This window comes from Jilunia laotingensis, from assembly GCF_014385165.1.
Taxonomy (GTDB): domain Bacteria; phylum Bacteroidota; class Bacteroidia; order Bacteroidales; family Bacteroidaceae; genus Bacteroides; species Bacteroides laotingensis.
Genome location: NZ_JACRTF010000001.1, coordinates 2,306,859 through 2,364,529, shown reverse-complemented (window position 1 = coordinate 2,364,529; position 57,671 = coordinate 2,306,859). Strand labels below are relative to the sequence as shown.

Annotated in this window: 58 protein-coding genes (2 of these 58 cut by a window edge); 31 read left to right on the top strand and 27 right to left on the bottom strand. The window is 45.5% G+C overall.

The features are described 5' to 3' along the window. Window positions 1-1,917, bottom strand: the 5' portion of a protein-coding gene (locus H8744_RS09020) for a fibronectin type III domain-containing protein (RefSeq protein ID WP_262434520.1). The gene continues 1,344 nt to the left of window position 1, outside the view; only the first 1,917 of its 3,261 coding nucleotides appear in the window; the start codon lies at window positions 1,915-1,917; the stop codon falls past the left edge of the window. Between the two features lie 231 nt (window positions 1,918-2,148). On the opposite strand from H8744_RS09020, the gene H8744_RS09015 reads away from it, so the two are divergent. The 3 genes from H8744_RS09015 to H8744_RS09005 all read left to right on the top strand — a co-directional run bounded on the left by H8744_RS09015 (window position 2,149) and on the right by H8744_RS09005 (window position 5,592). Next, window positions 2,149-3,006: a helix-turn-helix domain-containing protein gene (locus H8744_RS09015; protein WP_262434519.1), complete on the top strand. Its 858-nt coding sequence runs from the start codon at window positions 2,149-2,151 to the stop codon at window positions 3,004-3,006. A gap of 73 nt (window positions 3,007-3,079) precedes the next feature. Beyond that, window positions 3,080-4,156, top strand: a complete 1,077-nt coding sequence (aroC, locus tag H8744_RS09010) for a chorismate synthase (protein WP_262434518.1) — start codon at window positions 3,080-3,082, stop codon at window positions 4,154-4,156. Window positions 4,157-4,230: 74 nt separating this feature from the next. Then, entirely contained in the window at window positions 4,231-5,592 is a 1,362-nt protein-coding gene (locus H8744_RS09005; RefSeq protein WP_262434517.1) for a dipeptidase, read from the top strand. Between the two features lie 579 nt (window positions 5,593-6,171). Here H8744_RS09005 and H8744_RS09000 read toward each other — a convergent pair. The 3 genes from H8744_RS09000 to mtaB are packed head-to-tail and all read right to left on the bottom strand — an operon-like array spanning window position 6,172 to window position 9,053. After that, the gene (locus tag H8744_RS09000; RefSeq protein WP_305067360.1) at window positions 6,172-6,696 is read right to left on the bottom strand and encodes a methylglyoxal synthase; all 525 of its coding nucleotides are present in this window, start codon (window positions 6,694-6,696) and stop codon (window positions 6,172-6,174) included. Window positions 6,697-6,701: 5 nt separating this feature from the next. Continuing rightward, window positions 6,702-7,733 (bottom strand): glycosyltransferase family 2 protein, encoded by a 1,032-nt coding sequence (locus tag H8744_RS08995; RefSeq protein ID WP_262434515.1) that lies wholly within the window; start codon window positions 7,731-7,733, stop codon window positions 6,702-6,704. Between the two features lie 3 nt (window positions 7,734-7,736). Continuing rightward, window positions 7,737-9,053 carry a tRNA (N(6)-L-threonylcarbamoyladenosine(37)-C(2))-methylthiotransferase MtaB gene (gene mtaB, locus H8744_RS08990; RefSeq protein WP_262434514.1) on the bottom strand — a complete coding sequence of 439 codons (1,317 nt, stop codon included), beginning with the start codon at window positions 9,051-9,053 and terminating at the stop codon, window positions 7,737-7,739. Between the two features lie 172 nt (window positions 9,054-9,225). Here mtaB and H8744_RS08985 point away from each other — a divergent pair, with 172 nt between their 5' ends. After that, window positions 9,226-10,899 (top strand): long-chain fatty acid--CoA ligase, encoded by a 1,674-nt coding sequence (locus H8744_RS08985; RefSeq protein WP_262434513.1) that lies wholly within the window; start codon window positions 9,226-9,228, stop codon window positions 10,897-10,899. Between the two features lie 159 nt (window positions 10,900-11,058). Continuing rightward, on the top strand, window positions 11,059-11,280 hold the full coding sequence (locus tag H8744_RS08980; protein WP_305067359.1) for a hypothetical protein: 222 nt from the start codon (window positions 11,059-11,061) through the stop codon (window positions 11,278-11,280). A gap of 144 nt (window positions 11,281-11,424) precedes the next feature. Here H8744_RS08980 and H8744_RS08975 read toward each other — a convergent pair whose 3' ends face one another. The 4 genes from H8744_RS08975 to rpsF form a co-directional block, all read right to left on the bottom strand. Continuing rightward, on the bottom strand, window positions 11,425-11,568 hold the full coding sequence (locus H8744_RS08975) for a hypothetical protein (protein ID WP_262434511.1): 144 nt from the start codon (window positions 11,566-11,568) through the stop codon (window positions 11,425-11,427). Window positions 11,569-11,638: 70 nt separating this feature from the next. Continuing rightward, window positions 11,639-12,082, bottom strand: coding sequence for a 50S ribosomal protein L9 (gene rplI / locus H8744_RS08970; RefSeq protein WP_262434510.1), 444 nt, complete (start codon window positions 12,080-12,082; stop codon window positions 11,639-11,641). 14 nt (window positions 12,083-12,096) lie between these two features. Beyond that, on the bottom strand, window positions 12,097-12,369 hold the full coding sequence (rpsR, locus tag H8744_RS08965) for a 30S ribosomal protein S18 (RefSeq protein ID WP_004307964.1): 273 nt from the start codon (window positions 12,367-12,369) through the stop codon (window positions 12,097-12,099). Window positions 12,370-12,371: 2 nt separating this feature from the next. Continuing rightward, complete coding sequence (gene rpsF / locus H8744_RS08960) at window positions 12,372-12,716, bottom strand: 30S ribosomal protein S6 (RefSeq protein WP_262434509.1); 345 nt, start codon at window positions 12,714-12,716, stop codon at window positions 12,372-12,374. 163 nt (window positions 12,717-12,879) lie between these two features. Here rpsF and H8744_RS08955 point away from each other — a divergent pair, with 163 nt between their 5' ends. Both H8744_RS08955 and H8744_RS08950 read left to right on the top strand, forming a co-directional pair. Further along, the gene (locus H8744_RS08955) at window positions 12,880-13,326 is read left to right on the top strand and encodes a MarR family winged helix-turn-helix transcriptional regulator (RefSeq protein WP_262434508.1); all 447 of its coding nucleotides are present in this window, start codon (window positions 12,880-12,882) and stop codon (window positions 13,324-13,326) included. Window positions 13,327-13,446: 120 nt separating this feature from the next. Beyond that, the gene (locus H8744_RS08950; RefSeq protein ID WP_262434507.1) at window positions 13,447-13,623 is read left to right on the top strand and encodes a hypothetical protein; all 177 of its coding nucleotides are present in this window, start codon (window positions 13,447-13,449) and stop codon (window positions 13,621-13,623) included. A 72-nt stretch (window positions 13,624-13,695) separates the two neighbouring features. Here H8744_RS08950 and rprY read toward each other — a convergent pair whose 3' ends face one another. The 5 genes from rprY to H8744_RS08925 form a co-directional block, all read right to left on the bottom strand. Next, the gene (gene rprY, locus H8744_RS08945; protein WP_262434506.1) at window positions 13,696-14,397 is read right to left on the bottom strand and encodes a response regulator transcription factor RprY; all 702 of its coding nucleotides are present in this window, start codon (window positions 14,395-14,397) and stop codon (window positions 13,696-13,698) included. A gap of 4 nt (window positions 14,398-14,401) precedes the next feature. Beyond that, the gene (locus H8744_RS08940) at window positions 14,402-15,955 is read right to left on the bottom strand and encodes a sensor histidine kinase (protein ID WP_262434505.1); all 1,554 of its coding nucleotides are present in this window, start codon (window positions 15,953-15,955) and stop codon (window positions 14,402-14,404) included. Window positions 15,956-16,219: 264 nt separating this feature from the next. Beyond that, window positions 16,220-18,376 carry an elongation factor G2 gene (gene fusA2, locus H8744_RS08935; RefSeq protein WP_262434504.1) on the bottom strand — a complete coding sequence of 719 codons (2,157 nt, stop codon included), beginning with the start codon at window positions 18,374-18,376 and terminating at the stop codon, window positions 16,220-16,222. 1,010 nt (window positions 18,377-19,386) lie between these two features. Beyond that, window positions 19,387-19,635: a hypothetical protein gene (locus H8744_RS08930; protein WP_262434503.1), complete on the bottom strand. Its 249-nt coding sequence runs from the start codon at window positions 19,633-19,635 to the stop codon at window positions 19,387-19,389. A gap of 88 nt (window positions 19,636-19,723) precedes the next feature. Next, entirely contained in the window at window positions 19,724-20,140 is a 417-nt protein-coding gene (locus H8744_RS08925; RefSeq protein ID WP_262434502.1) for a hypothetical protein, read from the bottom strand. Window positions 20,141-20,611: 471 nt separating this feature from the next. Here H8744_RS08925 and hemW point away from each other — a divergent pair, with 471 nt between their 5' ends. The 10 genes from hemW (at window position 20,612) to H8744_RS08875 (ending at window position 29,906) form a co-directional block, all read left to right on the top strand. Continuing rightward, on the top strand, window positions 20,612-21,760 hold the full coding sequence (gene hemW / locus H8744_RS08920; RefSeq protein WP_262434501.1) for a radical SAM family heme chaperone HemW: 1,149 nt from the start codon (window positions 20,612-20,614) through the stop codon (window positions 21,758-21,760). Window positions 21,761-21,822: 62 nt separating this feature from the next. Beyond that, a complete protein-coding gene (locus tag H8744_RS08915) occupies window positions 21,823-22,377 on the top strand; it encodes an RNA polymerase sigma-70 factor (protein WP_262434500.1) in 555 nt (184 codons plus the stop codon). Window positions 22,378-22,465: 88 nt separating this feature from the next. Continuing rightward, window positions 22,466-22,885, top strand: coding sequence for a hypothetical protein (locus tag H8744_RS08910; RefSeq protein WP_262434499.1), 420 nt, complete (start codon window positions 22,466-22,468; stop codon window positions 22,883-22,885). Window positions 22,886-22,895: 10 nt separating this feature from the next. Further along, entirely contained in the window at window positions 22,896-23,786 is an 891-nt protein-coding gene (locus H8744_RS08905) for a FecR family protein (protein ID WP_262434498.1), read from the top strand. Continuing rightward, complete coding sequence (locus H8744_RS08900; RefSeq protein ID WP_262434497.1) at window positions 23,783-26,509, top strand: TonB-dependent receptor domain-containing protein; 2,727 nt, start codon at window positions 23,783-23,785, stop codon at window positions 26,507-26,509. Before H8744_RS08905 ends, H8744_RS08900 begins: the two co-directional genes overlap by 4 nt. A 5-nt stretch (window positions 26,510-26,514) precedes the next feature. After that, window positions 26,515-27,546, top strand: a complete 1,032-nt coding sequence (locus H8744_RS08895) for a DUF4249 domain-containing protein (RefSeq protein WP_262434496.1) — start codon at window positions 26,515-26,517, stop codon at window positions 27,544-27,546. Window positions 27,547-27,579: 33 nt separating this feature from the next. Next, window positions 27,580-28,326, top strand: coding sequence for a hypothetical protein (locus tag H8744_RS08890; protein ID WP_262434495.1), 747 nt, complete (start codon window positions 27,580-27,582; stop codon window positions 28,324-28,326). A 37-nt stretch (window positions 28,327-28,363) separates the two neighbouring features. After that, window positions 28,364-28,702 carry a LysO family transporter gene (locus tag H8744_RS08885; protein ID WP_262434494.1) on the top strand — a complete coding sequence of 113 codons (339 nt, stop codon included), beginning with the start codon at window positions 28,364-28,366 and terminating at the stop codon, window positions 28,700-28,702. Beyond that, the gene (locus tag H8744_RS08880) at window positions 28,699-29,301 is read left to right on the top strand and encodes a LysO family transporter (RefSeq protein WP_262434493.1); all 603 of its coding nucleotides are present in this window, start codon (window positions 28,699-28,701) and stop codon (window positions 29,299-29,301) included. The genes H8744_RS08885 and H8744_RS08880 overlap by 4 nt, the downstream gene beginning before the upstream one ends. Window positions 29,302-29,549: 248 nt before the next feature. After that, on the top strand, window positions 29,550-29,906 hold the full coding sequence (locus tag H8744_RS08875; protein ID WP_262434492.1) for a hypothetical protein: 357 nt from the start codon (window positions 29,550-29,552) through the stop codon (window positions 29,904-29,906). Window positions 29,907-29,981: 75 nt separating this feature from the next. On the opposite strand, the gene H8744_RS08870 is transcribed toward H8744_RS08875, so the two are convergent. Further along, complete coding sequence (locus H8744_RS08870; protein ID WP_262434491.1) at window positions 29,982-31,034, bottom strand: DUF2027 domain-containing protein; 1,053 nt, start codon at window positions 31,032-31,034, stop codon at window positions 29,982-29,984. A gap of 82 nt (window positions 31,035-31,116) precedes the next feature. On the opposite strand from H8744_RS08870, the gene H8744_RS08865 reads away from it, so the two are divergent. Then, window positions 31,117-32,352: an S-adenosylmethionine:tRNA ribosyltransferase-isomerase gene (locus H8744_RS08865; RefSeq protein ID WP_262434490.1), complete on the top strand. Its 1,236-nt coding sequence runs from the start codon at window positions 31,117-31,119 to the stop codon at window positions 32,350-32,352. Window positions 32,353-32,377: 25 nt separating this feature from the next. Beyond that, window positions 32,378-32,902 (top strand): NUDIX hydrolase, encoded by a 525-nt coding sequence (locus H8744_RS08860; protein WP_305067469.1) that lies wholly within the window; start codon window positions 32,378-32,380, stop codon window positions 32,900-32,902. Window positions 32,903-32,908: 6 nt separating this feature from the next. Here the strand turns inward: H8744_RS08860 and H8744_RS08855 are convergent, their stop codons facing one another. Together H8744_RS08855 and H8744_RS08850 are read right to left on the bottom strand one after the other, a co-directional pair. Then, window positions 32,909-33,451: a glutathione peroxidase gene (locus tag H8744_RS08855; protein WP_262434488.1), complete on the bottom strand. Its 543-nt coding sequence runs from the start codon at window positions 33,449-33,451 to the stop codon at window positions 32,909-32,911. 198 nt (window positions 33,452-33,649) lie between these two features. Then, on the bottom strand, window positions 33,650-34,192 hold the full coding sequence (locus H8744_RS08850) for a helix-turn-helix domain-containing protein (RefSeq protein ID WP_262434487.1): 543 nt from the start codon (window positions 34,190-34,192) through the stop codon (window positions 33,650-33,652). A gap of 351 nt (window positions 34,193-34,543) precedes the next feature. Between H8744_RS08850 and H8744_RS08845 the strand changes: the two genes are divergently transcribed. The 3 genes from H8744_RS08845 to H8744_RS08835 all read left to right on the top strand — a co-directional run bounded on the left by H8744_RS08845 (window position 34,544) and on the right by H8744_RS08835 (window position 36,733). Continuing rightward, a complete protein-coding gene (locus H8744_RS08845) occupies window positions 34,544-35,545 on the top strand; it encodes a DUF7833 domain-containing protein (protein WP_262434486.1) in 1,002 nt (333 codons plus the stop codon). A 166-nt stretch (window positions 35,546-35,711) separates the two neighbouring features. Next, the gene (locus H8744_RS08840) at window positions 35,712-36,083 is read left to right on the top strand and encodes a DUF6633 family protein (RefSeq protein WP_262434485.1); all 372 of its coding nucleotides are present in this window, start codon (window positions 35,712-35,714) and stop codon (window positions 36,081-36,083) included. 125 nt (window positions 36,084-36,208) lie between these two features. Continuing rightward, entirely contained in the window at window positions 36,209-36,733 is a 525-nt protein-coding gene (locus H8744_RS08835) for a hypothetical protein (protein WP_262434484.1), read from the top strand. A 9-nt stretch (window positions 36,734-36,742) separates the two neighbouring features. Here H8744_RS08835 and H8744_RS08830 read toward each other — a convergent pair whose 3' ends face one another. Then, window positions 36,743-38,308, bottom strand: a complete 1,566-nt coding sequence (locus H8744_RS08830) for an ATP-binding protein (protein WP_262434483.1) — start codon at window positions 38,306-38,308, stop codon at window positions 36,743-36,745. A gap of 389 nt (window positions 38,309-38,697) precedes the next feature. On the opposite strand from H8744_RS08830, the gene H8744_RS08825 reads away from it, so the two are divergent. The 3 genes from H8744_RS08825 to H8744_RS08815 all read left to right on the top strand — a co-directional run bounded on the left by H8744_RS08825 (window position 38,698) and on the right by H8744_RS08815 (window position 40,074). After that, window positions 38,698-39,168 (top strand): HU family DNA-binding protein, encoded by a 471-nt coding sequence (locus H8744_RS08825; protein ID WP_262434482.1) that lies wholly within the window; start codon window positions 38,698-38,700, stop codon window positions 39,166-39,168. 6 nt (window positions 39,169-39,174) lie between these two features. Then, window positions 39,175-39,525 (top strand): hypothetical protein, encoded by a 351-nt coding sequence (locus H8744_RS08820; RefSeq protein WP_262434481.1) that lies wholly within the window; start codon window positions 39,175-39,177, stop codon window positions 39,523-39,525. Between the two features lie 81 nt (window positions 39,526-39,606). After that, on the top strand, window positions 39,607-40,074 hold the full coding sequence (locus H8744_RS08815; RefSeq protein WP_262434480.1) for an N-acetylmuramoyl-L-alanine amidase: 468 nt from the start codon (window positions 39,607-39,609) through the stop codon (window positions 40,072-40,074). A 429-nt stretch (window positions 40,075-40,503) separates the two neighbouring features. Here the strand turns inward: H8744_RS08815 and glmM are convergent, their stop codons facing one another. From glmM to H8744_RS08765, 10 genes are all read right to left on the bottom strand, one after another. After that, window positions 40,504-41,895, bottom strand: a complete 1,392-nt coding sequence (glmM, locus tag H8744_RS08810; protein WP_262434479.1) for a phosphoglucosamine mutase — start codon at window positions 41,893-41,895, stop codon at window positions 40,504-40,506. A gap of 40 nt (window positions 41,896-41,935) precedes the next feature. Then, entirely contained in the window at window positions 41,936-42,643 is a 708-nt protein-coding gene (gene bamK / locus H8744_RS08805; RefSeq protein ID WP_262434478.1) for a BamK family beta-barrel-assembly machinery protein, read from the bottom strand. Window positions 42,644-42,760: 117 nt separating this feature from the next. Next, window positions 42,761-43,813, bottom strand: a complete 1,053-nt coding sequence (locus H8744_RS08800) for a DHH family phosphoesterase (RefSeq protein WP_262434477.1) — start codon at window positions 43,811-43,813, stop codon at window positions 42,761-42,763. 52 nt (window positions 43,814-43,865) lie between these two features. Continuing rightward, window positions 43,866-46,019: a ComEC/Rec2 family competence protein gene (locus tag H8744_RS08795; RefSeq protein WP_262434476.1), complete on the bottom strand. Its 2,154-nt coding sequence runs from the start codon at window positions 46,017-46,019 to the stop codon at window positions 43,866-43,868. Window positions 46,020-46,030: 11 nt separating this feature from the next. Beyond that, entirely contained in the window at window positions 46,031-46,681 is a 651-nt protein-coding gene (gene rpe / locus H8744_RS08790; RefSeq protein ID WP_262434475.1) for a ribulose-phosphate 3-epimerase, read from the bottom strand. A gap of 72 nt (window positions 46,682-46,753) precedes the next feature. After that, window positions 46,754-46,927, bottom strand: a complete 174-nt coding sequence (locus H8744_RS08785) for a hypothetical protein (protein ID WP_262434474.1) — start codon at window positions 46,925-46,927, stop codon at window positions 46,754-46,756. A gap of 78 nt (window positions 46,928-47,005) precedes the next feature. After that, window positions 47,006-47,599, bottom strand: coding sequence for an RNA polymerase sigma factor (locus H8744_RS08780; protein ID WP_262434473.1), 594 nt, complete (start codon window positions 47,597-47,599; stop codon window positions 47,006-47,008). Between the two features lie 132 nt (window positions 47,600-47,731). Continuing rightward, on the bottom strand, window positions 47,732-48,709 hold the full coding sequence (gene fmt / locus H8744_RS08775) for a methionyl-tRNA formyltransferase (protein WP_305067468.1): 978 nt from the start codon (window positions 48,707-48,709) through the stop codon (window positions 47,732-47,734). 47 nt (window positions 48,710-48,756) lie between these two features. After that, window positions 48,757-50,547 carry a chloride channel protein gene (locus H8744_RS08770; RefSeq protein WP_262434471.1) on the bottom strand — a complete coding sequence of 597 codons (1,791 nt, stop codon included), beginning with the start codon at window positions 50,545-50,547 and terminating at the stop codon, window positions 48,757-48,759. An 8-nt stretch (window positions 50,548-50,555) separates the two neighbouring features. Further along, complete coding sequence (locus tag H8744_RS08765) at window positions 50,556-51,119, bottom strand: L-threonylcarbamoyladenylate synthase (RefSeq protein WP_262434470.1); 564 nt, start codon at window positions 51,117-51,119, stop codon at window positions 50,556-50,558. An 80-nt stretch (window positions 51,120-51,199) separates the two neighbouring features. Here H8744_RS08765 and H8744_RS08760 point away from each other — a divergent pair, with 80 nt between their 5' ends. The 6 genes from H8744_RS08760 to H8744_RS08735 form a co-directional block, all read left to right on the top strand. Next, the gene (locus H8744_RS08760; RefSeq protein ID WP_262434469.1) at window positions 51,200-51,634 is read left to right on the top strand and encodes an acyl-CoA thioesterase; all 435 of its coding nucleotides are present in this window, start codon (window positions 51,200-51,202) and stop codon (window positions 51,632-51,634) included. Between the two features lie 410 nt (window positions 51,635-52,044). Beyond that, window positions 52,045-52,623: a Riean_0653 family protein gene (locus H8744_RS08755; RefSeq protein ID WP_262434468.1), complete on the top strand. Its 579-nt coding sequence runs from the start codon at window positions 52,045-52,047 to the stop codon at window positions 52,621-52,623. Between the two features lie 108 nt (window positions 52,624-52,731). Further along, window positions 52,732-53,391 carry a hypothetical protein gene (locus H8744_RS08750; RefSeq protein ID WP_262434467.1) on the top strand — a complete coding sequence of 220 codons (660 nt, stop codon included), beginning with the start codon at window positions 52,732-52,734 and terminating at the stop codon, window positions 53,389-53,391. A gap of 180 nt (window positions 53,392-53,571) precedes the next feature. After that, entirely contained in the window at window positions 53,572-55,296 is a 1,725-nt protein-coding gene (gene recJ / locus H8744_RS08745) for a single-stranded-DNA-specific exonuclease RecJ (protein ID WP_262434466.1), read from the top strand. 91 nt (window positions 55,297-55,387) lie between these two features. Continuing rightward, window positions 55,388-57,286 (top strand): RecQ family ATP-dependent DNA helicase, encoded by a 1,899-nt coding sequence (locus H8744_RS08740; protein WP_262434465.1) that lies wholly within the window; start codon window positions 55,388-55,390, stop codon window positions 57,284-57,286. A gap of 105 nt (window positions 57,287-57,391) precedes the next feature. Next, window positions 57,392-57,671, top strand: the 5' portion of a protein-coding gene (locus tag H8744_RS08735; RefSeq protein ID WP_262434464.1) for a tetratricopeptide repeat protein. The gene runs 689 nt beyond the window's last position; only the first 280 of its 969 coding nucleotides appear in the window; the start codon lies at window positions 57,392-57,394; its stop codon lies beyond the right edge, outside the window.

Below are 57,671 nucleotides of genomic sequence, written 5' to 3'. Positions count from 1 at the left end.
CAAGTTACCGTTGGCTACGATAGAACCGATAACTCCCTTCGTCCAAATACGTACGCTGACATTGCCATTAGTTCCCGGACGAGTTACATTGGATTTCTCCATATGTACACTTTTTGTAAAGCCGGCCAAGCTACCGTCTCCACTCATAAATGAATTCCAACCCACAGGTTCGGCCTCTGTGCTTTCTTTTTCCCAAGCTTCAAAAGTCGAGTTGGTAAGCTGAACACCATAATCGGATCCTGTAGTAGCAACAAGCGGTTCAGAGACAGAAAGGTTTTCACCATTACTATTCTGAGCTGCAACAACAACTGTATAAGGAGCATTTACATTCAGCCCTGTAAAGCGATATTCACAGTCAGCCGTTTCAACAGTGGTAACAGCACCTGTCGGGTCTGTCATCGAAACCACATAGTTCACCGCACCTTCCACATTTTCCCAAGAAATCAACAGAGCATGTCCTTCGGAGTCTGCAACCATAGCTACCAGATTACCTGTGCGAACGGTAACAGCATTGGAAGCTTCAGAAACAGCTTCTCCCTTTACCGACTGCACTGTATAGGTATAATTCGTATTCTGCTTCAATCCTTCTACGAGAGCAGAAGTTACATTACCAACGGCAAGGGCATCATAAGCTCCTACTATCTTGTCACCGTCTTTTACAGTGATTTTATATCCTGTCGCACCATCCACCTTGTTCCATTTTGCAACAAAGGAACGGCTCTTGATCTCTTCCGCAGGGAAGGCCACAATATAATCCGTAGGAATAGCCATAACCGCATAAGACACTGCCACATCGCCTTCCGGCATGACAAATTCGGAGTAATTGACCAATGTCGCATTGCTTACTTTCAAATCTTTAATCATATAACCTTCATCGGTTGTGGATTTCAAAGCAACAGTCACACCTACTCCGGCATACTCGTTCCCTGCCACTTTTCCATGTGCTTGTTCTTCCGGGTAATTTACCTTAAATATTACTGGTGCATTATCGCTTGCCAAGACCGGCATATCGCCATATTGCCCCCATACGCCTTTATTATCGACATTCAGCAAGTAAGCCACTTCACCGATTGCGAACCGGTCTGCCGTTTTAGCATCGGCATTTTTTATGGTTCCCTGTATCTGATTGACATTTACCGCACCGGGCAATGTATCATTAGCCAGATAATAACAATTGGATATGATACTGTTTTCACTGGAACGCCCTGCTATATTCCCGTAAATCGTGTCGTTCGGGATGACCGGAGCATTATTCATGACATAACAATTGGCTATGGTTCCCTCTTCCAAGACACCTACAAGCCCTCCTACCATACCATTCTTTTGTCCCAACAGCTCGGCACCTTTGGCAAACGGCAATTTGACAGCACCGGAAAAGCCACAGTTCTGAATGGTTCCTTTACCTTTCATGACGGCAGCAACTCCTCCCACCGAAGGACAAGTACTGCCTGACTGTTCATTGGTAAACGTACTCTTTGTTATTATAAGGTTCTTCACCGTACCACCATCTATGGTATGGAACAATCCCCATGATTTTATTTGTGTAGCATCCCGATAAGTCATATTGGTAATAGTATGTCCCATACCATCAAAAGTACCTTTGAAACCGGCACTGCCAATAGACACCCAACCGTATTTCTCCATATCCAAATCGGCCGTCAACTTCACAGTTTTGCCTTCAAACGTCTCCGTTTCAGCAGCCTTTGCAAAAGCCCCCATCTCCTCGGGGGTGCTGATGGTATACTCATCGGATGTAGTATTCTCATACCACTTTTCATCATAGGCATAAGCCCCGTCCTTATAGTCCGAACCACCATCTGTCCAGTTCGTCAGATCTTTTTTAGTTCCGGCATGTGCCACTTGAAGGGCACAAAAGAGGACAGAAATAATCACAAAACAAAGTCTTTTTCTATTCATATTCCTTAACTTGTTAATTAAACGCTGCAAAATAACAATAGTTTTCATTGACGGGCAAGGTCTATTTATACTAATTTATATCCTATTTCTAAACAACAACTCAAAACACGCTTATAAATCACAGAAATAAGAATACATTACGTCTCTTAAATTGTCCGAAAACTTAAGTTGCAGCATTCTATTTATAAAATTATGTCTATCTTTGGAGAGTCAAACTATTAATACAAACGCATGGAAAAAGTATTACCTAAAATAGATATAACCGAAGATTTCACCATTGGAAGCAACGAATGCATAGACAACAATATACTAAACCTGTACGCAGAGTATCCCTGCCGGCTGAAAGCAGAAATATTTGTGCTGTGCATGAACGGAACTATCGAAGCAAGTATCAACTTATCCGATTATACCATAAAAGCGAATGACTTCATTACACTTACACCGGGCAGCATCATTCAGATAAACAAGATCGAAGGAGATTTAAAACTCTACTTCATGGTATTCTCTTCCAAATTCATCGAGGGGATCATCAAGACCAAATCCATCATCGACCTTATTTATATTACCAAAAGCCACCCCGTACTCTCACTACCCAAAGAGATTGCCGATATTTACGAAGAGTTTTTCGCATTATTGATGAAAGTGTACTACCGGGAACATCCACGCTACAATCAAGAAATCCTGAAATGCATGTTGTTGTCCATTCTTTACCGATTGAGCGATATCTATCACTCCCAGCCCTTACGTAATGAAGTCGGGCTGAACCGCAGTGAAGAGATTTGCAAACAGTTCGGTCACCTGGTCATCCAGCATTACACCCGGGAACGGAACATTTCCTTTTATGCCGAACAATTGGGAATCACTCCCGCACACCTGAGCAACACGGTAAAACATGTGACCGGCAGGACAGTGATAGACATCCTCTCGGAAACGGTGATCACTGACGCAAAGGCGCAACTTAAATCGACCAATATCCCCATACACGAAATAGCCGACTCGCTGAATTTTCCGAATGTCTCCTTCTTCGGTAAGTATTTTAAGCGATTGACGGGAATGAGTCCGCAGCAATATCGCAATAGCGACAAATAAAAAAAGCGATTTACTACTTTTATTTCCCCTGATTTGTTATATTTGCATAGACTAACTTTTAAAAACCAGCAATATGTTCAACTCATTCGGAAATATTTTCAGGCTCACCAGTTTTGGTGAATCACATGGCAAAGGTATCGGAGGAGTGATCGACGGTTTTCCGGCAGGCATCAGAATCGATGAAGATTTTGTCCAGCAGGAACTTAACCGCCGCCGTCCGGGACAATCAGCCATCACGACCTCCCGTAAAGAGGAGGACAAGGTAGAATTCCTTTCAGGTATCTTCGAAGGAAAATCGACAGGATGCCCTATCGGTTTCATCGTTTGGAATAAGAATCAACATTCCAACGACTACAATAATCTGGAATATGTGTACCGCCCTTCACATGCCGACTATACATATAAGGTGAAATACGGCATCCGTGACTACCGGGGTGGTGGCCGCTCGTCAGCCCGTGAAACCATCTCGAGGGTTGTCGCTGGTGCATTGGCAAAATTGGCGTTGAGGCAGTTGGGCATCCGCATCACAGCCTATACTTCCCAAGTAGGACCTATCAGACTGGAAGGCAATTATACGGAATATGACCTGGATTTGATTGAGACCAATCCGGTACGTTGCCCGGACCCGGAAAAGGCAAAAGAGATGCAGGATCTCATCTACAAGATAAAAGGTGAAGGTGACACGATCGGTGGTGTCGTGACTTGCGTCATCAAAGGCTGCCCGATAGGACTGGGACAACCGGTATTCGGGAAATTACATGCAGCGTTGGGAAATGCCATGTTGAGCATCAATGCAGCCAAGGCTTTTGAATATGGAGATGGTTTTAAAGGATTGAAACAGAAAGGATCGGAACAGAACGACGTGTTCTATAACAACAACGGGCGCATCGAAACCCGCACCAATCATTCGGGAGGCATCCAGGGAGGCATCAGTAACGGACAGGACATCTTCTTCCGGGTGGCTTTCAAACCGGTCGCTACCGTATTGATGGAACAGGAAACGGTCAACATCGACGGAGTAGACACCACGCTGAAAGCACGCGGACGCCACGACCCGTGCGTATTGCCTCGTGCCGTTCCTATTGTGGAAGCAATGGCGGCCATGACCATACTGGATTATTACCTTTTGGACAGAATGACACAGTTATAATTATAATAAGGTATAATGTACCGGGCATCCAATCTTGGCCATGCCCCATGCATCCTGCCTTCGACCTTAAAATTATGATAAAAGAATACATTGCAGAAAATGAGGGAAAGATGATGGAAGATTTATTCAGCCTCATCCGAATTCCGAGTATCAGCGCTTTGCCGGAACATCACGATGACATGCTGGCTTGCGCACAACGTTGGGCTCAGCTGCTGCTGGAAGCAGGAGCAGATGAAGCCATAGTAATGCCTTCGCAAGGAAATCCGATCGTATTCGGGCAGAAGACAGTCGACCCGAAAGCAAAAACCGTACTGGTGTATGCCCATTACGATGTAATGCCTGCCGAGCCTTTGGAACTCTGGAAAAGCCAACCTTTCGAACCGGAAATACGTGACAGACATATTTGGGCAAGGGGTGCGGATGATGACAAGGGGCAATCTTTCATTCAGGTAAAAGCATTCGAATATCTGGTGAAAAACGGTCTGTTGAAGAATAATGTGAAGTTCATCTTCGAAGGCGAAGAGGAGATCGGATCGCCAAGCCTGGAAGCATTTTGCAAAGAACACAAAGAGCTTCTTAAAGCGGATGTGATACTGGTATCCGACACCAGCATGTTGGGAGCCGAGCTGCCTTCGCTCACTACCGGATTGCGAGGACTGGCTTATTGGGAGATAGAAGTAACCGGGCCGAACCGCGACCTGCATTCCGGTCATTTCGGTGGAGCGGTTGCCAACCCGATCAATACACTGTGCGGGATGATCAGCCGGGTGATAGATGCAGACGGCCGTATCACCGTCCCGGGATTTTATGACGACGTTGAAGAAGTATCACCGACGGAACGTGACATGATTGCGCATATTCCTTTCGATGAAGAAAAATATAAAGCAGCTATCGGTGTAAAGGAACTTTCCGGTGAAAAAGGCTATAGCACGCTCGAACGGAACAGTTGCCGTCCGTCATTCGATGTTTGCGGCATTTGGGGTGGATATACCGGAGAAGGCTCAAAAACCGTGTTGCCGTCAAAGGCATTTGCCAAAGTTTCATGCCGGTTGGTTCCCCATCAGGATCATCAAAAGATTTCCAAGCTATTTGCCGACTATATACGCGCAACCGCACCCCGAAGTGTGGAAGTGAAGGTAACTCCTATGCATGGTGGCGAAGGATATGTTTGCCCCATCACATTACCGGCCTATAAAGCCGCTGAGAAAGGGTTTGAAATTGCTTTCGGCAAAAAGCCGCTGGCTGTACGTCGCGGAGGTAGCATTCCTATCATTTCCACTTTCGAACAGGTGTTAGGCATTAAAACCGTTTTGATGGGATTCGGATTGGAATCGGATGCCATCCATTCACCTAACGAAAACTTCTCACTAGATATATTCCGAAAAGGAATAGAAGCGGTAGTGGAGTTTTACAAGGAATACGGAAAGGAGAATTAAGAAGGAAGAATTATTTTTATTGGCACTATCCATAAGTATATATCCTTGAAAAAGTTCATGATAGTAGCAATGGATAGTGCCTATAAGAAATATAGGAAAGCAATATTAATACTTGTTCTCCTCCCTTTTTTCCCTCTTAATGCTTTCTCTTCATCGGTGACCAACGCTTCCTTCATCGGTGACCAACAGCATCTTCATCGGTGACCAACGCCCCCTTCATCGGTGACCAACAGCACCTTCATCGGTGAGGAGTATTAAATGAGTTATTAGGAAGAATGGATGTTAAAATAATGATACAGAAGGAAGCCATATCAAAAGTAAAAGTCACTATAGAAATTTAGACATTCCAGACTCAATATCCACTAATTGATATGTTTTTCTAATTTAGGATATTCAATGAACACTTCTGTTCAAATACACAAAGAAGGCAATTAATTCGTAATGAACTAATTGCCTTATATTTCAAATTCTACGGAGTTCTCTTAACTTGCTAAATCCATTTCAATCCGTATGATCCAATTCAAAAAAGGATATAACATGACTTCTTCGTAGATTCCTCTACCACATCTTCATGGCAAATTATTTTCTTTTCTTCCTTCTTCTATTTACTGATTCTACGGCTTCAGTCACCACCGCCTTATCCTTGAACCGATTGGTATAATTGGAATAATCGGGGTGAATCCGTTCATAGTCGGGATCAACAAACAACGGGCTGGATATGATGTGATCGGCAGTCGAACGGTTGCAACAGAATACGATATTCTCCACACTTGCCAAGCGGGTCAGTGCTTTTACGTCCGTGTCATGCGGCTGCAAAGTCATCGGATCGGTAAAGAAAAACAGATAGTCGATCTCTCCGTCTACAATACGCGAACCCATCTGCTGATCTCCTCCCAACGGACCGGATTTCAAAATGGTAAAATCCCATTCCACATCAGGATGTTTTTCTTTCAATGCTTCAAGTATCAGCGTGCCCGTAGTACCCGTGCAATAAAACTTATGCCCCATCAATAGTTCGGAATTCCAAAGCACCCATTCGATCAGGTCTTTCTTCATGGCATCATGTGCCACCAGTCCGATTTTTCTTACTAACTTTTTATCCATTTGCATTATCCTTTAAAGTCAGACAATTGCGAGAAGCGTTTTTGCCCCTTCACGTAAAACTGCCACAAGATACTGCTTTTTATCCGTTCGGGAATCACATCTGCCCTGTTTTTTTGCAGATTCTCTTCCCTGGCTTTCTGAAAATAAGTCCGAATTCGTTTGTACTCGCTACGAGCATGAACCACAGCCTTCGCATTGCCAAACTGCCCTTTAAGCAGAAATTGGAATGCAGCCAGATAATCAAGAAACACACGTACACGCATCACCGAGGTGAATTCTTCATCGGGAAGATTCTTATAAAGCATTACAAGATTATTACGAAAGTTCAGAAACGTCTTTCTCGGACTCTCTTTTTTCAACGTAGCCGCACCAACGTGATACACCGTGCTTTGGGGGATGCAGACAATACCCCGGCCCCTTGAGCGAAGCCGCCAGCAAAGGTCGATCTCCTCCATGTGTGCGAAAAAACGCCCATCCAAGCCACCCGCATCAATATAATCCGCCAGACGGATAAACAGTGCAGCACCGGTTGCCCAAAACACCGGAGCTATGACATCATATTGGCCACGGTCTTCTTCCACCGACCCCATCACGCGCCCCCGACAGAAAGGATAGCCATAATAATCCATATAACCACCTGCCGCACCCGCGTATTCAAACTTCGTCCGGTCTCTCCAGCTAAGAATTTTCGGTTGGCAGGCAGCCACACCGGGATGCGCATCCATGTAATCGGCAAGCGGCTCCAACCAATGTTCCGTAACTTCCACATCCGAATTAAGCAAGACCACATATTCGGCCTCCACTTCTTTCAAAGCAAGATTATAACCATCGGCAAAACCATTATTCTGTTCCAGCAGAATGAGACGAACCATCGGAAATTCCTCCCGAAGCATCGACACAGAAGAATCCGTAGAGCCATTATCAGCCACGCAAACTTCTACATCGTCCCCAGCGGAATAACGAACCACCGAAGGAAGGAAGGAACGGAGCATCTCACACCCGTTCCAGTTTAATATGACAACCGATATCTTTTTCATATCTTATAAGATAGTAGCTCTCAATGCCATCTCTTCCTCATGGAATTCATCCAGACGCACATTGACGAGCCGGTTATCGAGCGAAGGATCGTTGTCAACTTCCACCCGGATATAATTAGGAGTAAAGCCATGCATCAGCGCACCCGATTTCGCCTTCTCCATCAATACCGGCATCTCTTGCCCGATATGCCGCAGATAGAAAGCCTTTGTCTTTTCGTCCGAGAGAGAAAGAAGCTTCTGGCTTCGCTGGTGCTTCTCTTCGGGAGTCACCACATGCTCTATCTTCAAAGCTTGCGTGCCGGGACGTTCGGAATAACTGAATACGTGGAGCTGGGTAACATCCAAACCGGAAATAAACTCATAAGCCTTTTCAAAAAACTCCTCCGTCTCGCCACGTGTACCCACAATCACATCCACACCAATAAATGCATCCGGCATCACCTCCTTAATCTTCGCCACTTTCGAAGCAAACAGTGCCGTATCATACCGACGACGCATTAACCGCAACACCTCGTCACATCCGGACTGCAAAGGTATGTGAAAATGAGGCATAAAGCGATGTGAACGGGCTACAAACTCTATAATCTCATCCGTCAATAGATTCGGCTCAATCGAAGAGATGCGATAACGCTCGATCCCTTCTACCTCGTCAAGAGCCTTCACCAGATCGAAAAAAGTTTCTCCGGTCGTCTTACCGAAGTCACCTATGTTTACGCCCGTAAGCACAATTTCTTTTCCCCCTTCCGCAGCCGCCTGATACGCCTGCTCCACCATCGAAGCTACCGTCCCGTTACGGCTGCGCCCACGGGCAAAAGGAATGGTACAATACGAACAAAAGTAATCGCAACCATCCTGCACCTTCAAGAAAAAGCGGGTGCGATCCCCCCGGGAACATGACGGAGCAAACGAACGAATATCTTTAGTAGCCGTTGTAAAAGCCTCTCCCGATTCGTGCTTCTTCAAGTCACCCAGATATTGAAGCAAATCTTTCTTTTGTTCCGCTCCTAAAACAACATCCACTCCCTCAATCTTTGCCACATCACCGGGTTTTAACTGAGCATAACATCCCGTCACCACAACGAAAGCTCCCGGATGCTGTTTCACCAGCCGGTGGATAGCCTGGCGGCATTTCTTGTCCGCCATTTCCGTTACCGAACAGGTATTCACAACGCAGATATCGGCATGTTCACCCTTACGTGCTGTCCGTACACCTGCCTCGCGCAATATTTTGCCAATAGTCGACGTCTCTGAAAAATTCAATTTGCAGCCTAAAGTATAGTAAACGGCTGTCTTATCCTGAAAAACAGTGGTATCTATCATAATTCATACAAGCGTATATTCGGTGCAAAGTTACACATTAATATTAAAAGGGGAAGAAACAGAAGGAGTTAAAAGGAGTTAGAGTCCTCCCTTTACCCGCCAAATATCCTTTAAAGGCTTTCTATTCTGAAAGTTTATTACTACTTTTGCACAATTGACTAAAAAACGTGCAATGATAAAAGAGAACTTTATTAAGCTATACGAGAATAGCTTTCGCGAAAACTGGGATTTGCCTTGTTACACCGATTACGGTGAAGATGTCAGCTACACTTACGGACAAGTGGCCGAAGAGATCGCACGCCTGCATCTGTTGTTCAAACATTGCAGCCTGAGACGAGGCGACAAAATAGCTGTCATCGGCAAGAACAATGCACGTTGGTGCATCGCCTATATGGCTACCATCACTTATGGAGCCATCATTGTACCTATCCTGCAAGATTTCAACCCGAATGATGTCCACCACATCGTCAACCATTCCGAATCCGTTTTCCTTTTTACAAGTGATAATATTTGGGACAACCTGGAAGAAGAGAAACTGGGCGATCTGCGCGGTGTGTTCTCTTTGACCGATTTCCGCTGCCTACACCAACGGGACGGAGAAACCATCCAGCGTTTTATCAAACATCTTGATGACGAAATGCACCGTGCCTACCCCAAAGGCTTCCAACTTGAAGATATTCAATATACCACCCTTTCGAACGATAAAGTAATGTTGCTGAATTATACATCCGGCACGACAGGTTTCAGCAAAGGGGTTATGTTAACAGGGAATAATCTGGCAGGCAACGTTACCTTCGGCATACGCACCGAACTGCTAAAACGAGGAGACAAAGTACTCTCTTTCCTCCCGTTAGCCCATGCCTATGGTTGTGCATTCGATTTTCTTACGGCTACAGCTGTCGGAACGCACGTCACACTGCTCGGTAAAACGCCTTCGCCAAAAATCATCATGAAAGCCTTTGAGGAAGTCAAACCGAACTTGATTATCACCGTCCCACTGGTTATTGAAAAAATTTATAAAAACACCATCCAACCTCTTATCAACAAGAAGGGAATGAAATGGGCGTTGAGCATCCCTCTGCTCGACAATCAGATTTATGGTCAGATCCGTAAAAAACTAATCGATGCGCTGGGTGGCCGTTTCAAAGAAATCATCATCGGTGGAGCAGCTATGAACCCGGAAGTGGAAGAGTTCTTCCACAAAATAAAATTCCCATTCACCATCGGATATGGAATGACGGAATGCGGACCACTTATCAGCTATGCCCCTTGGAACGAGTTTGTTCCTACATCCTCCGGTAAGATACTCGATATCATGGAAGCGCGTATTTATAAAGAAAACCCGGATGCCGAAACCGGAGAAATCCAAGTACGAGGCGAAAATGTAATGGTGGGATACTACAAGAACCCCGAAGCGACCAGGGAAGTATTTACGGAAGACGGCTGGTTGCGTACGGGCGACCTTGGAACGATGGACTCTAATGGAAATATATTCATCCGAGGCCGCCTCAAAACAATGATATTAAGTTCCAGCGGCCAGAACATTTTTCCGGAAGAGATAGAAGCCAAACTTAATAATATGCCCTTTATTCTTGAAAGTCTGATAATTGAAAGAAACAAGAAGTTGGTCGCTTTAGTATATGCCGATTATGAAGCGCTCGATTCACTTGGCCTCAACCAACCGGAAAATCTGAAGACTATCATGGATGAGAATTTGAAGAACCTCAACGCAAGTGTGGCCATGTACGAAAAGGTCAGCCAAATCCAACTTTATCCGACAGAATTCGAGAAGACACCCAAGAGGAGTATCAAGCGCTATTTATACAACAGTATCGCAGAAGATTAGACATGTTTTAAAACATGTTGCGAGACAAATAGAAAGCTATGCTACAAAATTATTATAAAAAAAGTTGGCTTATCGAGAACAACCTATTCTAAAAGTGCATATCTTTGCAGCGTTTTAATAAGCAATTGATTGTATTACAGATTTAAAAAAGCAAAGAAAATGAAAAAATTAGTTTTGTTCGCAGCTATCGTAGCAGCAGTATCATTCGCATCATGTGGTAACAAAGCAGCTGACGCAGCTAAAGCTGAAGCAGATTCTATCCGTATCGCTGATTCAATCGCAGCTGTAGAAGCAGCAGCAGCCGAAGAGGCAGCAGCCGCAGCAGCAGATACTGTAGTTGTTGACAGCGTAGCAGTAACAGAGACTGTAGTAGCTGAATAATTTACTACAAATTAGAGAGAATTGAAAGTCTGGCGTGTAAGACACGAACAGACTTTTTTTGTGTCCTTAAGTGACTATTGCCAATCACAATATTACAAATGGCTTCCAAGCAAATAGATGTGAAAGCAGATATACCCAAAAAACTTATAAATTAAACATCGCCCACGCCACAAGCAATTGCAGCGTGGGCGATAGATCATCCAGTTCTGTTTCAACACGCTCGACATGAACACCTTCTCCTTCCGGTCCACATAGATAATAGCAGTCTTTGGCTTCATAGCATGGCATCCTCTGTTAAAAAAGAAAAAGGCGATCGCCTTTCAGCAATCGCCCCTATATTCTATCAAAATAGCCGTTATTATTCAGCAACTACTTCAAAAGGAATTTCTACAGAAACTTCCTTATGCAGCTTAACAGTAGCTTTATATTTACCAACTTCTTTTACAGCGTCTTTTACAACGATGATCTTTCTGTCGATCTCATGGCCCAATTTAGCCAATTCTTCAGCAATCTGAATATTACTTACAGAACCGAAAATTGTACCTGTAGAGCTAACTTTTGTTGCGATTGTCAATGAAACGCCTTCCAACTTAGCAGCCATTTCCTCAGCATCTTTCTTGATCTTCTCAAGCTTGTGCGCACGCTGTTTAAGTTCTTCAGCCAGCATTTTCTTTGCAGAAGGAGAAGCGATGACAGCTTTTCCTGTAGGGATCAAAAAGTTACGACCATAACCAGACTTAACAGTTACGATATCATTCTTATAACCCAAGTTTACTACGTCTTCTTTCAATATAATTTCCATACTTTTCCTCCTCCTTATTTCATCATGTCAGTTACATAAGGCAACAATGCCAAGTGACGCGCTCTCTTTACAGCCTGCGCAATACGACGCTGGAACTTCAAAGAAGTACCGGTGATACGGCGCGGAAGGATTTTACCCTGTTCATTCAGGAATTTCTTCAGGAATTCAGGATCTTTGTAGTCAATATACTTAATACCACTCTTTTTGAAACGGCAGTATTTCTTCTTCTTAACGTCTACTGAAGGCGGAGTCAAATATCTGATTTCTGATTGAACTTGTTGTGCCATGATTAATCCTCCTTTTTGCTTGATTTAACACTTCTTCTTTTTGCAGCATATTCTGCAGCGTACTTATCCATTTTGAAAGTCAAGAAACGGATAACACGTTCGTCACGACGGAAATTAACTTCCAACTTGTCAATTACAGTAGGATCTGCATTGAACTCGATCAATTGATAAAATCCTGTGGACTTCTTCTGGATAGGATAAGCCAACTTTTTCAGTCCCCAGTTTTCTTCATTGATAATCTCAGCACCTTCAGCCTGAAGGATACCTTTGAATTTTTCTACCGCTTCCTTCATCTGAGCATCAGATAAAACGGGAGTTAAAATGAAAACGGTTTCGTATTGATTCATACTTCGTTTTAATTAAATAAATAAATTATTTGATTTTAAATTGCGGGTGCAAAGGTAGGTATTTTATTTTGAACTACAAACATTTAATCTTTTTTTATATCCACAAGATAGGATTTGTCGAAGAAGCATCCTACCTTTGCAAAGTTGTTGAAACAATAATTTCATGATAGAACAATTTAACTTTGATATCCGGCTTATCTTTGCCATTTTAAATGGCAAAGTATCCGCGGCCATAAACCGAAAGCTGTACCGTAACTTCCGTCAAGGCGGTTTAGAGATCAGTCCCGAACAATGGACAGTACTGATTTTTCTTTGGGAACAAGATGGCGTGACCCAACAAGAGTTGTGTAATGCAACTTTTAAAGACAAGCCCAGCATGACCCGTTTGATAGACAACATGGAACGGCAACATCTGGTAGTACGCATCTCTGACAAAAAGGACCGTCGCACCAATCTCATACATTTGACCAAAACGGGCAAGGAACTGGAGGAACAAGCCCGCATTATTGCTAACCGTACACTGATGGAAGCCCTTCAGGGAATCAGTGTGGACGAACTCAGAGTCAGTCAGGAAGTATTGAGGAAAATCTTCTTCAATACAAAAGATTGAGTATTAGAAACGGACTATTTACGTTGAATAATAGTTTTTTTGCTTAAATAATTTCGCTCGTTAAAGAATTATGCTTTAATTTGTGCCTAAGAATAAAATAATCTATTAAAATACACACACATGAAAGGCTTATTAAAGAATTTAGGATTGGTATTAATCTTGGCCGGAGTAATTATCCTGATCGCTTGCTCTTTTACTGGCAATGTGAACAACAATGCCATTTTAGGAACATCTGCAATCTTGGTAGTAGTAGGGCTTATTTCTTACATTGTTATCAATAAAAGAATTGCCGATTAATATTAAAAGGAAATAAAAAAGCCCGGGAATGAATTTTTCCGGGCTTTTTTATTTCCTTATCCTCCATTATCACTATGATTCAACCTCGGGAGTGATCAGTTTGTATCCCTTTCCGTGGATGTTGATAATTTCAATAGAATCATCTTCTTTCAAATGCTTACGCAACTTGGTGATATACACATCCATGCTACGTGCATTGAAATAGTTGTCATCGATCCAGATGGTCTTCAGAGCAAAGTCGCGTTGCAGAATCTCGTTTGCATGGGCGCAAAGCAAGCCAAGCAGCTCGGATTCCTTCGTGGTAAGTTTGGTTTGTTTCCCGTCGATAGCGAGGATTTGCTTCTGGGTATCGAAAGTGAACTTACCAATCTTGTAGATGTTGCTCTCCTTATTCTTCTTCCCACGGACACGTCTCAGAATCGCTTCAATTCTGAAAGTCAGCTCTTCCATGCTGAATGGTTTGGTGATGTAATCATCCGCACCGATCTTAAAGCCTTCCAAGATGTCCTCTTTCAAAGTCTTCGCGGTCAGGAAAATAATAGGAATTTCAGAATTGACCGCACGAACGTCCTGAGCCAATGTAAAACCATCCTTCTTAGGCATCATTACGTCAAACACGCATAAGTCGTATTTGTTCTTCAGGAATGCCTTGTAACCGGCCTCTCCATCAGGATACAACTCTGCAGAATAACCTTTTGCCTGTAAATATTCTCTTAAAAGCATGCCAAGATTCTCATCATCCTCGCACAATAAAATACGCAGTTTCTCGTCCATATCATTAATTTTTTAATAAAGGTAATGCAATTATAAATTTAGTTCCCACATTCAATTCGCTCTCAGCCCGGATAGTCCCCTTATGATCCTGAATGATCTTCTTCACATAAGCCAATCCTAATCCGAAACCTTTTACATCGTGCAGATTACCTGTATGCACGCGGTAGAACTTATCGAATACCTTTTTAAGGTTCTCTTTCTTTATACCAATGCCGTTGTCTTGTATCGAAATCATCAGTTTACCCGGCTCATTCCAAGTCCTGACGTTCAGCAGCAAATCTTCTTCCGGCTTTTTATACTTCACCGCATTATCCATCAAATTGAAGATAACATTGGTGATGTGCATCTCGTCCGCAAATATAACAGGATCGGTGGCCTCAAGGTTCGATGTGATCTTACCATTATATCGTTCAACTTTCAAAGCGAACGTATTTATCACTCCTGTTATCAATTCATTAGCATCGATTTCCTTCATCTTGAGCGTCGCCTTCTGACGGTCGAACATTGACATCTGAAGTACTTTCTCCACTTGGAAGCGAAGCCGCTTCGTCTCGTCATTGATCACCCCCGATATGTGCTGAAACATCTGGGGAGATTTGCCCACCGCAGGGTCTTTCAGCATTTGCGCGGCAAGCGAGATGGTCGAGATCGGTGTCTTAAATTCATGGGTCATGTTGTTGATAAAATCGTTCTTCATCTCTGTCAGTTTTTTCTGACGGAATACGATATAAATTGTAAAGATGAAGGTTATCAACAGCACAAACGTAAATATCATCGACGGGATCATGAAGCTAACCGAGTCGAAAATATAATCTTTCTTTCCCGGAAAGTGAATCTTCACAATGCTCATCTTTGCCGGCGGATCGTTTTGGAAGAGGGGTTGAGTATAAGAATCGTCACTCCCTTTCTCCTCATAATCCGCGCAACGGTAGACTTCGCGCCCATCTTTGTCAATCACCGTAAAGTGATATGGCAACTCAACACCGTTGTTGAGAAGAGCCGACTTGAGATAATCGTCCAAATCTTTAAACCTCACCCGCTCTCCGATCGATTTATCGCTCGCACGGTACACCATCTGCAACGCTACTTCGTCCAGCAACACCCGCTGGTACATATATCGGTTCTTCACTGCGTCCAAAAGCGATTTCGAGGTTTCGGGGATCGTTTTTCCTCCGTGCCTTTTTGAAATCATCATCTTGGGCAACTCCGACGGCTTGCTGGTCATCACTTTCAACTCGAAGTCCGACATTATTTTTCCGTCCGGAGACTTCAGCGTGAATCGTTGTGTCTGCTGAATCAAGTCTTCACCCTGCATGGAAGAGGATGAAGCCGTCAGCGCTTTCCGTTCGGCCTCGGAAATATCTTCCCTCAGCCAACGGTCTGTTTCCGCAAATTCCACATCTTTTGACACTTGGTATAAACTGTTCCGTACCGATGTGTCAAATTGCTCTTTGCGCATCTTTACCATCGACTCTATATAGCTCACTTGTAAATAGAGCAAACAGAGGAAGGAAAGACCCATTACAATACCTAATATCCAGATTGTTGACTTTTTCATAGCAACAAAATTAACACTCCCTAATTAACATACCTAATTCATTAGCCTATTTTAACCGTACGTTCTCGTAAATTAACCGAAAGGCTGTATTTAGCTTATGTTCTGACCACTATAACAAAACAATATATCCTTTGGTTTGCAAATTTAATAAAAAATTAAATCTTCCTCTCACCTTTTTCTACTTTTCTTAATCATTGTTAAGCAGAAAGCCGCCTTCTTTTCTTGTCGAAAAGAAGGCGGCCCAGCATTATAAACGAATACAAACTACTCCTCCACCTGTTTGGCTTCGAAGTCTTTAATTAATTTATCCTGTACATCGGACGGGACAAGTTCATAACTTGAGAATTTCATGATGAACGAAGCGCGTCCTCCAGTCAATGAACTCAGTGCCGTGGAATAAGACGACATCTCTTTCAGAGGCACTTTGGCAACAAGTTTTTCAAATCCTTTCTCGCTGCTCATACCCATGATCATGGCACGGCGTCCCTGAAGGTCGCCCATCACATCGCCCATCTTATCGGAGGGGACAAACACTTCCACATCATAGATAGGCTCCAAAATCTTCGGACCGGCATTTTTAAATGCTTCGCTGAAAGCATTACGGCCTGCCAGCATGAAGGAGATTTCATTGGAATCTACCGGGTGCATCTTTCCGTCATAGACGATCACACGAACGTCACGTGCGTACGAGCCGGTCAACGGCCCCTGCTCCATACGTGCCATTACGCCTTTCAGGATTGCCGGCAGGAAACGGGCATCGATAGAGCCGCCCACGATACTGTTAACAAATACCAATTTTCCACCCCATTCCAACGGGATTTCTTCCGTTCCACGGGGGGTTATCTTGAATTCCTGTCCGTTAAACTTGTATGTTTCCGGTATAGGCATACCTTCTTTATAGGGTTCGACGATCAAGTGAACTTCACCGAACTGACCGGCACCACCGGATTGCTTCTTGTGGCGATAATCGGCACGGGAAGGCTTCGTGATCGTTTCGCGGTAAGGTATCTTCGGTTCTTCATATTTCACCTGAAGCTTTTCATTGTTTTCCAACCGCCATTTCAACGTACGCAGATGGAATTCTCCCTGCCCGTGTACGATGGTCTGCTTCAGTTCCTTCGATTGCTCCACTATCCATGTCGGATCCTCTTCGCGCATACGGTTCAGGATGCTCATCATCTTTTCCACATCGGCTTCGTTCACCGGTTTGATGGCACGTGAATATTTGGAGTTCGGGTATTTGATAAAGTTAAACTTATAGTCACAGTCCTTACCATCGAGCGTATTGCCCGTCTTCACGTCTTTCAACTTCACGGTGGCACCGATATCGCCTGCCATCAGTTCTTCCACTTTGATACGGTTGGCACCTGCCACTACATAAAGTTGCGCCATGCGCTCTTTCGATCCGCGGTCGGCATTGAGCAGGTCGTCTCCTTCGTGTACTTTACCACTCATTACTTTAAAGTAAGAGACTTCACCGATATGCGGTTCCACACTCGTCTTGAAGAAATAGAGCGAAGTCGGCCCGTTCGGGTCGGGAGCCACTTCTTTGCCTTCGGTGGTGGTCACTTTCGGCATTTCGGAAACAAACGGGACCACATTTCCCAGGAATTCCATCAGCCGGCGCACTCCCATGTCTTTACCTGCACATACGCAGAACACGGGGAACATGCCACGTGCGGCAAGTCCTTTACGGATGCCTTCACGCATTTCGTCTTCTGTCAGAGAATCCTGCTCAAAGAATTTTTCCATGAGTCCTTCGTCGTTTTCGGCAGCTGCTTCGACCAGTGCCTTGTGCCATTCCATGGCTTTATCCATTTCTTCGGCCGGGATGTCTTCAATGATAGGCGCGCCACCCTCAGGTTTCCATGAATACTTTTTCATCAATAGGACATCGATGAGCGAGTTAAAATTAGAACCGGTAGCAATAGGGTATTGGATGGGAACAACCTTGGAGCCGTAAGCTTCACGAAGTTGTTCGAGGATATTATCGTAGTCGCATTTATCATTATCAAGCTGGTTGACAAGGAAAATGACGGGTTTATTCAATTTTTCGGTATAACGGAAATGGTTCTGCGTGCCGACCTCGACGCCATATTGGCCATTAAGAAGAAGAATTGCAGTGTCGGTCACATTAAGCGCAGTAACTGTGCCTCCTACGAAGTCGTCCGATCCCGGGCAATCTATCATATTCAGCTTTTTATTGTTCCATTCAACGTGGAACACGGTGGAGAAAACGGAGTAGCCATACTCTTGTTCAACAGGGAAATAGTCACTTACAGTATTTTTTGCGGCGATTGTTCCGCGACGTTTTATAACACCACTCTCGAAAAGCATTGCTTCAACGAGGGTGGTTTTCCCAGAGCCAGAACTTCCCAACAGGGCGATGTTCTTAATTTCGTTAGTCTGATATACCTTCATAATATATAAGATTTTAATGAATTACTCAGTATGTTTCTCGCATACCATTTACTTTGTGAGGCGCAAATTAGGCATTAATAGGGGGAAATGCAAGAAAAGTACAGGTGTTACTAAACTATGTTATGCAACACATTATCGGGGAACAAACTCTATTTAAAGGAGATAATCAAAACGAACTAAAGCTACAGACTGAAAATAAACGTATCTACACGTTCCTTATCTCCCAAGAGAGCAGGTGGCTAACTTGCATTTTGCAGTTTTTTTGCGATGTTTTATCCTCTTGAATCTCCTCCATTCAAAAAGCGTTTGTCTTCAATACCTTTTTCAGTTGGTTGAATGTCAATAAATTTCAGCTTCATACATCTACATAACAGCATCAATCAAAAGATAACAAACCGTTGATAATCAATATATAAAATAGTCTTGTTTTACCTCGGTGAGGAACGGCCTCTTCCTCGGTGAGGAAGGTGGGCTTCATCGGTGATCAAGAGGGTGTTCCTCACCGAGGTGGAACGCCTTCAGTCCCGAGGCAAGACAAAGTAAATAATTTTCTCTTTATCTCATCATAGGAGAACAGCCGGGATATCTTATCAAATTACGCACAATCCTAGAGAAAATCATTTGGCCTCCAGGTTAGCCTTCAAATAGTCATATGCCTTCCTTGCCAATTTATATCCTAAATACATTCCAAATAACAGGAAAAATAAATAAGATAATAAAAAAGGAATCTCTTTGCTAATAAAGAAACGGTATACGACCATTAAAAGAAAGTACCCCCAAAAAAGTCGATCTACTATTATATTTGAATAATAATAAAACATGTATACTAACCTTTTATTTTTCATCTCTTTTCTTATCTACTATTCTGCAACTGATTAATATCAATAACAATATAAAGAAAACAATACCATAGTGCTTATCGATCAGCCCTAGATCTATGCAACTGTCAAAGAACATTTTCTTGACTGCAAAAATCAATGTTGCATATACTGCTATATTATTTACATATTTCATTTAAATAAATTGATTATATTTTGCCACCAGTTATTATCTTGTCGTGGTCCCTGAGGCTTTATTTCTGGTTGAACTGAAGTGTGTTGCGATTCTATTTCTTGAAGCTGTGTACCTTCAACGACAGACTCAACTACTGCCGCACCTGCCCCTGCCGTAGCTACCCCTATTGGAATGCCATAATTGGTAATCATACAATATTCTATATAATCGCCCAACAGCCAGATGATGTCCCCGGGGTCATTCACGCTGCCACCATCCTTGCCGGAAAACCTTCGATGTCGAAGAAAGCATAATAGTTAACTGTATATTAAGGTGAGAGAAATATCTGTTCAATCAATAATCTAACGGATCTTCTTTTTTCATCGCATCCCATGGTATACGATGACCGTTGCCTCCTGGTTGAAGAGGAGAAGACGGAACTTTAAACAGAAATTCGCTACACAACAATCTTATATATCCCTTAGGAGTGAAATCGAAATCAAATTGTATCCAATAAGAAGCATCATCTTTTTTTAAATAAGAGAAGCCGGTAATCGTAAGTTCCCCCAATTGATCACCTTCATGTTTAAAAGCAAAATCAATATCAGAACAATTGTTACATATAACATCAATCACCTCATCTTCATAACCTTCCAACCAAGAGACCTTGAATTCTATAACCGTGGCATGATGATTAAAAGAAATACCAACTAACGCACTTTCAAACAGGTTGACATTTTCAACATCTTCATTTTTGTATACCTTCATCATTTTATTTTTATTACTTCATTATCTTCTATACGTTTGACTTCCTCATACGTAGGCACATGAGTTTTGTTTCTATCTATACATTTTATGACTTTACCATCCGGTGAAAATTACTATCGCGACTATGATTGAGACGCAAGTCACAAATAAAGCTCGTAACATTTTCATAGTATCAGCATCATTATGTTGTTTTTACAAAGGAAGAAAGAATATACAATACTTGAGCCAAATTGGTGATGTTTGAAAACATAAACCTCCAAAATCCGCAAGAGGTAATAACATAAGCCAATCATACTTTCGCAAGACTACTTCGTAAACCTGAAAGGCCGGGTAATACAACAAAGCACAGAATCAAGCCTCCCCACAAACTAAAGAAACAAAACCATCACCGGCTTTCACATAAATAAACGGCAAGGATAGCTACTTTCTGAAATGAAACACCTACTTTTGTAATCCTAACAACATAATCAGACTATGGCAGGTATCTATTTCCATATTCCTTTCTGCAAAACCCGTTGCATCTATTGCGACTTCTACTCTACTACAAACGGTGAACTGAAAGAACGTTTCGCACATGCACTTTGCAAAGAACTGGAAATGCGCCGTGACTACCTGCAAGGCGAACCCGTCGGAACCATCTACTTCGGAGGAGGAACACCTTCACAACTAAACCTTACAGATTTCAAACGGATATTCGATACCATCGGGCACGCATTCGATATAGAGGACGCCTACGAAATCACGCTCGAAGCCAACCCCGACGACCTCACACCGGAATATGTACAGATGCTCGCCACGCTCCCTTTCAACCGCATCAGCATGGGAATCCAGACTTTCGATGACAGAATATTAAAACTGCTCAAACGACGGCACACCGCTGAACAAGCCATTGCCGCCTTTGAACGGTGCCGCCAAGCAGGATTCAAAAATATCAGCATCGACCTCATGTACGGACTTCCCGGTGAAACTGCCGAACAATGGGAGCAGGATCTGACGCAAGCCATCTCACTGAATCCGGAACATGTTTCGGCTTACCATCTGATTTATGAAGAAGGCACTCCCATCCATCGCATGTTGCAACAGCACCGCGTCAGCGAAGTCGACGAGGAGAGCAGTGTCGGCTTCTTCTCCCGCCTCATCGAGCGGTTGACGGCAGCCGGATATGAACATTATGAGATTTCCAATTTCTGCCGGCCAGGACTCCATTCACGTCACAACAGTTCTTATTGGACAGACATCCCTTACTTAGGTTGCGGGCCGTCAGCCCATTCTTACAACCATAAGGAACGCGAATGGAATGTATCTTCGCTGGACGAATACCTTCATGGGATCGAGTCCGGTGAACGTATCTTCGATTCGGAAGCATTGGATATCACGAAACGGTATAATGAACGGATCATCACCGGGTTACGCACTCGTTGGGGAATATCGCTGCCCAAACTGAAAGAAGATTTCGGAAAGGAATGGCAGGAATATTGTCTCGAAATGGCCTCTCCTTCCCTGAAGACAGGAAAGTTGGTCATAGAAGATGGTAGCTTACGGCTGGCCCGTGAAGGGATTTTCATCTCGGACAGCATAATGAGCGACTTGCTGAAAGTGGACACCGAGAATGAGCAGGGATAGGAACCGAGAACGAATGGCAAAATAAAAAACAACGAATAATAAATGACAAACACCCCGGACAGATGACCGAATCAGAAGTACGAAAACTACTCAGGCAGATGAAAGAATGGGATTCTGAAACTGCCTTCCGTAAATTCTACGACCTAACCTACGACCGGCTGTTCCGTATCGCCTACTATTACGTACACCGCGAAGAGTGGTCGCAGGAGATCGTCCTGGACGTGTTTCTGAAACTTTGGGAACAGCGCGCCACACTTCCCGAAATAAGAAGCATCGAAGATTATTGTTTCATCCTCGTCAAAAACGCCTCCCTCAACTATCAGGAGAAAGAGTTGAAGAGAGAAAGCTGCACCGACCGGGAACTTCCGGAGATTTCCGAAAACAGCCTTTCGCCCGAAGACGAGCTGATCAGCGAGGAACTGTTTGCCCGGTATGTCAAAGCACTTGACCGGCTACCGGAACGTTGCCGGGAAGTCTTTATCCTCATCCGCGAAGAAAAACAAAGTTATGCACAAGCAGCCGAAGCACTCGGGATCAGCATCAAGACGGTAGACGCACAATTGCAAAAAGCTACCGCCCGGCTGAAAGAAATGATCATGAGCATCGATCATAATTAACATTTATTTGCCAACTCCGCATAGGGAGTTCATCGAAAACATCTGTCTTCATCAGTGTATAATGTTTAATTAAAAACTGACTAAACACATGAAACGATTCTATTCTCCGGCAGCCGGTATATTACTGGCTGGCCTGCTGTTCATTGCCTGCGACAGCGAAAAGGATAAATATCCTAAAGATTACGTAGGCTTCAAGCATTCCACGGAAACACATGTCTACGACAAGAATGCAAGTGAAGAAACAATGACGGTAAAAATAATGGCCGTCAAAAAGAAGGATGAAGACAGAGAAATAAAATTGAGTATTAACAAGTCCCCCATATTGGAGGATGCCTTTAAACTGACAGAAACAAAAATGATCATAAAGGCCGGAAAAAAGGAAGCAAGCACTACGATCAAGATCTATCCTAGGAATGTAGTGAGCGGGATGTTTATCCGGTTGACCTGTACTCCGCAGTGGAAAGGAGGAGAAAAATCGCAGTTGGCCATCCAACTGACACCCAAATAAACTAAGAACAATGAAATATACAGAAACGGAAGCTGAGAAAATACTCGAAAGACTCGTAGCCTCTACCCGTTCGCCCAAAGGACGGTTTTCGGCAAAAGAAAGCTATAAATTGCTGGAACGGCGCTTGCCCGTCCGGAAGACTCACCTGTTCAGAATCCGGACCTTCCGGACAATAGCAGCAGCGGCAGCCATCGCATTGCTCTGCGTGATGAGTTGGGCGGCTTATGAATACGTGCTTCCGGTGGGCGTGCAGACTGTCAGCACACTTGCCGACTGCCGAACCATAGAACTGCCGGACGGGACACAGGTTACACTGAACCATTTCTCTTCCCTCACCTACCCGAAACGTTTCCGCGGCACCTACCGGAAAGTAGTTCTTGGTGGGGAAGGATATTTCGAAGTAAGCAAGGACAAAAAACATCCGTTCGTTGTAGAAGCCGGAGAAGTGAACGTCCAAGTGCTGGGCACCCACTTCAACATCGAAGCTTATACAAACAACCCGGATATAAAAACAACCCTTTTCGAAGGTTCCGTAGCTGTAAGCATTGACGGGGGATCGGAGCGTCTCGTACTCCGACCCAACGAAAGTGCCATATATAATAAGGTGGAGAAAGACCTCACACTGAAAACAGTAGAAAATGCCTCGGAAGAGATTGCCTGGCAAAAAGGCGCGTTCATTTTCAACAAGCTTCCCTTGGAAGAGATTGCACGGGAATTGAGCAACTCATTCGGGGTGGAAATCGATATAGATGACGCGGCACTCCGCGATTATCATCTCACAGCACGCTTCGACCAGGAAGAGACATTGGAAGACATCCTAAGCTTACTGCAAACAGGAAGAGGTTTCACCTTCAGACCCATCAGTAAAAACAAGATTATCATAACTAAAGATTCACAATGACTAAACACTATATAACCGGTCTGCACATCAGAACACTGATTCTGATGTGGGGACTCCTCCTTGCCCTACAAACAGCGCACGCACAAAAAGCGGAAGCGAGACTCTCGTTCAGCATACGCAACGCTACCCTCGAAGAGTTTGTCAAACGCTTGGAGAACTCCACTGGATTCTCCTTCATTTATGGCGAAGAGGTAAAAATCAACCGTCGCATCACACTCAACGTGGAACAAAAGACATTAAAAGAGATACTCAACCTGGCCTTCGCCAACGAGCCGGTCAGTTACCAGATCTCCGGGAAACATATCCTCCTTCAGAAGAAGAAGCAGAAACCTGCCAGCCGCAAATTCACCATCAGCGGGTATGTGACAGACGAGGCATCTTCCGAAACACTGATTGGCGCAAACATCCTCGAAAGCCGGCAACGACAGGGAACTACGACTAATCCGTACGGTTTTTACAGCCTCACGTTACCTGAAGGAGAAACCGAACTGGCTTTCTCTTACCTGGGATATGAGACACAGCGGTACAACATCGCATTGGAAAAGGACACCTTGATCAACATCCGCATGAGAGACAATAATCAACTGGAGGAAGTCGTCATCGTCTCCAACAAAACAGAGGCTGGCGTGACAGCCACACAGATGGGAGCAATAGAAATCCCGATGGCCCAAATCAAAAACACTCCCAGCATATTGGGGGAAGCCGATGTCATGAAAACCATTCAACTCATGCCGGGCGTACAGGCGGGTGTGGAAGGTTCCGCCGGGCTTTACGTTCGCGGAGGAGGCCCGGATCAGAACCTTATTCTTCTGGATGGCGTGCCTGTTTATAATGTCGACCACCTGTTCGGTTTTTTTTCCGTCTTCACTCCCGAAGCAGTGAAAAAGGTTACTCTCTTCAAAAGTTCATTCCCGGCACGCTTCGGTGGACGGCTCTCGTCGGTAGTGGACGTCCGTACCAACGACGGAGATATGAAGAAATACCACGGCACACTCAGCGTCGGCCTTCTGGCAAGCAAGATTCAACTGGAAGGGCCGATCATAAAAGACAGGACATCCTTCAACATCTCCGGGAGGCGCTCTTACCTCGATTTAATCGCCAAACCTTTCATGCCCAAAGACGATAAGACGAGTTACTACTTTTATGACATCAACGCCAAAATCAACCACAAATTCTCCGACCGCAGCCGTCTGTTCCTGAACTTTTATAACGGAAAAGACCACTATGCTTATAAATACAAATCGGACTTTACTTATCATAGCGGAGCCGACCCAAACATTTCGGAAGTCAACAACTTCAATGAAGACCAACTATCGCTCGACTGGGGCAATACCATCGTTTCCGGACGCTGGAACTACATCTTCAACCAAAAACTATTCTGCAATACGACCGTAGCTTACAACAAATACCAGATGAACACCCGGTCGAACACATTTGCCCGCACCACACAATCCGGAACTTCCAGCGAAAACAATTACCAGTCCCACTATTTCTCCGGCATCCGCGACTGGAGCTATCAGATGGATTTCGACTACAGTCCCGTCCCTACTCACGACATCAAATTCGGGCTGAGTTACCAACGCCACAACTTTCATCCCGAAGTGTCCACATCCAAAATCCAAGAGAAAGAGGGAGGCAAACTGGAAAAGGACACTCTCTATAACAGCATTTCGAACAGTGCCGTACGGGCACATGAGTTTTCTGCTTACATAGAAGACAACTTTGAATGGGGTTCCCGCCTGAGAATAAATATCGGGGCACATCTCTCCATGTTCAATGTCCAAAAGAAAAGCTATTTCTCCGTACAACCCCGCATATCAGCTCGCTACCAGCTAAACGGCAACGTGGCATTCAAGGCATCTTATACCAAGATGAGCCAATACATACACTTGCTTTCATCGACTCCCATCGCCATGCCTACCGACTTGTGGGTTCCCGTGACCAGTGAGATAAAGCCGATGCAGGCACACCAATATTCGATAGGAAGCTATTACACAGGCATCCGTGGATGGGAATTCTCCGTGGAAGCCTATTATAAAGACATGCGCAACGTGGTCGAATACAAAGACGGAGTCAGCTTCTTCGGCTCCTCCTCCGGTTGGGAGAAGAAAGTCGAGATGGGAAAAGGCAGGTCGATGGGAATAGAATTCATGCTACAGAGGACAATTGGAAAGACTACCGGATGGTTGTCGTACACGCTCGCAAAAAGCGACCGCCAGTTTGCCAAAGGAAGCATCAACCAAGGAGTGCGATTTCCCTATAAATATGATCGTCGCCACAACATCAACCTTGTAGTCAATCATAAGTTCAACAACCGCATCGACATAGGCGCGTCATGGATGTTCGCTACCGGAGGGACGAGTACCATCCCCGAGGAAGTAACCGGAGCTTTACGTCCGGGCGAAGACTATGTGCGCCAAGAAGACTATATCGAACACCGCAACAACTTCCGCCTGCCTCCCAGCCACCGGTTGAACATCGGAGTCAATTTCAATAAGAAAACCAAACACGGCATGCGTACCTGGAACATCAGCGTTTATAATGCCTACAACGCAATGAACCCCACATTAGTATATAGCAACGGTAATAGCGGTTACGGTGATTATGTCAAAAATCAGGAAGACGGAAATGTATATTACCGGTACACTCCCAGAAAACGTAAGATTACCAAACTAACGATATTACCCTGTATTCCATCCATTACTTACACATATAAATTCTAAGCCTTATGACAGCCAAATATATCTTCACTTCGATACTCGCCCTGCTACTCATTATTCTGTGTAGCAGTTGCGAAAACGAAATCCCCTTCAACAAAGCCGCCAAGCCTCCCCGGCTCATCATGAACGCTTTTATCAACGCTGACAGCACAAATAACGTATTATTACTGAACCTGACAGGTTCGACCGTAATAAGTGACGTAACGGATGCAACCGTAGAAGTCCGGATCAACGATGCACTTGTAGAAAGCCCCCAACCAATCCCTTTCCCGACCGGTGATTTCAGAGATACCCAGAAACGCTTCCGCATCACCAGCAAGTTCAATCCTGGCGACAAAGTCCGCATCGATGCACGCACCGGAGACGGTGTACATCATGCATGGGCGGAAGTCACCGTCCCGCAACCACCGTTACCCATTACCCAAGTAGATACGGTGACTATTCCCGTCAACATATACGATAATTATTACGAAAACAAACTACGCTTCCGCATCACTTTTGCCGACCATCCCGGTGAGAAGAATTTTTATCGGCTGGTACTCGAACGCCGTGCATGCCTAGAAGCCACCTTGGATGGAAGAATCCCCAAAGACACATTGGTAATGAAGCAAAACTATAAAATAATCACTCGCGAAGATATGGTTCTGACAGACGGGCATCCTTCCATGTCCGACAATGACAACTCCATGTTCGACCAACCTCTCAACATCTATGGAATCTTCGATGACAGCCGTATATCCGGACAAACCTACACCATGACCGTCTATATGGATACCAACAATCTACCCTACCTTTTCTGGTCGCATACGTTAAAACGCGAATGGATGGATTGTTACGTGCGCTTGCTCAGCATCAGTGAGACCGATTACCAATACTTCAAAGCTCTCAACGTGATCGATTCCGATGCATATGATGCCACACTTATGGAACCCCTTACCTTCGCCAGCAACGTACATGGCGGGGTAGGCATCGTAAGCATCAGTACGGAGACAAGCGTCAAGCTCAATCTCTCGGACAAAGCGTACGATAGTTATCAATAATAGAAAGTCAAACAGAAAACGCCCTACAGTATCATGAAACCAGCATTATTGCTCTTCCTGTCCTGTCTCCTCTTCTGCTCCTGCCGCAGCAGCCGTAGCATGCAGAAAGAGATCAATCCGATAAAAGTGAGCCTGTTTTATGAGCTAACGTCCCCCGAATATCTGGGGAGCGTAAATAAAACAGTTTATCTGGATTTCATCGATTACTCCAATCTGGACTATTACACTACGGTTAAGAAAAAAGGTGCTTTTGCCGTTCCGCTCCTGTTATTCAATTACGAAAAGAACCGCTTCACCGTGCGGTTGGGCGAGAGTTCACTGACACAGACCTACCGCGAGTTCCTGACAGAAGCTTTGTTGTCCGAATGTAACAGCAGTACCAGTTTCAACCTGATCGATAACAGCAAAGGAGAAGCTCCGGATTCTGTGTATCACCTCGCAGTCAAGATCGTCTGCAATCAAACTCGGGGGAAAATCAATCTGATTGAAAGCAGCATGATCTGGTTTGATCCGGGATATATTGTCTTCCCCAATCATCGTGCCGGAATGGCAAACACCGACCTTTCCATCGTCCTGCGACTGACAAGAGGGGAAGATTGCCTACTGGACAAAACCTATCGCGTCAACCATTCGCAAGAAGGACCGCAGCACGGATTTGAAGATTCGGTACAAGCCAATGAAGCCTGTCTGAACACAATGGCGGAATGCCTGTCGCAAGCCACTAAAGAAATTGTTGAAAATATCAGCCGGGAAATCAACCTGGTACTGGCAAGCCCGTAAGAAAAGACTATCTTTGCCGGACAAAAACACAAAAGAGATGTTCACTATTATCGGAATCATGCTGACAGGTATGCTCACCGGCTATCTGTTACGAAATAAAAAGTTGTCATGGATACACCGGATCATCACCCTGCTGATATGGTTATTGCTTTTCCTGCTGGGCATTGATGTAGGTGGGAACCAAGCTATTATCCGAGGGCTTCACAGCATCGGACTGGAAGCATTCATCATCACATTGGCAGCCGTAGCCGGAAGCACATTGGCGGCATGGGTGCTGTGGTATTTCCTATATATAAGGAATAAAAAGGACAATGCTATAAATCCGGTGAGACATGACGATGCAAACGCAATGAATGGCAAGGAGGTGCAATCATGAAAGGCAGTCTCATCATCGTCTCTTTCTTCCTTTTGGGGACTCTTTGCGGATTGTACGATCTACTTCCACCCGGTTTTACGACCGATAACATGAGTTATTATGCGTTATGCGCCCTGATGTTCTCTGTAGGCATCAGCATCGGAAACGATCCGAACACGCTTAAAAGCTTCCGCTCGCTGAACCCACGTTTGGTATTACTGCCCGTCATGACCATACTGGGCACACTGTCCGGGTGTGCAGTCGTCAGTCTCTTCCTAGGTCATCGTTCGGCAGCAGATTGCATGGCGGTAGGTTCCGGTTTCGGTTATTATTCCCTCTCCAGCATATTCATCACCGAATATAAAGGAGCAGAACTGGGAACCATCGCTTTGCTGTCGAACATCATGCGTGAAATAATTGCGTTGCTGTGCGCACCGCTGCTCGTAAAGTACTTCGGACGGCTTGCCCCCATTTCCGTGGGAGGAGCGACAACGATGGATACCACCCTTCCGATCATTACCCGCTGCTCGGGACAGAAATTTGTGATCGTTTCCATCTTTCACGGTTTCATTGTGGATTTCAGTGTCCCCTTCCTAGTGACATTATTCTGTTCCATTTAGGCATTTCTATTACAAAAAGGTTACAAAAACTGTATTATACCGACCTTTTATAACATCATTTCTTGATATACATCAAGAAATGATGTTATAAAGCATACTTTATTGCCCAATTACTTTTATGTTCTAAAACATATTCCTATATTTGCATAGGTAAAAAGAAAGATTAAGCGCTTTAATCTACTTTCAATAGGTATTAGATTTAGTTTTCAGGATTAGTTTTTAGGAATAACAATTTAACAGTAGGTATTATGAAAAGAATAGGATTAACATTAGTGGCGGCACTCTGCCTGGCTGCTACTACTTTTGCAGCAGGCAATCAACCTACGGCTGCAAAATGGGAAGGTAAAATTAACGTCAATAAATTGGGCAAATATCTGAACTTGACTTCTGCACAGAGCGAAGAAGTATCCAACATCTGCGAGTATTTCACAGATCAGATGGGACGCGCTACCACAGCGAAGAAAAACAAGGAAAGCAAATTGCACAATGCCGTTTATGGAAACCTGAAATTAATGAAAAGAACGCTCACAGATGCACAGTATTCAAAATATGCTGCATTGTTGAATGTAACCCTTAAGAATAAAGGTATTGAATTGAGCAAGTAAATTGATTAATAGATAGATGTGGAAAGGGTGTCGGTAGTTTAACTGCCGGCACCCTTCTTTATCTCATCCCCCCAATTAACGGATCGTCACCAACGTAGCCCCGAAACCATATTCTTGAAAAGAGGCATCCTGATAACGGCAAGTGGCATATTTACGCTTCAACTCATCAAGCAACGCTTTGCGAAGCACCCCGTCACCTTTGCCATGGATGAAGACAATCTTCTGTTCACGCTTGCTCCGGTATTTCTCCATGACTTCACGGAACTTATCCAACTGGTAGTTCAATATCTCACCATTGCTCATCCCCTTAGTATCATCCAATAGCTCATTGATATGCAGATCGATCTCGATAATACCATTCGAGTTGCTACGCTTAACGATGGGCTGTGATTTAGGTTTGTCGGCATCCTTCTTCTGCAACAAAGCAACCTGTATGTCCTCGGCCGAAACATACACTTGTTTGGCAGGAACATCGTTGACCACGATGTCATAAATCAATGCCGGCTCCTCAAAGAAGTCCGATTCACGGAACGTATGCAATTTATAAAACTTCACCGTATCGATGCGTAACTCCACACTAACGGCAGGCTTCAGTGAAAAAGTCCGTCCGTCTTTAAAAGCAATGAACTGCACAGCCACCCGTTCCAGTTCATTGAGCGCATCCTTAGTAAAATCTTCCAGAAAGAACTTCATGTTAGGTTCGATCAGACCGTGGGAACGGTTCTTCCATGCCTTTCCCTCGGCACTAAGATAAGTGTAGTACAAATAGTAATTACTATCGTTCACCAGATAGGCTTCAAAAGGAGTACTGCTGATAGCCTTTACATCTTCGGGGATAAATGCCAGGAAAACATTCAAGGCATCTCCGCCACGCATCTCCGGCTGGCGTTGCACGGTAGGCATTTCCGGTTTCACAGGTTTCACCGGCTCTTCTACCTTTTTCGGAGAAGCCGACGGGCGTTTCACCATATTATAGTCATCCGTCTCGATAACCACACACTCGCGAACCTGCATCGGTATGTCAAATCCATCGGCATCCTCGACTAAAACGATCTCCTTTCCCTGAAATCCCTTCACGATTCCACCTCCCACTTCACTCAGAAAGCGGACTTTATCACCTATTTTCATCTTTACGTTTATAATTTAGCTGTTTACAATCTACAAATTAGGGCAAATATAGCTACTTTTGCGGTTGCAAAGAAAGAAAAAGATGAAAGAAAACCCAAAACATATCCGCATCAGTGAATACAACTATCCGCTACCGGAAGAACGTATCGCCAAATTCCCGTTGCCTGTACGCGACCAGTCCAAATTGCTTGTTTACCGCCATGGCGAAGTGGCGGAAGACCGCTTCACTTCCCTCCCCGAATATCTGCCGGAAGGTGGATTAATGATATTCAACAATACAAAAGTCATTCAAGCACGCCTGCATTTTCGCAAAGAGACCGGTGCGCTGATCGAAGTGTTTTGCCTGGAACCAGCCCAACCAAACGATTATGCTTTGAACTTCCAACAAACGGAGCATGCTGCGTGGCTTTGCATGGTGGGCAACCTGAAGAAGTGGAAAGAAGGGGCTTTGCGCAAGGAAATGACAATAAAAGGACATGCCCTCACATTGACCGCCACTCGCGGAGAATGCAGGGGTACCAGCCATTGGGTGGATTTCCACTGGAATAATCCGGAAGTGACATTCGCTGATATCCTGGAGGTATTCGGGGAACTTCCTATCCCTCCCTACTTGAACAGGGAGACTCAAGAGAGCGACAAGGAGACTTATCAAACGGTTTACTCGAAAATAAAGGGATCGGTCGCCGCACCTACCGCCGGACTTCATTTCACACCAAGAGTCTTGGACAAATTGCGCGACCATAAGATCGACCTGGAAGAATTGACCCTGCACGTGGGAGCAGGCACGTTCAAGCCTGTGAAAAGTGAAGAGATAGAAGGACACGAAATGCACACGGAGTATATATCGGTAGCACGAGGAACGATCGAGAAACTAATCGGGCACGACGCTTGCGCGATAGCCGTGGGCACTACATCGGTACGAACATTGGAAAGTTTATACCATATCGGAGTAACCTTGGGAAATCATCGGGATGCAACGGAAGAAGAATTACATGTCAGACAGTGGCAACCGTATGAAAGCAGCCCATCCGCTGAAAAGAAACCCATTTCTCCGGTGGCAGCCTTGCAAAACATACTGGATTATCTCGACAGACATCAAATGGAAACACTGCATACCAGCACGCAGATCATTATCGCCCCGGGATATGATTATAAGATTGTAAAGGCAATGGTAACTAACTTCCATCAACCACAGAGTACGTTGTTATTGCTGGTATCGGCTTTTGTCGACGGAGACTGGCGAACTATATACGATTATGCGCTCAACCATGATTTCCGCTTCTTGAGCTACGGAGACTCATCGCTGTTGATTCCATAACCTATGACAATAAAGAAGAACAATGATGCCGACAGACAACTATCAAGAGATGTTCCCCATTGTCGATGAGGAAGGAAATATCACCGGAGCAGCCACACGCGGAGAGTGCCATAGCGGCAGCAAACTATTGCATCCGGTAGTACACCTGCATGTGTTCAACAGTAAAGGAGAACTGTACCTGCAAAAACGCCCCGAATGGAAAGACATCCAGCCGGGACGGTGGGATACGGCTGTAGGCGGACACGTCGATCTGGGGGAAAGTGTGGAGATCGCCTTGAAGCGCGAAGTCCGCGAAGAACTCGGCATTACGGACTTTGTTCCGGAACGCCTGACAAATTATGTTTTCGAGTCGGCCCGCGAACGCGAACTGGTCTTTGTCTACAAAACCGTATACGATGGAGAAATCCTTCCCAGTGACGAGCTGGACGGTGGACGGTTCTGGACATTAGACGAAATCAAATCCCATCTCGGAAAAGATATATTCACTCCCAATTTTGAAGGAGAATTCCAACGGGTATCCTTCGACAAGTCGGCAACAACCGGCCGTTAGAGAGCATTATTTCTTTTCGATCCACCGGACAATCGTCTCAGAAAAAGGACTTTCCTTGGGAGGTACCATTCCTATCCATTGTCCATTCTCATCGATCATAAACTTCTGGAAATTCCATTGAACGGGAGCATCTTGCTTCCCGTTCTGCTTTTTCTCCGTCAGCCATTGGTAAAGCGGAGCCATATCTTCTCCTTTCACTGAAATCTTCGCCATCATCGGGAAAGTCACGTCATAATTCAACGTACAGAATTTGGCGATCTCTTCGTTGCTGCCCGGCTCCTGTCCCATAAAATTATTGGCAGGGAAACCGATAATGATAAAGCCGCTATCCTTATACTGGTCGTATAGTTCCTGCAACTCGGCATATTGCGGAGTAAGCCCGCATTTGGAGGCAACGTTGACAACGAGGACTTTATGTCCTTTCAATTGAGAAAGCTTATAAGGCTTTCCATCGATGGTGGTGACGGTGAAATCATAAAACGACTTACCCTGCGCACTAACGGCTACAGACATCACAAGAGCTAAGAAAAAAGATAAAATGACTTTCATGTTTTGTTTAATTATGCCCCCAGTGTCCCGATAGAAAATTCCATAAAGCCCATCGCGACACCAAAAGAGGCGAATGTTAGAACTAATACAATTAAAACAATCAACATCATCGGAAAGTTGCACCGATCCTCATTCGTACAACACCGCATTGCCTATTATACATCAAAGATTATTGCCAAGTCAAAGCCCGTGTCTCACCTACCTCCCTTCCTGCTGGTCAAGCCTATCGTGCAACCATTGCAGTTCGTGTTCCAGAGCGCCTAACTCACGATACAACCCTCTGATCTCCTTGTCTTTTTCCACCAATTGATTGCGTAAGAACCTGATCAACTCATCCCGACGATCCGGTTCCTGCAATCGCGACGACGACTCATCAGAAGGCACAACAGCCCTTCTGTTCATCCTCGGAGGGACTCCATATTTCGGAGAAGAAGCCCGATAAGCATAAGTCGGTTCACCAACCATATCCACTTCATCGGAGTTATCGTCCGATTCATCATCCGTTTCTCCGGAAAACCCTTCGGACACACCGCCATCGTCCAGACGAGTGTACAACAACTGATCTGCCGTCACGTCAAAAATACGTATCAATTTATGTATCACACCATAGTCGGGAGTAGTGGTACCTTTCTCATAATTAGAGATCGTATTCGCCTTCACTCCTAATTTTGCCGCTAAGTCCGATTGTTTCCAACCGCACCTTTTTCTTAAGTATATCAAGTTTCCCGATAAAAATATCATAATTCCCGATTTTTATTTGTTTATATCAAATATTATGGTTTGATTTGCAGTACGAAGCTGTTTGTCCATTCCGCAAAAATCAAGCATCGTGATACAGCGGCAAATATAAGTAATTAACCTTTGATACCCAATAGTATGACAAAGAAAAAGCAAGAAACACCGAAAATTTCCCTTCTGCCACCCCGAGGATGGAAGAAAAGAGTAGCAGAGATGGCAGGCGTAAGCCCCAAAAGCGTATACAACACTCTGAGCGGCCGCACCCTCGGCCCCACATCGCACCGCATCATCGAAGCCTACCTCATCGTATGCCGACAAGAATGTAAAACCCGACACATCAAATAAAATAACCCTATGGAAATAAGAAGATACCTCAACACACGCCTCTGGAGGGACTCCTGGTTCGAATCACTCAACGCCAACGAAAAGTTTGTCTACATCTACTTGCTCACAAACCCGTCCACCAACATGCTGGGAATATACAACCTCAGCATCCGCCGCATCGCGTACGACTGCAACCTCAACGAACAAACCACCCGCCGCTGTATCAAGAAACTTGAAGAAGCATTAAAAATCATATACTGCAAAGGATACATCATCATCCCCGACTGGATCAGCCAAAACGCCATGAACCCCTCCATGAAACAGTCGGCCATGAAAGATTTCGACAAACTGCCCGATGAAGTACGCAGTGAACTACCGCCACAGCTACTTTCGGCCATTCAAAAAATGAGACCTCGGACTGCACACGCTGTCCCCACCCTCTTCACCCAAACCCCGTCGGACACACCGGAAAAGGAAGAGGAAGAGTATCCGGAAAAGAAAGAAGAAAAAGCATACGAAAAGAATACAATACCTGAAGAGAAAGAGAAAACGGAAAAAGGAAACGGAGAAAAAGAATATGCACCGGAAGCAGAACGCAAAACAAGCACAACCTCACCCCTCCCCCACCGGAACTGCCACGAGGACATCCCCCAACCCTTGGAGAACACCTGCGCGCAAGCCATCGAAAGTCAGACATGGCTGGAAGCCCTCTGCATGAACCACCGGATCGATATCGCCCAACTGCACGAGTGGCTGGAACATTTCTGCCGCAAACTGCAAAACGAAGGAAACCTGCAAAAGTCAGTCCGCGACTTCCGCCAGCACTTCGCCAACTGGTTACATATCCAACTTGAAAATCAACGTAAACACCCGCAACACCATGAAAACCTTGCTACAGCAAACCGTGAAAACAGCCGACAGCGGAAACTTGACGCGATCGCTGCACTCCGGACGACCGTCGAATCAGATGCCCTCCAACGCCTCCGCGAACTTGAGATTGAAGGAACTTTACCACCGCTTCCCGAAACCTGAACAGTTCTTCATCGCCTACAATCCCGACCTGCAAGTCCGTCTGCTGGCGGACGGGTTCACCCCCGCCCTGCTCGCTGCACGCCCTGCCAACCCCACGCTGGCACTCCTGGGCGAACTGTATTCGCCAACCACTCCGCTGGAATGGCTAAAAATACAACTGGGCAGCTTGAACGACTTCACCGAGGTGCATACCAAACTCACCCCGGAGCAACTTCGGGAAACCTCCCGCCTCATCCTGGCTGCATGGCCGGGGCTGACGGCAGGAGAAATCTGCCTCTTCATAGCCCGCTTCAAGATTGGAGAATACGGCCAGTTCTACGGAGCCATCGACCCGATGAAAATCATGTCCGCCTTACACCGGTTTGCCGGAGAACGGGTACAAGAGGCGGAACGTTACGAACGCGAGAAAAGCAGAGACCGGAAAGTAGAGAAAGAGGCCAAAGGCATCACCTATGAGGCTTATCTCGAAGTGAAAAGACGGGCGGAGGCAGGAGACAACGAAGCACAGCAAATGCTCAAACGGCCATCACCGGAATAGGTTGCTGTTGGTCGGTGAGGAAGGGCTCACTCATCGGTGAGGAACAGGCCGTTGGTCGGTGAGGAACAGCCCCCTCATCGGTGATCAACAAAATGTTCATCGGTGACCAATATCCCCCTTCATCAGTGCCCTCCACCCCCATTCCTATTGAAGAGAATTACCATTACCAATTGAACTCAAAAAATAAATTTCATCCCGCCATGTTTTACTCCATCCGTTTTCAAATCAAGCCTTTTCTGGCAGAATACCTGTACGCCCGTTATGCCGGAAACATCGAAGAAGGAATATTGCACCTGCCTCCCCATAGTTATCTAGGGCGCAGCCTTCACGAACTCCTCTGTCCCCGTCCCTACAACGCCCCTGCACGCGAAACTGGCAACGTATGCCTACGCCTCACGTCACTCCACCGCGGGCCATCGCCTTCCACCTACAATTACCTCACGCAAGCCAATCGACGCATTTTCGAATCGCGCGCCCAGCACCTCCTGCACACCGAACTATTCGAACGCATGCTTACCGACCGTCATCGACGGGGAATCTCGTACATAGAATCCATTCGTTGCTTTCTTCTGAAATACCAGATAGACAGCATCAGCGAAGAAGGGCTGATGAAAGCGTTCTACCGATGGAGGAAAGGGCTTTCGGGCTGACAGGGCAGACTAAAGTTCCTCGACAATCCACTTTTCTATGCCGTGGGTCTCTTTACTGAAATTGACACCCACTTTAAAAAGCTTACGCTGCCTGTCATTCGCAAAGGGAGCAGCGTAATGCTTCTCGTCTATCTGACGCAGGGCTTCCTCAGCGGTACCATCCAATTTGAACTCCATGACATAGGTGAAATGATCGGTTTGCAATACCAAGTCCACACGCCCTTGGGAAGTGTGATATTCCACATGGGTATAGAAACCGAATATTCGAAAAATAATGAAAAGGATGTTTTGATAGTGACGTTCCATATCAAGCCCGGCTGCCAAATCGTAGGGAACGCCTGCAAAGAAAGCGGTGAGACGCCTGAAGAACGATTCATAATCGCCACTTTCTATTTCGCGGACAAACTTCAGGACATCGAAATCTGTTTTTTCCTCTGCCTTCCCGGCATAAAAAGGCAACAGGTATTTGATGAAACTTTCCTCCACCTCACGGTTTGGAAACCCAAGGCGATACATTGAGAACCGGCGATCGTATCCTTTTATCGTCAGATAACCACTTTGGTAAATCACCGGTATAGGGTCGGCACTCATGGAATCGATACTGTCCAACACGTTGGAAGTGGTCTCTTCATGAGCCATCCGGTATAAGTCGTAATGGTGCTTTTGCAACAATTCGACCAAAAAAGTCGGTGTGCCCGTCTGGAACCAATAATTATCGAACCGCATATTGAAGAAAGTGTTCAGCAAACTAAAAGGATTATAAAGCCCTGCTACGTCATACGTAAAATGATAGCCATCATAATCCTCCTTCAACTTTTGACAAGCTTCTTCGAAAGTCATCCTCTGCTCCTCGGCAAGTTTCCGAATATCAGGTTCAAAATCACGGTGCAATTCTTCCTCCGTAACACCACAAATGCTATGGAAACGGGCATTCATCGACAAATCGATGAGATTATTCAAGTCACTGAACACACTTACCTTACCGAATTTGGTGACTCCGGTCAGAAATCCCAGTTTAATGTATCCGTCCATCGTTTTGAGGACACCATAAAAAGATTTCAATGTACTACGGTAGTACTTCTGCAACTCTTCATCATCGATGCTTTGCAACATCGGTTTGTCATATTCGTCCACGAGAATGGCAACCCGGTGTCCCGATTGCTCATAGGCGCGCCGGATGACTCCGGCAAAACGCAAGGAGAAAGAACGTTCGGAAGGATTGGCACCATAAAGGCCCTCCCAGCCGTATAAGGCATTTTCAAGAATACGATCCAAGCTTTCGGGAGTATCGTATTTCTCGATGTTCAAATCCAGATGCAAGACGGGACGTTTCACCCAGTTCTTTTCAAGCTGTTCGATAGCCAATCCCTCGAACAACTCGCGCTTTCCATCGAAATAGGCATGTATGGTCGATAACAAAAGACTCTTGCCGAAACGGCGCGGACGGCTCAGGAAGTAATAACGTCCTTCGGATACTATCTTATAGATCAATTCCGTCTTATCTATATAATAATATCCGTCTTTACGAAGACTTTCAAAATTCTGTACACCTATGGGATAAATTTTATCGATCATATCATTCTTGCCTTAAATTAAACAATTAATTCACCTCTCCGCACATCAGACTGTATCCAACCGATGCCGATAACAAAGTTACAATTAATTCTCCACATGACCAACTATAACTTCATCGTAAACACAAGCCACAAAAGACGCAACCATGAAAGATATCTCCCTGCCCCCTCCCTCCGATCTGTCCCCTCCATTACCTCAGAAGGAAAAGAACGGAAGAGCGACAGGAGCCACCAGAATATAGCTTCCTGCAAATCAACTGATTGTCACACCTATCCCAACAGTTTTCCCAGTCCTTGCTTTCCCCTCTTCGTGCCGTTATCTTTGCAGTGTTATTAATAACAAAACACTAATAATCACGATTGTATCATTAAAAAAGAAAGGAGCTTATCATGGCTGTTTTATTCAAGAAAGTAACCCGGACCAGTGACCCCAGCGACAAAAATTCGCCTAAGAAAACGTATCCGCAAATCACTTATCAGTACAGCAATTCCGCCACACTGGACGAGATTGCCAAAGAAATCAGCGGTAATGCGGGTGTCAGCGAAGGTGAGACCATCAGCGTGCTGAAGGATTTCCGCACACAACTGAAAAAGCAATTGATTGCCGGACGCACGGTGAACATCGACGGGCTGGGCACTTTCTACCTGGCTGCACAAAGCAAGGGAACCGACCGTCCCGAAGATTTCTCGGCAACGGACATCACCGGACTGCGCATTTGCTTCCGAGCCAACAGCGAAATCCGACTGAGTACAAACATTTCGACGCGTACGGACGGATTGGTACTGAAAGATGTCGACCGCATCAACACCGACAGCAACGACCCGGACAGTGGCGACCACGGTGAAGACCCGACCGTCTAGCCACCTATGAGTAACCCTGACTTGCTTGCCTTCATCTCCGCCCTCGGTGGGATGGAGGCTGTCAAGTGGCTTCTCAACTGGCTGACACGACACAAAACGGAAGCACGCAAAGAGGAGGCAGCAGCCGACAGCCTGGAAAACGAAAACCAACGGAGACAGGTGGACTGGCTGGAAAAGAGGTTGGCAGAGCGAGACACACGTATTGACAACCTCTATGCCGAACTGCAACGCGAAAGAAACGATAAACAGGAATGGATAGACCGCTGCCATAAAGCGGAACTGGAATGCAAGGAACTGGAAGCGAAACGGTGCTTCATAAGAGGTTGCGAAAAGCGGAAACCGCCCTCGGAATATTGACACGAACACGAGGCATGTACCGGTTAAGCGAGATAGTCCGAACCACCGTCAATTAAAAACTTTAATCCATCAGAACACAAAATGAGAACCATCAACACTATTATCATCCACTGTTCCGCCACACGCCGCGGACTGGACTTCACCGCCAATGACATCGACCAATGGCATCGCCAACGGGGAATGGACGGGATAGGCTATCACTACGTCATCCGTATCGACGGAACCATCGAACGGGGACGCGATATCGAGAAAGTCGGTGCCCACTGCCGGGGACACAACCGTGAAAGTGTCAGTATATGCTATATAGGCGGACTGGACAGCTTGGGACGGCCAGCGGATACCCGGACAAGGGCACAACGCTATGCCATGCGTCGTCTGATAGAAATACTACAACGCCAATTCCCGGAAATTCGTCTGGTCATTGGACACCGTGATGTGTCGCCCGATCTGAACGGCAACGGACGACTGGAACCGTCGGAATGGATCAAGTCATGTCCCTGCTTCGATGTGGCACAATGGCTGTCGAAAACTTGTCATAATAACAACTAAAGGCAAATGATATGAACGAAAAAGTAATCGGGATCATCGTTCGGATATGCAAGATCATTATCCGGATATTCACAGGAAAGAAAAAGAAAAGTGCCTAACGGGGGAAATAGCAAGGGGGGATTCATCACAAATCCCCCCTTGCCTTTAAGTTTACTTTCTGTTATAAATTAAAAAATATACTAAGAACTTCCCTAAAGGAAAAATCTTCAGGGAAGTTCAATAGCCTCACGGCTAAACTTTAAAGACCTTATATAAATCAAAACAGTACAAAAGACGCTCATCAAGTCTCCCGACCTAAAACAGATCTTTTTCTCAATATATACAGAACGGGTTCTTCAACCCTTTATTATATAAATGAGCTTGAATATTTAATCGTCATCATATTTGCTGAAACCTTAACTGACAGCACGGCCAATTGAAGCAAGCAACTTATTTCTTAGCCAGTTCATTGATAACATCCATAATCTTCTGCCCGATCTCCTCGGCAGCCTCCATAGTGGCGGCTTCACTATACACACGGATGATCGGCTCCGTATTGCTCTTGCGTAAATGAACCCATTTGTCGGCAAAATCAATCTTCACACCATCGATATCGTTTATCTCTTCATCCTTGTAGATCTCCTTCACCTTGGCGAGAATGGCATCCACATCGATTTCCGGTGTAAGATCCACCCGGTTCTTGGCAATGAAATACGGAGGATAAGTGGCACGGAGTTCGCTCACTTTCTTTCCCTCATGAGCCAGATGACTCAAGAACAAGGCGATACCGATCAACGCATCACGTCCGTAATGACTGGCAGGATAGATCACTCCGCCATTTCCTTCACCGCCAATGACAGCATCGGTAGCTTTCATCTTCGTTACCACATTCACTTCGCCAACGGCAGCGGCATTGTACTCCATTCCGTATTTACGGGTCACGTCGCGCAAAGCGCGAGTCGAACTCAGGTTGGAAACGGTATTACCCGGAGTATGCTTCAATACGTAGTCGGCAACTGTAACCAACGTGTATTCCTCGCCATACATCACACCGTTCTCGCAAATCATGGCCAACCGGTCAACGTCCGGATCGACCACGAAAGCAACATCAGCTTTACCGCCTTTCATCAGTTCCATGATGTCACCCAGATTCTTCTCCAACGGTTCAGGGTTATGAGCAAAGTTCCCGGTCGGTTCGCAATAGAGTTTTTCCACGTGTTTCACTCCCAGGCGTTCGAGCAGTTCGGGCAGGATAATACCCCCTACGGAATTCACACAGTCGATGGCAACACGGAAATCAGCCTTTCGGATGGCTTCCACATCCACCAAATCGAGTGCCAGCACACTGTCGATATGTTTTTGATTATAAGTCAGATCTTTACGATAAGAGCCCAAATGGTCTACATCGGCATAGTCGAATGCTTCTGCCTCGGCAATACGAAGCACTTCGTTCCCTTCGGCAGCATTGAGGAATTCCCCATGCTCATTAAGAAGTTTCAAAGCATTCCACTGTTTGGGGTTGTGCGAAGCAGTGAGAATTATACCACCACAGGCACCTTCCATCGTGACAGCCAGTTCGGTAGTCGGTGTGGAAGCCAGATCGATATCCACGACATCCCATCCCATGCCCATCAGCGTACCTACCACTACGTTCTTCACCATTTCACCGGAGATGCGTGCATCGCGTCCCACGACAATCTTATTGCTATTCGACTTGCATGTCTTACGGATCAACGTGGCATAAGCCGAAGTAAATTTCACAATATCAAGCGGATTCAGACCGTCCCCTGCTCCTCCGCCGATTGTCCCGCGGATTCCAGAAATAGATTTGATTAGAGTCATACGAATAAATAAGTATTAAATATAGATTTTGTCAGTGAAACTAATAAATAGTAAAATTCCTTATATCATAGAAGTAAGGATATACATACTTTTGAGCCAAAGTATGCCCGCTCTTGGAAGGAACGATCAGGCGGACGTGCGCCCCGTCTTTCACATACTGCAAAGCCAAAAGCCATCCTTCGGGAACGGTCACATTGCCATACTCACCATACTGCGACATTCCGTATCCATAATACATAGCCAGCCCCGGCTCACTCACGAAAAGTCCGTAGCTTGACGAATTGCTGACCGTGTAACGGAAGCCTTCGGGATAGTCATTCAAATACTGGCGGTAAGGGTTATCTACATTCGTAGCAACGGCCGTATCACCTTGCATAATGTCGACTTCGACGTAACGGGTCAGGATCAAGTTATTGTTAGTAAAGGGAAGGGCGGCTTCCAGGCTCGGATAGGGAGTAGAACTGGCACGCGGATTACCGTAACGTTTCACAATCTGCATGTATACTCCGTTAGAGAAGCCGACATACTCATTCCGGTCGGTACCCTTTGTGTTTTCGGGGCAGATGGTGACAGTATCTTTTTCAAAGTCTTCTACCGTAATAACATCGATTCCATGCTCTTTGATAAATGCATTTACCGCGTTTTTCTCGTCCTCGAGTTGTTCTGCATAAGTTTTTGAATCATCGCATGCCTGGAACATGGCTCCAAGAGCCAACAGGGAAATAAATAATGATATAAGTTTCTTCATTCGTCTGTTTCTTAACTACATATTGTGTACAAATGTACCGTAAAATAGTTGAAAGTCGAAAGTGGGGAGTTGAAAGTTCAAGTCTTTTAACTTTTATCTCACAGATTTTACTACTAATCACTTACCCGATTTCGGACATTCACTACATAACAATGGCTTATACTTCTGCAACGCCTGTTCGAACACTTCTTTAGCCTCTTCTATCGTGCCGAAAAACTCCCCTCCCGAAGCATTGAGATGCCCTCCGCCATTGAAAAACTCGGCTGCTACCTTATTACAGGGGAAGGTACCGACAGAACGTAAAGAGATTTTAACCATCGGCTTCTCCGTATCTTCACGTAAGAAACAAGAGAAACAGACATTTTTTATAGAGAGAGGAATGTTGACAAACCCCTCGCTATCCCCTTTGAGATAATCGAACCGGCTTTGCTCTTCCTTTGTCAGAGAGATCAGTGCGGCATGGCAGTCGGGATATACCTTCATGTTGGACAAGACATATCCCATCAGCCTGAGCCGGCTCTCAGAATACGTATTGTACACCTTGCGGTAGATATCGTCTTTGTCAATCCCTTTCGACAAGAGTTCGCTGATGATGAAATAGATTTCACGGTTATTGGAGTTGTAAGTGAAACCACCGGTATCTGTCATCATACCGGTATAGATGCATTCCGCCCCTTCAAGGGAGATATCGCTGAAATACCCCATGCGGCAAATAAGACGGAAAACGAGTTCGGAAGTAGAGGATATCTCAGGATGGGAGATCGTGATCTTACAAAACTCCTCCGGGTGAAGATGGTGGTCGATCATGATCTTACGCGCGGGGGAAGCGGCAACCGCATCAGCCATATCGTCTATGCGCTTCAACGCGTTGAAGTCAAGGCAACAGATGATGTCTGCTTGGGCAATCAATTTGTCGGCAAAATCTTTGTAGCGGTCATAGAGCAAGATGTCCTTACTGCCGGGCATCCATTTCAGGAAATCAGGGAAAACATTGGGAACAATCACATTCACAGTCTTACCTTGTGAATCGAAAAAGTCGGCAAGCCCCAGGGAGGAGCCGACAGCATCACCGTCGGGCGACACATGAGATACGATTACTATTCTGTCAGCACGTTCAAACCATTTGGTAAAATGATCTATTTTAGATTGTTCAATAACTTTAGTCAGCATATTTATCTCTTGTATTTATTAGAGCCTGCAAAATTACGATAATTCTTTGTACTTAGAGCAAAAAGCAGACAGAACCTTTTTCGGAAAGTGATATATAACGAATCCCCAATTGTCTGCACTCCTCTTCATACGCCTGTTTCTTATACTCGGGAAGGGAAGAGTCAAGAATCACACTCCGCGCTGCAAACAAATTGACCAATCCTCGCAGATCTCCCGCATGCCCTTCGCATAAGTAAAGATAATCGATTAATAACGGTTGGGAAACCTTTTTGTTCCGCCAACGGTCATCATTCACTATACAAATCCGGCAACCGGAGAATGCAACAATATGGTTATCACAAGCAAGACAGCCGTCTTTGAAGTCGGAGAAAACCGGCTGCGGAGCTTTCAGACGTGCATGCAACCAATATCCGGAAACCGCTTTGCATAAGCCTTTCTGATCTGGCAGACTGTCGGCATAGGCCAGCCATGAACGACCGTCAGAAGCAATGCAATGCACAACAGGAGAATCATGCACATTGTAGAACCTTACACCCTGCCGGGGACGATCGTAAAACCGCATCGCTACATGCCATGCGGAAATGAAAAACAGACAGGACAAGCACATCATTGCAGTCTTCCCTTTATGCACAAAAAGATATCTCAATGATAAAAGTAGAAAGAGATAGATTCCTACAACTTCTACCCTATCCACCCAAACTCCGTCAACAGACGACAAGGGAAGCCGCTCCACCCATCGGACACCACCGTTTAAAAGGTCTATCACCACTCGTAGCACTAATGCCACCCAGGATTGCATCATCGGGAATGGCATAAAAAGCAATAGAAGAACGGCCAAATACATGATGATCGAGACCAAGGGAACTACAAACAGATTGGTCAGCAAGAAATGAGTCGAAAAACGGGAAAAATAAAGAAGTACCAACGGAGAAGTACCTATTTGCGCTGCAATAGAGACGCTCATCACTCCCCAAACATACTTCCATCCCCGGCTTGAAAAAGGAATCAAACGAAACAAGCGGGGTTGCAACAACAGGATGACAGCTACCGCACAAAAAGAGAGCTGAAAACCGACATCGAACAACCAGCACGGATAAAATAACAGCATAAAGAATCCTGCCGCCAATAAGGTATTGAGTGAAAAAGGCTTCCTGCCAAACAAGCCGGCAATGGCAAACAAAGAAAACATAGTTACCGACCGTACAACAGACGCAGAGAATCCGGTGAAAACAGCAAAGCCCCAAAGTAGAAGGACAAGCAAAAACACCCGCAATAATGCAATGCCTTTATAACGCCCCGGCAACCGACGCAAGAAGAACCAGAACAAGGCATACAACAATCCGATATGAAGTCCGGATAAAGCCAGCACATGGCTGGCTCCCGATATGGAATAAGTCTCACGGATGTCCTCGCTCAGTTCCTCTTTATATCCTACTGTCAAGGCGGATAATACCGCAAGATCATCGCCAGTGAAACCTAATCTTCGATAAGCTTCCAAAACCGTCTCCCGACAACCGAGTACGTGTTCTTTGAAGGTATGCGTTCTGCTTTGTGCAAGGAGTTTCCAATCATGGTTGTATGCAAATCCAATTACACTCACTTGCTTCCGGGCGAGGAACCGGGCATAATCAAATTCATCTGGATTACCATTGTTTGTTGGCGGAGAAAGGGAGGCATACACCAATAGTTCATCCCCTGTAGTCAGCCGCTCACTCAGAGAATCCTTACCGATATGGAGCAATGCCTTCAAAGGCCGAAAGGATTGGCGGGTGACAGGGGCGGTTTGTCCTGTACTAAAAGCATCACCATTCGGCCCGCGAGAGGATGGACAAGAAGGAGGACGGATTGGCTCTATCCGTGCCTGACAAACAACGACTCGTTCTTTCTTCTTCGGCTTTTCCGTAATTACGGCCCGATAAGCGGCCTTTTCATTGGGCAAGCCGAATTCCGACTGCCGTAGCACTCCGTTCATCCTTACAACCCCTAACATGAAAAAGAAGGACATCAGGAACGCACCAAAAAGCCACCGGTAAGAGTACCGTTTCAAGAAATAGAGGACAATCAATAAGGCAAACAAAAAGAGAAGTAAACCGTAAAAAGAAAAGGCAGTCCACCCCGACTGCCCTTGATAAAAAGTTACATCTCCACAATAGACACCCAACGCCAACGGAAAGAAAAGGCGAAGAAAAGGGTATCGATGAAGCATTAAAGTAGTAATTAACGGCCTTTCAACCGACGGATCATCGCCTCGGGATCTTCAGCGGCAAAGATGGCATTTCCGGCCACCAATACATCCGCTCCGGCTGCTACCAACCGGGCACCTGTATCCGCATTTACCCCACCGTCTACCTCGATCAACGCTTTCGATCCGGTACGGTCGATCAATGCACGCAATTCGCGGACTTTCTCTACTGAATGTTCTATAAACTTCTGACCTCCAAAGCCCGGATTGACACTCATGATGAGTACCATATATACATCATTGATAATGTCCTGGAGTAGAGCCACCGGTGTGGCCGGATTGATCGTCACGGCAGGCTGCATACCCGCTTCCCGGATTTGCTGGATCACACGGTGCAGATGTGGGCATGCTTCATAATGCACATTCATCACATGTGCGCCCAGCGCTTTCACTTCAGGGATGAACTTCTCAGGTTGTACGATCATCAGATGTACATCTAACGGCTTTTTACTCAGCCGGGCGACATATTTCAGTACCGGAAATCCGAAAGAGATATTAGGCACAAACACCCCGTCCATTATGTCTATATGCACCCAATCGGCTTCACTACGGTTGATCATTTCGATGTCTTTGGCCAGATAAGCAAAGTCGGCTGAGAGGATAGATGGTGATATCATTGGTTTCATGAGCTTGACTGTTTTTTTAATTGGGATTATACAATGATACAAATGTAGGGGGAATAAACGGAAGTAGCAAATTTATCCAAGCATAATCCCCTGTAACCCTTGGGGTAGCTGCTGCTCTACATAGTAGCTACCGGCAAAGGAACGTAGGAAAGCTAAAGTCTGTTCGCTTACCCGAGGTATCTTACTCACCGGGGATTGCCTTTCTTTGGAACTTTGCTGATGAGAGGGAGTAGTCTTTTTCTTCATAGGCATATACACTAAAAAGTTTGTTTTCTTCTAAAACGAAGAAAGCAAACTTTTTAGTATATAGCAACTTAGTTAAATTTAATCAACGGTCAGTACGATACCATTCTTTTCGGCCATACGGCGGAGGTTGAGGATGGCATAGCGCATACGTCCCAAAGAGGTATTGATGCTTACACCGGTCTGTTCGGCTATCTCCTTGAAGCTCAAGTCCTGATAGAACCGCATATAAACAACTTCACGCTGTTCGTCGGGAAGGAAATCCATCAGACGGCGAACATCATCGAGTATCTGACGGTTCACGATCGCAGTTTCTATCGTGCCTTCCGCCAAACCGATATTATTAAGAATATTCACTTCCGTCTCGTCACAAGAAACCAGATTCTCCGATTTCTCCTGGCGGAAAGAGTCAATAATCAGATTGTGCGCAATACGCCTCAGCCATGCAGAAAATTTGCCATTCTCATTATACCGGCCCTGACGAATCGTAACAATTGCCTTCATAAAAGTCTCCTGAAAGATGTCTTCCGTCATCTCAGAATTGCGTACTATGAAATAGATATAGCTATATAGCTTATCTTTATACCGATTCAAAAGTACATTAAATGCCTGGTTCTCTCCCTGTGCGTAGAGAGAGACTAACGCTTCGTCAGCCTTATTATTCCATGTTTCCATTACGTGTGCGATTAGATATAAATTTGCGTAATGTGTTCTATAGGCACATAGGTTTAAGTTGTTTATACTGCCACAAAGAAAAGCAATCCCGGTGAAAAGTCCAAAAGAAATGAGAAATATTTCTAATGAAGATCACAAATTGTTTATAAACACCGTTCCCTCCGCCAAATGGTAGCCTCGCAAAAGTTCTTTCGTCATGAGCCTCTTCTTGCCCGGAAGCTGGAGAGAGAGAATATTCACGAATCCATCGGCAGCAGCCACTTTCAGATAGTTCTTACCATCGGTAAGGATGGTTCCGGGAGCAAGACGATGGGCTTCCATGACCTTTTCACTCTCAAATATTTTCACTGCAACGGTTTCACCTGCCGGATTCGTCCATTCGCTCCAGGCAGCAGGATAGGGTGAAAGTCCGCGTATAAAATCATAGATACGCTTTACCGGCTGGTCCCAGTTGACACGGCAGGTATCTTTAAATATCTTTGGTGCCGGACGGAGTTCACCGACCACTGCCATTTCATCCTGAGAGATCGGTTTGACGGAGCCGTCCAGAATGGCATCCACCGTTTCGACGACCAGGCGGCCTCCCAAGGTCATCAGCTTGTCATGCACGATTTCCACATTGTCGGTATCGGCTATCGGAACACGCACCTGCTGAATCACTTCACCGGTATCGATCTCATGCTTGAGGAAGAAAGTCGTAATGCCAGTCTCCGTATCACCGTTAATCACAGCCCAATTGATGGGAGCCGCCCCGCGATACTGGGGAAGCAGAGATGCATGCAGGTTAAACGTTCCCAACCGGGGCATATTCCAAACCACTTCCGGCAACATACGGAATGCCACTACTATCTGAAGGTCGGCTTTCCAGGCACGCAAAGCCTGCACGAAAGCCTCATCTTTCAGCTTTTCCGGTTGGAGCAAAGGGAGGTTCTGCTCCAGTGCATACTGCTTGACAGGAGAGAACTGTATCTTATGCCCTCGTCCCGCCGGCTTATCGGGCATGGTAATGACCCCGACTACATTATAACCGCCTTCTACCAGACAGCGCAAAGACTCCACTGCAAAATCCGGAGTCCCCATATAAACGATTCTTAAATCTTCCTTCTTCATCATCTCTTCTCCGTTTTTCATTATTAATTATCAATTTTTCATTTCCATCAGTCTTCCGAGAAATGTACCAGCACCTGCCTGTACGAATTGAATATCTTCGATTTTGAAACGAACCCGAGGTATTTGCCCTCTTCGTTCACTACCGGCAGATTCCAGGCTTTCGTGTCATCGAACGTCTGCATCACCTGCTCCATGCCGTCCGTATCGAAGAGTTTGGCAGGAGCGGAAGTCATCAGTTTGCTGACCGTAAAACGATGGTAAAGTTCTTGGCGGAACATGATATTACGAATATCATCCAGAGATACAATGCCCAACAAAACGCCCTCCTTGTCGGTCACGGGAAATATGTTCCGGTGCGAGGAAGCGATGGCCTTTACCAATTCCCCAAGATCCATTTCGGGATGGACGGTCACAAAATTATTCTCAACGACATTCTCCATCTTCATCAGTGTCAGCACGGCACGGTCTTTATGATGGGTCAGCAATTGTCCTTTCTTCGCCAGACGCATGGAGTAGATACTGTGCGGCTCGAAAACGATAATTGTCAGATAGGAACTGACCGAGACGATCATCAACGGCAAAAAGAGGTCGTATCCGCCCGTCAGTTCGGCAATCAGGAACACGCCTGTCAAAGGAGCATGCATCACACCGCTCATCACACCGGCCATACCCATCAGTGCGAAATTCTTTTCCGGCAGATAGGCCGTATACTGCAAATCATTGCTGAAATGAGAGAAAATAAATCCCGCGATACATCCCAAATAGAGAGAAGGGGCGAATATACCACCGCATCCTCCGCCACCGTTGGTGGCACTCGAAGCAAAAACTTTCAACAGGACAATCAGAAGCAGGTAAACCAGCAGCAAATTGCCGTAACCGTAGAACAAGGAATTGTTCATCACCGTGTCCCAATCCGCATTGCTCGTGCCATTCAGCAAAAGTTCTATCGTCTTATAGCCTTCACCATAAAGAGGTGGAAAAAGGAAAATAAGCACACTTAGCATCACGCCGCCGAGGGCGAGCTTCTTGTAAGGATTCTTAAGTTTGCCGAACACACCCTCCACCGAGTACATGGCGCGGGTGAAATAGAGTGAAACCAGCCCGCAGAATATCCCCAAAAGGATGACGTAGGGGATACGCTCCAGCTCGAATGCCTGGTCGAGATGGAACTTGAACATGGCTTCCGTACCGGTAGTGATGTAAGACACCGTGGCCGCTGTCACAGCGGAAATAAGCAACGGCAAAAGTGAAGTCATGGTCAGGTCGATCATCAAAACCTCCAGGGTGAATACCAGTCCGGCAATCGGAGCTTTGAAGATGCCACCGATTGCACCGGCAGCGCCACAACCGACCAAGAGCATCAGCGTGCGGTGTTCCATTTTGAACACGCTTCCGAGATTGGAGCCGATGGCAGAACCCGTCAGCACGATAGGCGCCTCCGCCCCGACCGACCCACCGAAACCGATGGTAATGCCGCTGGCGATAATCGACGACCAGATGTTATGCCGCTTAATGCGCCCCTGACGACGGGAGATGGCATAAAGGATTTTCGTAACCCCGTGTCCGATATCGTCTTTCACTATGTTGCGGACAAACCATCCCGACAGGAAAATACCGATCACCGGATAGACCAGATAAAGGTAGTTGGCTTCCGTCGTGTCGAAGTTGTCGGTCAGGAAATCTTGTATCCAGTGGATAAAGTTCTTCAGTATCAATGCCGCTATGGCGGTGAAGATGCCCGCGAGAAAGCTCAATATCAGGATGAACTGCTTTTCCTTGATATGATCCTCACGCCAATGAATAAAGTGCTGTATAAGACTAATTTTTTCTTTCTCCATGCCCTGATTTACTCACGGATAATTTTAATGACTCCGCCCTTTTCTAATTTAATTATACTCGATGGTTTCGGACGGTTCCTGTCGTCCTGACGGTAGCCGACGATATAATCGACCTGCGATTTTACTTCCTCGCTGATCTCGTTGAAATTGGCAGCTCCGGGCTGTCCGCTGATATTGGCGGACGTGGAGACGATGGCTTTACGGAACTGCTGGCAGAGGCGGCGGGAGAACTCTTCGTTCGTCACACGGATACCCACGCTGCCGTCCTCGGCAAGGAGATTCTCGGCAAGGTTACGCGCACCGCCATAAATAATGGTGAGCGGCTTATCGGCCAATTCGATGAGGTCCCACGCCACATCGGGTACATCAGCGACGTAAAAGTCCACTTTCACGGGCGAGTCCACCAGTACGAGCATGGCCTTGCTGTCGGCACGTTTCTTGATCTCGTACACGCGGCGTACTGCATCCGGGTTCGTGGCATCGCACCCGATTCCCCATACGGTGTCGGTAGGATAAAGAATGACTCCTCCCTCCCGCATCACCTGACAAGCTTTTTTAATATCTTCTATCATTTCTTGATTTTATATCTGGTGAGTTTAACGCGCAAAAGTACTACTTTTGTACCGTAATAACAAAGTTTAAGAGAAAACAAATGGAAGAAATTCAGTTTAACCATACCCTGCCTATACAACTACGCTTCAATGATGTAGACAAATTCGGTCACGTCAACAATACCGTTTACTTCTCTTTTTATGACTTAGGCAAAACGGAATATTTCGCTTCCGTCTGCCCGCACGTTGACTGGGAAAAAGACGGCATCGTCGTTGTCCATATAGAAGCCGATTTTCTGGCACAAATCTTTGCCACCGACCATATCGCCGTACAGACGGCAGTTTCCGAAATAGGAACGAAAAGTTTCCACCTGACACAACGGGTCATCGATTTAGAGACCAACGAGGTGAAATGCATCTGCAACTCCGTAATGGTAACCTTCGATCTGGAAAATCATGTATCAAAGCCTCTTACCGAAGAGTGGATCAACGCCATTTGCAAATATGAAGGAAGGGATTTGAGAAGAAAGGGTTGAGAAGGGAAGGGTTGAGAAGGGTTTAAAAGTTCCGGAAGAGGTTTTTCAGATAGGTAAAAGGAAAAATATCCTGATGATTTTATAAGGTTTGATCATCTGTATTTTAACAGGTTGTTCATCGGTGAGGAGGAGGCTATTCATCGGTGAGGAACCGCGTGTTCATCGGTGAGGAACTGGACGTTCATCGGTGAGGAAGAGATCAAATTTTGTAAAATTGGGTAAAGTAAGGTGATGTTCATATATCTACATGACATTTTCCATTATATTTATAAATATTTTACAAAGTAATAAATCTCAGCAGATTTCTATAACAATTCTTGATTTCTCTAAATATATTTTTTATCTTTGACGCATTGCATTAGTGCAAGTGACTCTATGGAACTATGTATAACTTTTAATAACTACTGCTCATGAAAAAACTTATCTATTTATTCTCGATGTTATTACTTTTCTCTAGTTGCACAAGTATGATAGAAAGATGGCTTGGAGGGGATGATTACGAGGAAGAATCTCCTTATCTCAAACACATGCCCGAAAAGACTATGGAAGGCAATAATACCTTTGGTTGCTATATAAATGGCAAGTTGCTGGCAGTGCAGGGCACCAAGGGAAAAGAAGGCTCAGACTTTGTTACCGCCAAACGAATCGAATCTGATAACAATTTTGCTATCGGGTGGTTGCCTGCTTATTATTTAGATATCTCTATAGAATTTGAAGATAAGGATATGGGACATCTATGTGTTAGATTCGACACAACTAATTTGAAAGAGGGTATTAATCATTGCGATATGTTTTGTAACAAATACGCAGTCAATGATTCTGTAGATGTAAATGTAACATTCTTAAATGAGGAAAAGCACATCATTTGCGGTGAATTTGATAAAGCCATTTTGTATGATTCCGACAATATTAAAGACTTTATCACCCTCACAAAGGGACAATTCGATGTGAAATATGAACTTCGTGAATATAACTCTGAAAATCGCTAGATTATGAAAACACAAGTAAGAATTAGTATGCTTGGACTATTTTTATTGATAGCCAATACCACATTAACATAAGACGATAGCTAAAACCAATTACAAAAACATACGAGCATGAAAAAGATCATATTTTCCCTTATCGCACTGTTTAGCTTCAGCCTAAGCTGTCACCCACAATCCTATACTGAAATCAAGAAAACGAAAAAAGCAAAAACGACATCCATTTCTTTAGATCCTCACTTGCAATCACGAAGAACCTTAAGGGGGTACAGAGGATTTATTGACGCAGGTTATGCTTTCGACATATCCGGTCACAAATATAGCAAAAGCACTATTATCAGGGATGAAGCGTCCGACCTGCCCGACTCCGAATACGTGAATTCCAATTATTTTGAGATATCCACCTCCCACGGCTTCCAGTTCAACAACTTTTTCTTTCTGGGCGGTGGTGTAGGTTTGGACTACTATACAGGCAGAGAAGCTTTTTGTGTACCTATTTTTGTGAACTTCAGAGCCAACTTCATGAATAAAAAAGTAACTCCATTCGTAGATGTGAAACTAGGATGTGCCGTAGGCGACTTGATAGGAGTCCATTACTCATTAGCTTTAGGCGCACGCATTGCAACTTCCAAAAAGACGGCAGTCCATCTATCTTTGGAACTCGCTGTTCAAGACAGCGACGAACTCCTGCTGGAAGATGATGATGATTGGCTCTTCGATGCCAAGCCTTACCTATTCACGACATTAGGTTTGAAAGTAGGTTTCGAGTTCTAAACAATTCCAGATACATTTCGAGCCGCCAGCCGGCTCAGGGGGAGTGAAAACTCCCCTCCCTGAAATATTTTCGTCACATTCCACCTGTGCTTACTGTTTTTTTTCGTACTTTTACAGCTTGTTGGGAAGCAACGGCTTTCCAGCACCCTGAGAAAAGAAAAAGAAAAAACAATATATAAAATGAATCACAAATGGAATTATCAACCCATCACATCAGAACAGGCAGAGACAAGCCAGATATTGGCTCAGGAATTAGGCATTAGCCCGATTCTCGGACAACTCCTGGTGCAACGGGGAATCACACGGGCGCATGACGCCCGCAAATTCTTCCGGCCGCAACTGCCCGACCTACACGATCCATTCCTGATGGAGGACATGGACGTGGCAGTGGAACGTCTGAACAAGGCAATGGGAAAGAAAGAACGTATTCTTATTTATGGAGATTATGACGTAGACGGCACAACGGCTGTGGCGTTGGTCTACAAGTTCATCCAACAGTTTTATTCAAACCTGGACTATTACATCCCCGACCGCTATAACGAAGGCTACGGCGTGTCCCACAAAGGAATAGACTATGCTGTTGAAACAGGTGTCAGCCTGATCATCGTACTCGACTGCGGCATCAAGGCTGTGGACGAAATCACGTACGCTAAAGAAAAAGGAATCGATTTCATCATCTGCGACCACCATGTGCCGGATGATGTGTTGCCGCCCGCAGTAGCCATTCTCAACGCCAAGCGACTCGATAACACATACCCCTACGAACACCTCTCGGGTTGCGGGGTAGGCTTCAAGTTCATGCAGGCGTTTGCCATCAGCAATGGCATCGAGTTCCACCATCTCATACCGCTGCTCGACCTGGTGGCAGTCAGCATCGCATCGGACATAGTACCCATCATGGGTGAAAACCGCATCTTGGCACACCACGGGCTGAAACAGTTGAACAGCAACCCGAGTGTGGGCATGAAAGCCATCATCGATGTGTGCGGACTGGCGGACAAAGAGATTACCGTGAGCGACATCGTATTCAAAATCGGGCCTCGCATCAACGCTTCCGGGCGCATCCAAAACGGTAAAGAGGCGGTGGACTTGCTGACAGAAAAGGATTTCTCTGTGGCTCTCGAAAAAGCGAATCAGATCAACCAGTACAATGAGACGCGGAAAGACTTGGACAAGAGCATGACCGAGGAAGCGAACCAAATCGTAGCGCACCTTGACGGATTGGCCGACCGACGTTCCATCGTGATCTACAACGAAGAATGGCACAAAGGCGTCATCGGCATCGTGGCTTCACGATTGACGGAGATCTATTACCGTCCCGCGGTTGTACTGACGCGCACGGACGACATGGCAACCGGATCGGCACGTTCCGTTTCAGGTTTCGATGTATACAAGGCAATAGAACATTGCCGGGATTTGCTTGAAAACTTCGGGGGGCATACTTATGCCGCAGGACTCTCGATGAAAGTAGAGAATGTGGCTGCATTTACGGAACGCTTCGAAAGCTACGTTTCAGAACATATCCTCCCCGAACAGACCAGTGCCGTAATAGAGATCGATGCGGAGATCGACTTCCGGGACATCACTCCGAAGTTCTACAACGATTTGAAGAAGTTCAACCCCTTCGGCCCTGACAACCAGAAACCCGTATTCTGCACCCATCATGTATACGACTACGGAACAAGCAAAGTGGTGGGCCGTGACCAGGAACATATCAAACTGGAACTGGTTGACAACAAGTCCAACAATGTAATGAACGGCATCGCCTTCGGACAGAGTTCGCATGTACGCTACATCAAGACCAAACGTTCCTTCGACATCTGCTACACCATCGAAGAGAATACGCACAAGCGAGGAGAAGTGCAGCTGCTGATAGAGGACATCATGCCGATTGAAGAAAACTGATTAATTAATAATTAAAAATGAATAATGAATAACGAAGAAAGAAGGAGTTGTTCATTATTCATTTTTAATTATTAATTATTAATTGAATACCATGTCTTATCAGGAAATACTCAAACAATACTGGGGATATGACACCTTCCGGGGAATCCAGGAAAAGATCATCAACAGCATTGGAGAAGGACGGGACACGCTGGGACTGATGCCGACAGGAGGTGGTAAATCAATCACCTTCCAAGTTCCGGCTCTCGCCAAAGAAGGCTTGTGCATCGTGATCACCCCACTCATCGCTTTGATGAAAGACCAGGTACAAAATCTTCGTCAACGGGGCATAAAAGCCGTAGCCATCTATTCCGGCATGACCCGGCAGGAAATACTGGTCGCACTGGAAAACTGCATCTTCGGTGACTACAAATTCCTCTATATCTCCCCCGAACGACTGGATACAGAGATATTTAAAATCAAACTTCGTTCCATGAAGGTGAGCATGATCACCGTGGACGAGAGCCATTGCATCTCCCAATGGGGTTACGATTTCCGACCGGCTTACTTAAAGATAGCCGATATCCGCGACCTACTCCCCGGGATTCCTGTACTTGCCTTGACAGCCACAGCCACTCCCGAAGTGGTAAAAGACATCCAAACGCGGTTGAAGTTCAAGCAGGAAAACGTGTTCCGCATGAGCTTTGAACGGAAAAACCTAGCCTACATCGTCCGCCCGACAGAAAACAAAACAGCCGAGCTTCTCCACATCCTCCGCCGGATGACGGGAAGCGCCATCGTCTACGTCCGTAGCCGACGACGTACCAAGGAAATTTCCGAACTGCTGGTCAACGAAGGCATCACAGCCGAGTTTTACCATGCCGGGCTGGACAATGCCGTCAAAGACCTCCGCCAGAGGCGATGGCAATCCGGAGAATCGCGTGTCATGGTGGCAACCAACGCTTTCGGAATGGGAATAGACAAACCGGATGTCCGCATCGTTATCCATTTAGACCTGCCGGACTCTCCCGAAGCCTACTTCCAGGAAGCGGGACGTGCCGGACGTGACGGAGAAAAGGCATATGCCGTCATTCTCCATTCCAAATCGGATAAAGCCACGCTACACAGACGTATTCCCGATACCTTCCCCGACAAAGGCTACATCAAGGACGTCTACGAGCATCTGCAATATTATTACCAGATGGCGATGGGCGATGGACTGGGATGCACCAAGGAATTCAATCTTGAAGAGTTTTGCCGGAAGTTCAAGCACTTTCCCGTTCCGGTAGACAGTGCCCTCAAGATACTTACCCAAGCCGGATACCTGGAATATACCGATGAACAGGACAACGCTTCACGTATCTTGTTCACCCTGCGACGTGAAGAACTTTACAAACTCCGTGAGATGGGAAAAGAAGCGGAAGCCTTGATACAAGTCATCCTCCGTTCTTACACCGGTTTATTCACTGATTACGCTTATATCAGCGAAGATACCCTTTCCGTCCGGACAGGATTGACACGCCAACAAGTCTACAACATTCTCGTAATGATCTCCAAACGCCGGATCATCGACTACATCCCACACAAAAAGACACCTTATATAATATATACGCGCGAGCGCGTGGAATTGAACCGACTGCACATACCACCCTCCGTCTACGAGGAACGCAGGAAACGCTATGAAGCCCGCATACAGGCCATGGTGGAATATGTCACTTCGAAAACAGCTTGCCGAAGCCGGATGCTCCTCCGATACTTCGGTGAAAAGAATCTGCATAACTGCGGCCAATGCGATGTATGCATCAGCCACCGGACCAGCGATGAGGTCTCTACCGTGACTTTCGAAGCATTGAAAGAAAAGTTGCTCCATTTGCTGAAAGCCACCCCCCTCACCCCTGCCAAAGTGGAAGAACTAATAGAAACAGACAAAGAAGTGCTGACACAAGTCATCCAATATCTGTTGGAAGAAGGAGAGATTGAAATGAGGGACGGGATGCTATGGGATAAATAGGCTTGCACCCTCTCACCACATCTAAGATTTATAGAACTGAACCGTATCATTATCAAAACTATTTTCCTTACATTTGCAGTCAGAATCAAATAAACACATATACATATGCCAAACTTCTTTAAATCTTTCTTCTCCGGAAAGTCCGACACACCGGAGAATGAAAAGCAGAAAGCTGATCAAAAGAACTTTGAAATCTTCAAATACGACGGGTTACGTGCGCAACGCATGGGACGGCCGGATTATGCCGTGAAATGTTTTACCGAAGCCCTTGCCATTGAAGAGGATTTTGAAACTATGGGATATCTGAGCCAGATTTACATCCAAATGACTGAATTGGATAAAGCCCGAGAAATACTGAACCGCATGGCTGAAATGGAACCTACAC

Excerpts from the sequence above, each read along its gene's own strand:
- H8744_RS09015 (WP_262434519.1), top strand. The coding sequence starts at position 2,149 with ATGGAAAAAGTATTACCTAAAATAGATATAACCGAAGATTTCACCATT.
- aroC (WP_262434518.1), top strand. The coding sequence starts at position 3,080 with ATGTTCAACTCATTCGGAAATATTTTCAGGCTCACCAGTTTTGGTGAA.
- H8744_RS09005 (WP_262434517.1), top strand. The coding sequence starts at position 4,231 with ATGATAAAAGAATACATTGCAGAAAATGAGGGAAAGATGATGGAAGAT.
- H8744_RS09000 (WP_305067360.1), bottom strand. The coding sequence starts at position 6,696 with ATGGATAAAAAGTTAGTAAGAAAAATCGGACTGGTGGCACATGATGCC.
- H8744_RS08995 (WP_262434515.1), bottom strand. The coding sequence starts at position 7,733 with ATGAAAAAGATATCGGTTGTCATATTAAACTGGAACGGGTGTGAGATG.
- mtaB (WP_262434514.1), bottom strand. The coding sequence starts at position 9,053 with ATGATAGATACCACTGTTTTTCAGGATAAGACAGCCGTTTACTATACT.
- H8744_RS08985 (WP_262434513.1), top strand. The coding sequence starts at position 9,226 with ATGATAAAAGAGAACTTTATTAAGCTATACGAGAATAGCTTTCGCGAA.
- H8744_RS08980 (WP_305067359.1), top strand. The coding sequence starts at position 11,059 with ATGAAAAAATTAGTTTTGTTCGCAGCTATCGTAGCAGCAGTATCATTC.
- H8744_RS08975 (WP_262434511.1), bottom strand. The coding sequence starts at position 11,568 with ATGCCATGCTATGAAGCCAAAGACTGCTATTATCTATGTGGACCGGAA.
- rplI (WP_262434510.1), bottom strand. The coding sequence starts at position 12,082 with ATGGAAATTATATTGAAAGAAGACGTAGTAAACTTGGGTTATAAGAAT.
- rpsR (WP_004307964.1), bottom strand. The coding sequence starts at position 12,369 with ATGGCACAACAAGTTCAATCAGAAATCAGATATTTGACTCCGCCTTCA.
- rpsF (WP_262434509.1), bottom strand. The coding sequence starts at position 12,716 with ATGAATCAATACGAAACCGTTTTCATTTTAACTCCCGTTTTATCTGAT.
- H8744_RS08955 (WP_262434508.1), top strand. The coding sequence starts at position 12,880 with ATGATAGAACAATTTAACTTTGATATCCGGCTTATCTTTGCCATTTTA.
- H8744_RS08950 (WP_262434507.1), top strand. The coding sequence starts at position 13,447 with ATGAAAGGCTTATTAAAGAATTTAGGATTGGTATTAATCTTGGCCGGA.
- rprY (WP_262434506.1), bottom strand. The coding sequence starts at position 14,397 with ATGGACGAGAAACTGCGTATTTTATTGTGCGAGGATGATGAGAATCTT.
- H8744_RS08940 (WP_262434505.1), bottom strand. The coding sequence starts at position 15,955 with ATGAAAAAGTCAACAATCTGGATATTAGGTATTGTAATGGGTCTTTCC.
- fusA2 (WP_262434504.1), bottom strand. The coding sequence starts at position 18,376 with ATGAAGGTATATCAGACTAACGAAATTAAGAACATCGCCCTGTTGGGA.
- H8744_RS08925 (WP_262434502.1), bottom strand. The coding sequence starts at position 20,140 with ATGATGAAGGTATACAAAAATGAAGATGTTGAAAATGTCAACCTGTTT.
- hemW (WP_262434501.1), top strand. The coding sequence starts at position 20,612 with ATGGCAGGTATCTATTTCCATATTCCTTTCTGCAAAACCCGTTGCATC.
- H8744_RS08915 (WP_262434500.1), top strand. The coding sequence starts at position 21,823 with ATGACCGAATCAGAAGTACGAAAACTACTCAGGCAGATGAAAGAATGG.
- H8744_RS08910 (WP_262434499.1), top strand. The coding sequence starts at position 22,466 with ATGAAACGATTCTATTCTCCGGCAGCCGGTATATTACTGGCTGGCCTG.
- H8744_RS08905 (WP_262434498.1), top strand. The coding sequence starts at position 22,896 with ATGAAATATACAGAAACGGAAGCTGAGAAAATACTCGAAAGACTCGTA.
- H8744_RS08900 (WP_262434497.1), top strand. The coding sequence starts at position 23,783 with ATGACTAAACACTATATAACCGGTCTGCACATCAGAACACTGATTCTG.
- H8744_RS08895 (WP_262434496.1), top strand. The coding sequence starts at position 26,515 with ATGACAGCCAAATATATCTTCACTTCGATACTCGCCCTGCTACTCATT.
- H8744_RS08890 (WP_262434495.1), top strand. The coding sequence starts at position 27,580 with ATGAAACCAGCATTATTGCTCTTCCTGTCCTGTCTCCTCTTCTGCTCC.
- H8744_RS08885 (WP_262434494.1), top strand. The coding sequence starts at position 28,364 with ATGTTCACTATTATCGGAATCATGCTGACAGGTATGCTCACCGGCTAT.
- H8744_RS08880 (WP_262434493.1), top strand. The coding sequence starts at position 28,699 with ATGAAAGGCAGTCTCATCATCGTCTCTTTCTTCCTTTTGGGGACTCTT.
- H8744_RS08875 (WP_262434492.1), top strand. The coding sequence starts at position 29,550 with ATGAAAAGAATAGGATTAACATTAGTGGCGGCACTCTGCCTGGCTGCT.
- H8744_RS08870 (WP_262434491.1), bottom strand. The coding sequence starts at position 31,034 with ATGAAAATAGGTGATAAAGTCCGCTTTCTGAGTGAAGTGGGAGGTGGA.
- H8744_RS08865 (WP_262434490.1), top strand. The coding sequence starts at position 31,117 with ATGAAAGAAAACCCAAAACATATCCGCATCAGTGAATACAACTATCCG.
- H8744_RS08860 (WP_305067469.1), top strand. The coding sequence starts at position 32,378 with ATGCCGACAGACAACTATCAAGAGATGTTCCCCATTGTCGATGAGGAA.
- H8744_RS08855 (WP_262434488.1), bottom strand. The coding sequence starts at position 33,451 with ATGAAAGTCATTTTATCTTTTTTCTTAGCTCTTGTGATGTCTGTAGCC.
- H8744_RS08850 (WP_262434487.1), bottom strand. The coding sequence starts at position 34,192 with ATGATATTTTTATCGGGAAACTTGATATACTTAAGAAAAAGGTGCGGT.
- H8744_RS08845 (WP_262434486.1), top strand. The coding sequence starts at position 34,544 with ATGGAAATAAGAAGATACCTCAACACACGCCTCTGGAGGGACTCCTGG.
- H8744_RS08830 (WP_262434483.1), bottom strand. The coding sequence starts at position 38,308 with ATGATCGATAAAATTTATCCCATAGGTGTACAGAATTTTGAAAGTCTT.
- H8744_RS08825 (WP_262434482.1), top strand. The coding sequence starts at position 38,698 with ATGGCTGTTTTATTCAAGAAAGTAACCCGGACCAGTGACCCCAGCGAC.
- H8744_RS08820 (WP_262434481.1), top strand. The coding sequence starts at position 39,175 with ATGAGTAACCCTGACTTGCTTGCCTTCATCTCCGCCCTCGGTGGGATG.
- H8744_RS08815 (WP_262434480.1), top strand. The coding sequence starts at position 39,607 with ATGAGAACCATCAACACTATTATCATCCACTGTTCCGCCACACGCCGC.
- glmM (WP_262434479.1), bottom strand. The coding sequence starts at position 41,895 with ATGACTCTAATCAAATCTATTTCTGGAATCCGCGGGACAATCGGCGGA.
- bamK (WP_262434478.1), bottom strand. The coding sequence starts at position 42,643 with ATGAAGAAACTTATATCATTATTTATTTCCCTGTTGGCTCTTGGAGCC.
- H8744_RS08800 (WP_262434477.1), bottom strand. The coding sequence starts at position 43,813 with ATGCTGACTAAAGTTATTGAACAATCTAAAATAGATCATTTTACCAAA.
- H8744_RS08795 (WP_262434476.1), bottom strand. The coding sequence starts at position 46,019 with ATGCTTCATCGATACCCTTTTCTTCGCCTTTTCTTTCCGTTGGCGTTG.
- rpe (WP_262434475.1), bottom strand. The coding sequence starts at position 46,681 with ATGAAACCAATGATATCACCATCTATCCTCTCAGCCGACTTTGCTTAT.
- H8744_RS08785 (WP_262434474.1), bottom strand. The coding sequence starts at position 46,927 with ATGAAGAAAAAGACTACTCCCTCTCATCAGCAAAGTTCCAAAGAAAGG.
- H8744_RS08780 (WP_262434473.1), bottom strand. The coding sequence starts at position 47,599 with ATGGAAACATGGAATAATAAGGCTGACGAAGCGTTAGTCTCTCTCTAC.
- fmt (WP_305067468.1), bottom strand. The coding sequence starts at position 48,709 with ATGAAGAAGGAAGATTTAAGAATCGTTTATATGGGGACTCCGGATTTT.
- H8744_RS08770 (WP_262434471.1), bottom strand. The coding sequence starts at position 50,547 with ATGGAGAAAGAAAAAATTAGTCTTATACAGCACTTTATTCATTGGCGT.
- H8744_RS08765 (WP_262434470.1), bottom strand. The coding sequence starts at position 51,119 with ATGATAGAAGATATTAAAAAAGCTTGTCAGGTGATGCGGGAGGGAGGA.
- H8744_RS08760 (WP_262434469.1), top strand. The coding sequence starts at position 51,200 with ATGGAAGAAATTCAGTTTAACCATACCCTGCCTATACAACTACGCTTC.
- H8744_RS08755 (WP_262434468.1), top strand. The coding sequence starts at position 52,045 with ATGAAAAAACTTATCTATTTATTCTCGATGTTATTACTTTTCTCTAGT.
- H8744_RS08750 (WP_262434467.1), top strand. The coding sequence starts at position 52,732 with ATGAAAAAGATCATATTTTCCCTTATCGCACTGTTTAGCTTCAGCCTA.
- recJ (WP_262434466.1), top strand. The coding sequence starts at position 53,572 with ATGAATCACAAATGGAATTATCAACCCATCACATCAGAACAGGCAGAG.
- H8744_RS08740 (WP_262434465.1), top strand. The coding sequence starts at position 55,388 with ATGTCTTATCAGGAAATACTCAAACAATACTGGGGATATGACACCTTC.